At 48.4% G+C, this 57,671-nt stretch carries 52 protein-coding genes, 1 pseudogene, 1 riboswitch and 1 other annotated feature (1 of these 55 running past the window's edge); of the genes and pseudogenes, 39 read left to right on the top strand and 14 right to left on the bottom strand.

Translation table 11 applies throughout. The features are described from left to right. Positions 1–117: 117 nt before the first annotated feature. Entirely contained in the window at positions 118–357 is a 240-nt protein-coding gene (locus KNP00_RS03410; protein ID WP_215142295.1) for a hypothetical protein, read from the bottom strand. Between the two features lie 128 nt (positions 358–485). On the opposite strand from KNP00_RS03410, the gene KNP00_RS03415 reads away from it, so the two are divergent. Continuing rightward, a complete protein-coding gene (locus KNP00_RS03415) occupies positions 486–1,340 on the top strand; it encodes a Rossmann-fold NAD(P)-binding domain-containing protein (RefSeq protein WP_215142298.1) in 855 nt (284 codons plus the stop codon). 39 nt (positions 1,341–1,379) lie between these two features. On the opposite strand, the gene KNP00_RS03420 is transcribed toward KNP00_RS03415, so the two are convergent. Next, complete coding sequence (locus KNP00_RS03420; protein ID WP_215142300.1) at positions 1,380–2,360, bottom strand: NAD(P)/FAD-dependent oxidoreductase; 981 nt, start codon at positions 2,358–2,360, stop codon at positions 1,380–1,382. A gap of 260 nt (positions 2,361–2,620) precedes the next feature. On the opposite strand from KNP00_RS03420, the gene KNP00_RS03425 reads away from it, so the two are divergent. From KNP00_RS03425 to KNP00_RS03450, 6 genes and pseudogenes are all read left to right on the top strand, one after another. Further along, entirely contained in the window at positions 2,621–3,832 is a 1,212-nt protein-coding gene (locus KNP00_RS03425) for an NAD(P)/FAD-dependent oxidoreductase (RefSeq protein WP_215142302.1), read from the top strand. A 129-nt stretch (positions 3,833–3,961) separates the two neighbouring features. Further along, positions 3,962–4,279, top strand: a complete 318-nt coding sequence (locus KNP00_RS03430) for a YuiB family protein (protein ID WP_215142304.1) — start codon at positions 3,962–3,964, stop codon at positions 4,277–4,279. Positions 4,280–4,383: 104 nt separating this feature from the next. Further along, a complete protein-coding gene (gene glcT, locus KNP00_RS03435; protein WP_215142307.1) occupies positions 4,384–5,229 on the top strand; it encodes a glucose PTS transporter transcription antiterminator GlcT in 846 nt (281 codons plus the stop codon). A 217-nt stretch (positions 5,230–5,446) separates the two neighbouring features. Continuing rightward, positions 5,447–6,946 (top strand): annotated as a pseudogene (gene ptsG, locus KNP00_RS03440) (glucose-specific PTS transporter subunit IIBC); the annotation flags it as partial. 142 nt (positions 6,947–7,088) lie between these two features. Further along, positions 7,089–9,128 carry a glucose-specific PTS transporter subunit IIBC gene (gene ptsG / locus KNP00_RS03445; protein ID WP_215142311.1) on the top strand — a complete coding sequence of 680 codons (2,040 nt, stop codon included), beginning with the start codon at positions 7,089–7,091 and terminating at the stop codon, positions 9,126–9,128. Positions 9,129–9,236: 108 nt separating this feature from the next. Beyond that, entirely contained in the window at positions 9,237–10,088 is an 852-nt protein-coding gene (locus KNP00_RS03450; RefSeq protein WP_276312641.1) for an aldo/keto reductase, read from the top strand. A 52-nt stretch (positions 10,089–10,140) separates the two neighbouring features. Here KNP00_RS03450 and ptsP read toward each other — a convergent pair whose 3' ends face one another. Continuing rightward, the gene (ptsP, locus tag KNP00_RS03455) at positions 10,141–11,859 is read right to left on the bottom strand and encodes a phosphoenolpyruvate--protein phosphotransferase (protein ID WP_215142313.1); all 1,719 of its coding nucleotides are present in this window, start codon (positions 11,857–11,859) and stop codon (positions 10,141–10,143) included. Positions 11,860–12,184: 325 nt separating this feature from the next. Between ptsP and KNP00_RS03460 the strand changes: the two genes are divergently transcribed. Together KNP00_RS03460 and KNP00_RS03465 are read left to right on the top strand one after the other, a co-directional pair. After that, on the top strand, positions 12,185–13,627 hold the full coding sequence (locus KNP00_RS03460) for a leucyl aminopeptidase (protein WP_215142315.1): 1,443 nt from the start codon (positions 12,185–12,187) through the stop codon (positions 13,625–13,627). A gap of 132 nt (positions 13,628–13,759) precedes the next feature. Next, entirely contained in the window at positions 13,760–14,419 is a 660-nt protein-coding gene (locus KNP00_RS03465) for a DUF429 domain-containing protein (RefSeq protein ID WP_215142317.1), read from the top strand. Between the two features lie 10 nt (positions 14,420–14,429). Here KNP00_RS03465 and ytvI read toward each other — a convergent pair whose 3' ends face one another. After that, positions 14,430–15,563, bottom strand: coding sequence for a sporulation integral membrane protein YtvI (gene ytvI / locus KNP00_RS03470; RefSeq protein ID WP_215142319.1), 1,134 nt, complete (start codon positions 15,561–15,563; stop codon positions 14,430–14,432). A gap of 85 nt (positions 15,564–15,648) precedes the next feature. On the opposite strand from ytvI, the gene KNP00_RS03475 reads away from it, so the two are divergent. The 3 genes from KNP00_RS03475 (at position 15,649) to KNP00_RS03485 (ending at position 18,933) form a co-directional block, all read left to right on the top strand. Further along, on the top strand, positions 15,649–16,425 hold the full coding sequence (locus KNP00_RS03475; protein WP_240542695.1) for a MazG nucleotide pyrophosphohydrolase domain-containing protein: 777 nt from the start codon (positions 15,649–15,651) through the stop codon (positions 16,423–16,425). A gap of 126 nt (positions 16,426–16,551) precedes the next feature. After that, positions 16,552–18,465 (top strand): N-acetylmuramoyl-L-alanine amidase, encoded by a 1,914-nt coding sequence (locus tag KNP00_RS03480; protein ID WP_215142322.1) that lies wholly within the window; start codon positions 16,552–16,554, stop codon positions 18,463–18,465. Positions 18,466–18,741: 276 nt separating this feature from the next. After that, complete coding sequence (locus KNP00_RS03485; protein WP_215142324.1) at positions 18,742–18,933, top strand: hypothetical protein; 192 nt, start codon at positions 18,742–18,744, stop codon at positions 18,931–18,933. Between the two features lie 14 nt (positions 18,934–18,947). On the opposite strand, the gene KNP00_RS03490 is transcribed toward KNP00_RS03485, so the two are convergent. The 3 genes from KNP00_RS03490 to KNP00_RS03500 are packed head-to-tail and all read right to left on the bottom strand — an operon-like array spanning position 18,948 to position 22,770. Continuing rightward, on the bottom strand, positions 18,948–19,988 hold the full coding sequence (locus tag KNP00_RS03490) for a ribonucleotide-diphosphate reductase subunit beta (protein WP_215142326.1): 1,041 nt from the start codon (positions 19,986–19,988) through the stop codon (positions 18,948–18,950). Continuing rightward, positions 19,945–20,451, bottom strand: a complete 507-nt coding sequence (locus tag KNP00_RS03495) for a flavodoxin domain-containing protein (RefSeq protein ID WP_215142327.1) — start codon at positions 20,449–20,451, stop codon at positions 19,945–19,947. Before KNP00_RS03495 ends, KNP00_RS03490 begins: the two co-directional genes overlap by 44 nt. Positions 20,452–20,502: 51 nt before the next feature. Further along, complete coding sequence (locus KNP00_RS03500; RefSeq protein ID WP_338082252.1) at positions 20,503–22,770, bottom strand: ribonucleoside-diphosphate reductase subunit alpha; 2,268 nt, start codon at positions 22,768–22,770, stop codon at positions 20,503–20,505. A 519-nt stretch (positions 22,771–23,289) separates the two neighbouring features. On the opposite strand from KNP00_RS03500, the gene KNP00_RS03505 reads away from it, so the two are divergent. The 12 genes from KNP00_RS03505 to KNP00_RS03560 all read left to right on the top strand — a co-directional run bounded on the left by KNP00_RS03505 (position 23,290) and on the right by KNP00_RS03560 (position 33,247). After that, on the top strand, positions 23,290–23,520 hold the full coding sequence (locus KNP00_RS03505; RefSeq protein WP_215142328.1) for a DUF1871 family protein: 231 nt from the start codon (positions 23,290–23,292) through the stop codon (positions 23,518–23,520). Between the two features lie 12 nt (positions 23,521–23,532). Further along, positions 23,533–23,781 carry a NifU N-terminal domain-containing protein gene (locus KNP00_RS03510; RefSeq protein WP_215142329.1) on the top strand — a complete coding sequence of 83 codons (249 nt, stop codon included), beginning with the start codon at positions 23,533–23,535 and terminating at the stop codon, positions 23,779–23,781. Beyond that, positions 23,778–24,578, top strand: coding sequence for a glycosyltransferase family 2 protein (locus KNP00_RS03515; protein ID WP_215142330.1), 801 nt, complete (start codon positions 23,778–23,780; stop codon positions 24,576–24,578). Before KNP00_RS03510 ends, KNP00_RS03515 begins: the two co-directional genes overlap by 4 nt. Positions 24,579–24,580: 2 nt before the next feature. Then, the gene (locus KNP00_RS03520) at positions 24,581–25,075 is read left to right on the top strand and encodes an Lrp/AsnC family transcriptional regulator (protein WP_215142332.1); all 495 of its coding nucleotides are present in this window, start codon (positions 24,581–24,583) and stop codon (positions 25,073–25,075) included. Then, positions 25,072–26,259, top strand: coding sequence for an aminotransferase (locus KNP00_RS03525; RefSeq protein ID WP_215142334.1), 1,188 nt, complete (start codon positions 25,072–25,074; stop codon positions 26,257–26,259). The genes KNP00_RS03520 and KNP00_RS03525 overlap by 4 nt, the downstream gene beginning before the upstream one ends. 51 nt (positions 26,260–26,310) lie before the next feature. Next, entirely contained in the window at positions 26,311–27,555 is a 1,245-nt protein-coding gene (locus KNP00_RS03530) for a lysine N(6)-hydroxylase/L-ornithine N(5)-oxygenase family protein (protein WP_215142336.1), read from the top strand. Positions 27,556–27,750: 195 nt separating this feature from the next. After that, positions 27,751–28,143, top strand: coding sequence for a S1 domain-containing post-transcriptional regulator GSP13 (gene yugI, locus KNP00_RS03535; RefSeq protein WP_215142338.1), 393 nt, complete (start codon positions 27,751–27,753; stop codon positions 28,141–28,143). A 96-nt stretch (positions 28,144–28,239) separates the two neighbouring features. Then, positions 28,240–29,232, top strand: a complete 993-nt coding sequence (locus KNP00_RS03540; protein ID WP_215142340.1) for a Gfo/Idh/MocA family protein — start codon at positions 28,240–28,242, stop codon at positions 29,230–29,232. A 74-nt stretch (positions 29,233–29,306) separates the two neighbouring features. Continuing rightward, positions 29,307–30,470 carry an iron-containing alcohol dehydrogenase gene (locus KNP00_RS03545; protein ID WP_215142342.1) on the top strand — a complete coding sequence of 388 codons (1,164 nt, stop codon included), beginning with the start codon at positions 29,307–29,309 and terminating at the stop codon, positions 30,468–30,470. 106 nt (positions 30,471–30,576) lie between these two features. Next, on the top strand, positions 30,577–31,929 hold the full coding sequence (locus KNP00_RS03550; protein ID WP_215142344.1) for a glucose-6-phosphate isomerase: 1,353 nt from the start codon (positions 30,577–30,579) through the stop codon (positions 31,927–31,929). Between the two features lie 99 nt (positions 31,930–32,028). Continuing rightward, on the top strand, positions 32,029–32,502 hold the full coding sequence (ytkD, locus tag KNP00_RS03555; protein WP_215142346.1) for an RNA deprotection pyrophosphohydrolase: 474 nt from the start codon (positions 32,029–32,031) through the stop codon (positions 32,500–32,502). Next, positions 32,483–33,247 carry an alpha/beta hydrolase family protein gene (locus tag KNP00_RS03560; protein ID WP_215142348.1) on the top strand — a complete coding sequence of 255 codons (765 nt, stop codon included), beginning with the start codon at positions 32,483–32,485 and terminating at the stop codon, positions 33,245–33,247. The genes ytkD and KNP00_RS03560 overlap by 20 nt, the downstream gene beginning before the upstream one ends. Before the next feature lie 15 nt (positions 33,248–33,262). On the opposite strand, the gene pckA is transcribed toward KNP00_RS03560, so the two are convergent. After that, positions 33,263–34,834, bottom strand: coding sequence for a phosphoenolpyruvate carboxykinase (ATP) (gene pckA, locus KNP00_RS03565; protein ID WP_215142351.1), 1,572 nt, complete (start codon positions 34,832–34,834; stop codon positions 33,263–33,265). Between the two features lie 321 nt (positions 34,835–35,155). Then, a riboswitch (SAM riboswitch) is annotated at positions 35,156–35,275 on the top strand. Positions 35,276–35,407: 132 nt separating this feature from the next. Between pckA and metK the strand changes: the two genes are divergently transcribed. Beyond that, entirely contained in the window at positions 35,408–36,616 is a 1,209-nt protein-coding gene (gene metK, locus KNP00_RS03570; protein ID WP_215142353.1) for a methionine adenosyltransferase, read from the top strand. A gap of 45 nt (positions 36,617–36,661) precedes the next feature. On the opposite strand, the gene KNP00_RS03575 is transcribed toward metK, so the two are convergent. After that, the gene (locus KNP00_RS03575; protein ID WP_215142357.1) at positions 36,662–37,165 is read right to left on the bottom strand and encodes a hypothetical protein; all 504 of its coding nucleotides are present in this window, start codon (positions 37,163–37,165) and stop codon (positions 36,662–36,664) included. 163 nt (positions 37,166–37,328) lie between these two features. On the opposite strand from KNP00_RS03575, the gene KNP00_RS03580 reads away from it, so the two are divergent. Together KNP00_RS03580 and KNP00_RS03585 are read left to right on the top strand one after the other, a co-directional pair. Next, on the top strand, positions 37,329–37,799 hold the full coding sequence (locus tag KNP00_RS03580; protein ID WP_215142358.1) for a GNAT family N-acetyltransferase: 471 nt from the start codon (positions 37,329–37,331) through the stop codon (positions 37,797–37,799). An 88-nt stretch (positions 37,800–37,887) separates the two neighbouring features. After that, entirely contained in the window at positions 37,888–38,601 is a 714-nt protein-coding gene (locus KNP00_RS03585; protein ID WP_215142359.1) for an alpha/beta hydrolase, read from the top strand. 30 nt (positions 38,602–38,631) lie between these two features. Here the strand turns inward: KNP00_RS03585 and mnmM are convergent, their stop codons facing one another. Together mnmM and mnmL are read right to left on the bottom strand one after the other, a co-directional pair. Continuing rightward, positions 38,632–39,204, bottom strand: coding sequence for a tRNA 5-(aminomethyl)-2-thiouridylate-methyltransferase MnmM (mnmM, locus tag KNP00_RS03590; RefSeq protein ID WP_215142361.1), 573 nt, complete (start codon positions 39,202–39,204; stop codon positions 38,632–38,634). Continuing rightward, complete coding sequence (mnmL, locus tag KNP00_RS03595) at positions 39,158–40,132, bottom strand: tRNA modification radical SAM protein MnmL/YtqA (RefSeq protein WP_215142363.1); 975 nt, start codon at positions 40,130–40,132, stop codon at positions 39,158–39,160. The genes mnmM and mnmL overlap by 47 nt, the downstream gene beginning before the upstream one ends. Before the next feature lie 175 nt (positions 40,133–40,307). On the opposite strand from mnmL, the gene KNP00_RS03600 reads away from it, so the two are divergent. The 5 genes from KNP00_RS03600 (at position 40,308) to KNP00_RS03620 (ending at position 47,124) form a co-directional block, all read left to right on the top strand. Continuing rightward, complete coding sequence (locus tag KNP00_RS03600; RefSeq protein ID WP_338082253.1) at positions 40,308–41,498, top strand: MDR family MFS transporter; 1,191 nt, start codon at positions 40,308–40,310, stop codon at positions 41,496–41,498. Positions 41,499–41,537: 39 nt separating this feature from the next. Then, positions 41,538–41,753: a binding site (T-box leader), on the top strand. Between the two features lie 40 nt (positions 41,754–41,793). Next, positions 41,794–44,199 carry a leucine--tRNA ligase gene (gene leuS, locus KNP00_RS03605; RefSeq protein ID WP_215142367.1) on the top strand — a complete coding sequence of 802 codons (2,406 nt, stop codon included), beginning with the start codon at positions 41,794–41,796 and terminating at the stop codon, positions 44,197–44,199. A 117-nt stretch (positions 44,200–44,316) separates the two neighbouring features. Beyond that, positions 44,317–45,441, top strand: coding sequence for a hypothetical protein (locus tag KNP00_RS03610; protein ID WP_240542696.1), 1,125 nt, complete (start codon positions 44,317–44,319; stop codon positions 45,439–45,441). 17 nt (positions 45,442–45,458) lie between these two features. Continuing rightward, entirely contained in the window at positions 45,459–45,971 is a 513-nt protein-coding gene (locus KNP00_RS03615) for a pyrophosphohydrolase domain-containing protein (RefSeq protein WP_215142370.1), read from the top strand. A gap of 217 nt (positions 45,972–46,188) precedes the next feature. Beyond that, positions 46,189–47,124 carry a DUF2268 domain-containing putative Zn-dependent protease gene (locus KNP00_RS03620; RefSeq protein ID WP_240542697.1) on the top strand — a complete coding sequence of 312 codons (936 nt, stop codon included), beginning with the start codon at positions 46,189–46,191 and terminating at the stop codon, positions 47,122–47,124. Between the two features lie 106 nt (positions 47,125–47,230). Here KNP00_RS03620 and KNP00_RS03625 read toward each other — a convergent pair whose 3' ends face one another. Further along, positions 47,231–48,496 carry a BaiN/RdsA family NAD(P)/FAD-dependent oxidoreductase gene (locus KNP00_RS03625; RefSeq protein WP_215142372.1) on the bottom strand — a complete coding sequence of 422 codons (1,266 nt, stop codon included), beginning with the start codon at positions 48,494–48,496 and terminating at the stop codon, positions 47,231–47,233. Between the two features lie 143 nt (positions 48,497–48,639). Between KNP00_RS03625 and KNP00_RS03630 the strand changes: the two genes are divergently transcribed. Further along, positions 48,640–50,337 carry a putative polysaccharide biosynthesis protein gene (locus tag KNP00_RS03630; protein WP_215142374.1) on the top strand — a complete coding sequence of 566 codons (1,698 nt, stop codon included), beginning with the start codon at positions 48,640–48,642 and terminating at the stop codon, positions 50,335–50,337. Further along, positions 50,337–51,047, top strand: a complete 711-nt coding sequence (locus tag KNP00_RS03635; RefSeq protein ID WP_215142375.1) for a pseudouridine synthase — start codon at positions 50,337–50,339, stop codon at positions 51,045–51,047. Before KNP00_RS03630 ends, KNP00_RS03635 begins: the two co-directional genes overlap by 1 nt. 134 nt (positions 51,048–51,181) lie before the next feature. On the opposite strand, the gene KNP00_RS03640 is transcribed toward KNP00_RS03635, so the two are convergent. Beyond that, on the bottom strand, positions 51,182–51,808 hold the full coding sequence (locus KNP00_RS03640; RefSeq protein ID WP_215142377.1) for a DUF3885 domain-containing protein: 627 nt from the start codon (positions 51,806–51,808) through the stop codon (positions 51,182–51,184). A 103-nt stretch (positions 51,809–51,911) separates the two neighbouring features. After that, positions 51,912–52,133 (bottom strand): DeoR family transcriptional regulator, encoded by a 222-nt coding sequence (locus tag KNP00_RS03645; RefSeq protein WP_074033475.1) that lies wholly within the window; start codon positions 52,131–52,133, stop codon positions 51,912–51,914. Between the two features lie 308 nt (positions 52,134–52,441). Between KNP00_RS03645 and pepV the strand changes: the two genes are divergently transcribed. The 5 genes in view from pepV to pulA are tightly spaced (at most 59 nt apart) and all read left to right on the top strand, a layout consistent with a single transcriptional unit that may run on beyond the window. After that, positions 52,442–53,827, top strand: a complete 1,386-nt coding sequence (gene pepV / locus KNP00_RS03650; RefSeq protein WP_215142379.1) for a dipeptidase PepV — start codon at positions 52,442–52,444, stop codon at positions 53,825–53,827. A 59-nt stretch (positions 53,828–53,886) separates the two neighbouring features. Then, entirely contained in the window at positions 53,887–55,038 is a 1,152-nt protein-coding gene (locus tag KNP00_RS03655; protein WP_215142381.1) for an MFS transporter, read from the top strand. Positions 55,039–55,043: 5 nt separating this feature from the next. Continuing rightward, complete coding sequence (thpR, locus tag KNP00_RS03660; RefSeq protein ID WP_215142383.1) at positions 55,044–55,619, top strand: RNA 2',3'-cyclic phosphodiesterase; 576 nt, start codon at positions 55,044–55,046, stop codon at positions 55,617–55,619. Next, positions 55,589–56,428, top strand: coding sequence for an NERD domain-containing protein (locus KNP00_RS03665; protein ID WP_215142385.1), 840 nt, complete (start codon positions 55,589–55,591; stop codon positions 56,426–56,428). Before thpR ends, KNP00_RS03665 begins: the two co-directional genes overlap by 31 nt. A gap of 19 nt (positions 56,429–56,447) precedes the next feature. Continuing rightward, positions 56,448–57,671, top strand: partial view of a type I pullulanase gene (gene pulA, locus KNP00_RS03670; RefSeq protein ID WP_215142386.1) — the 5' portion only. 939 nt of this gene lie beyond the right edge of the window; only the first 1,224 of its 2,163 coding nucleotides appear in the window; its start codon is at positions 56,448–56,450; the stop codon falls past the right edge of the window.

Below are 57,671 nucleotides of genomic sequence, written 5' to 3' on the forward strand. Positions count from 1 at the left end.
CTAGGTCGCGATGCGGCTCCGGGATTGCCTGCGGAAAGCGTGGGCGCCGGAAAGGCGAGCGATATGATTCATGTTAGTCAACAGCCTGAAACCGATCGTATTGCGATCGGTTTTTGTTTAGTCTTCTTCTGTCAAAATCAATCGAATCACTTTTGCGGTCACGTCGAGTTCGATATGGTGTTGCCAAGGTCGAAAGCCCGTGATCGTACATGTGTCATTCGTGATTCGAAACGAGCAAACGCTCTCTTCCTCTTGATCGAGGACGGAATAACGACTAAAGTCTGATAAGCTCTGATAAATCGCATACTGTGGTGGTAGTTCATACGTCCAACCTTTTTCCAACATGATTTGATGCATATTCAAATCCCCCTAATGATTCTTTCCTAATAAGGATAACAAGAAAACCTTTGAAAGTGATAGATTAGTCTGTTTCATCGAAGGGAAAAAGACTTAAGACGTCATTACACATGGGAGGATTCAAGGTCATGAGAAAAGTGCTGATATTCGGAGGGTCACGTTATTTCGGGAAACGTCTCGCATTGCGACTTGCTGAGATGGGAGACGATGTGACGATTGTGACGAGAGGGCAACTGCAAGTACCAGAAGCTGAAGGGATTCGATCCATCAAAGGAGACCGGCAATCGGTCGCGACGATGAAAGACTTGGCACGTGAACGATACGACCTCATCTACGATAATATTTGCTTCACTCCGTATCAGGCGAAGATTGCCTCGGATGCGTTCATGGACAAAGTAGGGAAATACGTGCTCACGTCTACGATGTCGGTTTATGCACCAGGTCCTGAATTGAAAGAGAGCGATTTCAACCCACTCCACTATGAATATCACCTTGAAGCCGAGCATGATTATGGACAGGGGAAACGGGAGGCGGAGTCGTTCTTCTTCAACCGCGCCTCGTTCCCGGTGTCGACCGTGCGATTACCGATCGTCTTAGGTCCGGATGATTATACGGACCGTTTGAAGTTTTATGTGGACGCGATTCGAAACGAGGAACCGGTCGTGTTGCATCGTCCAGAAGCGAAGATGGGATTCATTTCGAGTGCGGAAGCGGCCGCCTTCTTAGAATGGGTCGGTCGGGCAAACGTGACCGGACCGTTCAATGCGGCGAGTGACGGTCTCATCTCCATGGGGGCCCTGATGGAGCGGATCGGTCAACATGTCGGAAAGCCCGTTCACATCATAAAAGATGGGGAGTCGTCGCCATACGATTCGGATGTTGACTACTATATGTCAATCGCCGAGGCGAAGAAGGCGGGCTTTGTGTTCACGCAACTCGATGACTGGATCGACCGGGTCATCATACAGACAATCCGAAAATAAAAACATCCTCTGTGGATACGGTCCACAGAGGATGTCTAATTATTTCCCGGCAAATACAGACGTCGAGTGTTGTGGATGACGAGCAGTCGGGTCCACAAGTTGCTTCACTTGGTTGATGGCGATCGGGGCTTCACCGAAACCTGTCGCAATCAACTTGACTTTTCCTTCGTAAGTGGCGATGTCACCACATGCGAAAATGCCGGCTACGGTCGTTTCCATACGTGAATCGACACGGATCGTGTTTTTCTCGAATTCCATTCCCCAGTTCTTGATTGGACCGAGAGATGAGACGAAACCGTAATTACAAATCAAATCATCGATTTCAACGATTTTTGACTCACCATCTTTATCCGTCAATTCAACAGATTCGATGTGTGTCTCGCCTGATAGTGACTCGATGTTGTACGGCGTGAGGACGTTAATCGTCGATGCCTTCATCTGTTCGACCGTATGCTCATGGGCGCGGAAGCGATCACGACGGTGGACGATGTGCACTTCTTTTGCGATCCCTTCGAGCATGAGTGCCCAATCGACAGCTGAGTCCCCGCCACCGGCAATCATGACGCGGCGATCGCGGAATTTTTCCATGTTATCGACAAAGTAATGCAAGTTCGCGTAGTCTTCACAACCGTCAAGCCCTAACGGACGGGCAGAGAAGGCTCCGTTTCCTGCTGTGATGATGATGGCTTTCGTATGATATTCTTCTTTATTCGTCGTCAATACGAAAGTGCCGTCCTCAAGACGTTCGACCGTTTCGACCGTTTCACCGAGACGGTAATCTTGTTCGAATTGGTCAGCCTGTGCCTTCAGTTGATCGATCAAATCTTGTGCTTTCACTTTTGGGAAGCCAGCGATATCGTAAATATATTTTTCAGGATAGAGCGTTGACAGTTGTCCGCCGAGTTGCGGTAAGCTTTCAATCAACGTCGTATCGAGTTGGCGCATGCCTGCATAAAATGCGGTGAACAGTCCGACCGGGCCGCCACCGATGATGATTACATCTTTCGTCGTCTTCATCAAATTCCTCCTCAAAACGTATACATTTATTATAGAGAGTTTATTGAATAAAATCCATTCAGTACAAACATGCAATACTTTCAAAAAAAATTCAAGAAGATAAGCTTTTCCATTGAGAAATCGATATAAAGAGCGTACAATGAAACAGAAGCAATTGTGAACAGACGTTGAACAAGAATGGGCTTTATTGTGAACATCTATGTGAAGAAACACACAACATAGTTGTTCAAAAAAACAAAATTTTAAACAAGGTGGAAATGAACATGAAACGACCTAACATTGTTATTCTCGGTGCGGGATTTGGCGGACTCATCTCAGCCGTTAACCTTCAAAAGACCCTCGCTGCAGGCGATGCGAACATCACGCTCATCAACAAGCATGATTATCACTACCAAACGACATGGCTTCACGAACCAGCTGCTGGGACGATGAACCCTGATCAAGCACGTGTATACATTAACGATATTGTGAACCCGTCACGTGTGAAACTTGTCAAAGGGATCGTCGATCGCGTCGATACTGCTGCGAAACAAGTAATGCTTGAAGACGGCTCTGTCGTCGAGTACGACTACGTCGTCATCGGTCTCGGTGGCGTACCTGAAACGTTTGGTATCCCTGGTTTGAAAGAGCACGCGATGACAATCAGTTCGCTGAACAGTGTTCGTAAAATCAAAGAGCACATCGAGTATTCATTTGCTCAGTACAAAACAAACGGTTCTTCTGACAATTCGTATGTCACGATCGTCGTCGGTGGTGCCGGTTTCACAGGAATCGAGTTTTTAGGCGAAATCGTCAATCGAGTCCCTGAACTTTGCAAACAGTATGATGTTCCACGCGAAGCGGTTCGCATCGTCAACATTGAAGCGGCGCCAACAGTTCTCCCAGGTTTCGACCCGGAACTTACGACGTACGCACAGAAATGGTTGGAGCGTAACGGTGTCGAGATGAAGCTCGGTAACGGAATCAAAGGTGTCGAGCCAGGCGTCGTCACGTTCGGTCCGCTTCAAGGAGACACGACGGAGACGATTCATGCAAACACAATCATCTGGACAGGTGGCGTGAGCGGAAGCCCGATCATCGAAAAATCAGGATTTGAAGCGGTTCGTAACCGTGTCATGGTCGAAGCAGATAACCGTGCACCAGGCCACGACAATGTCTTCATCATCGGCGACTGCTCGGCGGTCATGGACCCTGCATCGAACCGTCCATATCCACCGACGGCACAAATCGCGACACAACAAGCACACAATGTCGCTAAAAACATTGCGGCGCTCATCAATGGAAAATCGACATCTAAATTCACTTATGAGAGCAAAGGTACGGTCGCATCGCTCGGACATAACGATGGAATCGGAATCGTCATGGGCAAAAAAATCTTTGGCCGCAATGCCTCATTCATGAAGAAAGTGATTGATAACAAGCACTTCATCGAATTGAAAAAATATGGACTCGTCCTCAAAAAAGGGAAGTTTTAATCCTGAATGATGTACGGCTCGTTCTGAAACCGGAACGAGCCGTTTTTCTTGAGAAATTGTCACATGAAGTTCTTTGACCATATCAGTTGAAATTTTGTATAATGAAGAGCGGACAAGGGGGAACAACAGATGCATATCATTCAGGCAGTCATTGGGGCCGTTTTGTATATGACGATTTTTTTCAGTATTGGCTTCATCTTGAATATGTTACTTAAAAAGACATGGACACTCGTGTTCATTTATCCTATTTTTGTCATCATGGTGATTGATAATGTCAAACTTTCAAGTTACGTGACCGAGACGTCGACCGCGCTAACGAGTGTCTATGAAGGGCTCGTCGGGTTGCAACTTCTCGATTTGATCATGCTTGGCTTCGGATTGCTCGGCGCGATTCTGGCTGGTGTGACGATTCGTTACTTACGAAAGAGCGGTTATTCAATGTTTTAAATGGCGACAGAAATGTTCGCCATTTTTGTTTTGTCCCTACTTTTTTGGGGCATGAACCGATATACTAGATAGCGAAACGATTTTTAGTAAGGGATGCGATACGAATGACATTACCGATGTATACGATCAAAAAAGTGTTGAATAATAGCGTTGTCATTTGTCAACATGATACGGATCCGGAAGTCATTCTACTCGGGAAGGGGATTGGCTTTGGTAAGAAACCAGGCGACATCGTCGACCCTGCCAGCGTCCCGGACAAAGTGTATCAATTGACAGATAAAGAAGAGCAATCACAATATCGAGAACTCGTGAAACACGTAGACGAAGACTTCATTGCATTCATGCAAGAGATTGTTGGCTTCATCGAGACGAGCACGGGAAAGAAGGTCGATGAGCATATCCATATCGGTTTGACCGACCACTTGTTCTTCACGATGAAGCGAATCGAGCAGGGGATGGAAGTGACGAACCCGTTCTTACTCGAGACAGAATCGCTCTATCCAAACGAGTTTGCACTCGCGGAACGAATCGTCGATATGTTCCATGAACGACTGGACGTACTCCTCCCGGATGCGGAGACTGGATTTATTGCGCTCCACATCCACTCGGCGACAACGTTTAAAAATGTCCTCGAAGTCAATCGGCATAACCAGATCATCGGTCAAATCGTAAAAACAATTGAGAGTCGTTTGAACGTGAAAATGGACCGAACATCGCTTGATTATAAGCGCTTACTTCGTCACTTAAGGTACGCCGTTGAGCGAGTTGCGACGGGTGAGATGGTGGAGGCCCCACAAAAAATTGAAAAGGTGTTGCGCGATGAATATCCGCTATGCTATAGTACTGCTTGGGAGCTGATGGGCATCATGGAACGCGAATTAAAGCGTCCCGTCCCACGAGGTGAAGCGACATATTTGACGATGCATCTCCAGCGCCTAACAAGTAGATAAATGATCCCACGTGTCTTACGTGTTACTGATTCGATCAGGCATGAGTAAGGAGTGGAACGTACTGGATGTCTCTTTTGGGAGAAGTCTACGTTCTATCCTTATTCATGCCTTTTCTGTTTTTAAACGTGAATTATGAAAACGTTTAGATACGTCGGTCGTCTGACATCTACATCGCAATCATATTGTATATTCATGTTGAAAAAAGGAGGAAATGTTGATGTTTAAGCAAATTTTTGGTGTTCTTCAAAAAGTCGGTAAAGCACTCATGCTTCCAGTTGCAATCTTGCCTGCAGCCGGTCTTCTTCTCGCATTCGGTAATGCGATGCAAAACCCACAACTTACATCACGCGCTGGTTGGTTAACGAACGAAGGCGTCGTGAAATTCGCTCAATTGATGGAGCAAGCGGGTGGGATCATCTTCGCGAACTTGGCACTCTTGTTCGCAGTCGGTGTCGCCATCGGGTTAGCGGGTGACGGGGTAGCCGGACTTGCCGCAATCGTTGGATTCTTGATTATGAACAAAGTAATGGGTGTTTGGCTCGAACTTACACCTGATGTGTTGGCACAAGGTGACCCGGCATATGCGAACGTACTCGGTATCCCAACACTCCAAACTGGAGTATTCGGCGGGATCATCATGGGTCTCATCGCCGCATGGGCCTACAACAAGTACTTTAATATCGAGTTGCCACAATTCCTTGGATTCTTCGCTGGTAAACGTTTCGTTCCTATCGTCACAGCAATTTTGGCAGTTGTCGCTGGATTCGTCATGCTTCTCATCTGGCCACCTGTACAAAACGGTTTGAACACGTTCTCTAACTTCATGTTAGGTGAGAACCGTACGTTCGCTGCGTTCGTCTTCGGTTTGATCGAACGTTCATTGATTCCATTCGGTCTTCACCACATCTTCTACTCACCGTTCTGGTTTGAATTCGGTTCTTACACAGATGCAGCGGGTAACGTTGTTCGTGGTGACCAAGCGATCTTCTTCGCACAGATTCGTGATGGTGCTGAATTGACAGCAGGTACGTTCATGACTGGTAAGTTCCCGTTCATGATGTTCGGTCTTCCTGCAGCAGCACTCGCTATGTATCATGAAGCACGTCCAGAGCGTAAAGCGGTTGTCGGTGGTCTCTTGGCTTCTGCTGCCCTCACATCGTTCTTGACTGGTATCACTGAGCCAATCGAGTTCACATTCTTGTTCGTTGCACCACTTCTCTTCGCAGTACACGCAGTATTTGCAGGGTTCTCATTCATGATCATGCACCTTATGGACATTAAGATCGGGATGACGTTCTCAGGTGGTTTGATTGACTTCTTGCTCTTCGGTGTACTTCCAGGTCGTACGGACTGGTGGCTCGTTATTCCAGTCGGTCTCGCGTTCGCGGTTGTTTACTACTTCGGATTCCGTTTCGTCATCCGCAAGTTCAACCTCAAGACACCTGGTCGTGAAGATCAAGTTGTTGAGCAATCGACAGCTACTGGATCGGAACTTGCACAAGATATCCTCGTCGGTCTTGGTGGCTCACAAAACATCAAGCACCTCGACGCATGTATCACACGTCTTCGCGTTGAAGTAAAAGATAAAGATCAAGTCAATAAAGATGAGTTGAAACGTCTCGGGGCATCTGGTGTCCTTGAAGTTGGTAACAACATTCAAGCAATCTTCGGACCACGTTCGGACGCATTGAAATCAGAAATCCAAGCGGTCATCGCTTCAGGTAACGAAAAGAAAGCAAACTGATTGACTTCCTAGACCAATCCTTCGGGGTTGGTCTTTTTGTAGTTTATAAACTGAAACAGTTTCATCTACACGTCAACGGGAAAAAGAAAGTATTCTGACAAAGGAGGGAACCATGATGTGGAAGAAAGTGTTTGGTGTTCTACAACGGGTCGGGAAAGCACTCATGCTTCCGGTTGCAATCTTACCGGCAGCCGGTCTTCTCTTGGCGTTTGGTACCGCATTTCAAAACCCGGACCTCGTTGAATTACTTCCGTTTCTGGCAAATGACGCGCTAGTGCTGATTTGGCAAGTCATGACAGATGCCGGGGACATCGTCTTTGCGAACTTAGGGTTACTGTTTGCCGTCGGGGTCGCGATCGGTCTCGCGAACGGGGACGGCGTAGCTGGTCTAGCAGCGATTGTCGGGTATTTGATTATGAACAAAGTAATAAGCACGTGGAACGGCATTACCGCGGAAATTGTTCAAGGTGACCCGCAGTACGCGACCGTCCTCGGTATCCCAACGCTCCAGATGGGGGTATTCGGGGGGATTATCGCCGGGCTTGTCGCGGCTTATGCGTACAACAAGTATTTCAACATCAAATTGCCAGAATTTTTAGGATTCTTTGCCGGGAAACGGTTCGTTCCGATTGCGACGGCCGCATTCAGTTTGATTATCGGGATTGCGCTTGCGTATTTATGGCCACCGATCGGGAATGCCATTAACAACTTCTCAAGTACGGTCATCGAGGCAAACGTTGCATTGTCTGCATTTATCTTCGGATTAGTCGAACGTTCCTTGATTCCGTTCGGTCTTCATCACATTTGGTATTCTCCGTTTTGGTTCCAGTTCGGTGAATATACGAACCAGGCCGGCGATCTCGTACAAGGAGATCAGCGAATCTTCTTCGCGCAACTACGTGACGGGGTCGAGTTCACGGCAGGGACATACATGACCGGGAAGTTTCCGTTCATGATGTTCGGATTACCTGCAGCTTGTCTCGCCATGTATCATACGGTTTCGAAAGAGCGTCGAAAAGATGTGGAAGGTCTTTATTTCTCGGCCGCCCTCACGTCATTCTTGACAGGGATCACAGAGCCGGTCGAATTCTCATTCGTTTTCGTTGCACCTCTTCTTTTCGGGATTCACGCCGTCTTTGCCGGACTTTCCTTCATGACGATGCACTTACTCGATGTCAAGATCGGGCAAACCTTCTCAGGCGGACTCATCGACTTTCTTCTATTCGGTGTCTTGCCGAACCGGACGGCCTGGTGGCTCGTCATTCCGGTCGGTCTCGTCTTTGCGGTCATTTACTACTTCGGTTTCCGATACGCCATTACGAAGTTTGATTTGAAAGTGCCTGGACGCGATATTCAAACAGGTGCGAAAGGGGACCGGGCGGCAATTGGGGACGATTTGCCGTATGAGGTACTCGTTGGACTTGGAGGACCTGAAAACATCAAGCATTTGGATGCTTGTATCACCCGACTTCGTGTCACGGTAAATGATGTGAAACAAGTCGACAAGGATTTGCTAAAAGATCTGGGTGCTGCTGGTGTCCTTGAAGTAGGGGACAACATTCAAGCGATCTTTGGACCGAAATCGGACACACTCAAATCACAAATCGCGACCATCATCGAAGGTGGCGAGTATAAACCGAAAGAGAAAGTAGAAAAAGCCGTCATCACGCCAGAGTCCGCAGAACAGGCAGACCATCGTTTCTTGGCACCGATGTCGGGAGTGTTACTGTCACTCGATGATGTGCCGGACCAAGTCTTCTCAGCTCGAATGATGGGAGAAGGATTTGCGATTGAGCCAAGTTCCGGACAGGTCGTTTCACCGGTGACAGGTCAAATCACGACATTCTTCCCGACGAAACATGCAATCGGCATCTTGTCTGACGATGGACGTGAGCTATTGATTCACGTCGGACTCGATACGGTCAATTTGAAAGGGGAAGGGTTCACGGCGAAAGTCGAAGAAGGCACGCGGGTCGAAGCGGGAGACGTCCTTCTCGAAGTTGACCTCAGCGCAATCCGAGATAAAGTGCCGTCACTCATCACACCGATCATTTGGACGAACGGAGACGGAAAAGTTGTCGTCGTACCGTTCGGTGAGACGGTCGTCGCCGGTGAGGCACTCGATTTTAGAGCAGATGACAAAGGGCCAGAGTAATGAATGATGTGAGTCGCTCCATACGAGGAGCGGCTCTTTTCGTGTAGTTACTTCAATGTTCCTTATTCCGGATCGTGAGAGTTCCGTTTATAGTGAAGAGGAATTCTCATGAAAGAAGGGGTACAGATGAAAGAATCTATCCAGTTGAATCACGGTCAGAAAGCTATTCCTGCCATTGGGCTTGGTGTCTTTAAAGTAGAAGATGGGGACACGGTCATCGATGCCGTCGTTGAAGCGATTCGTCAAGGATACCGCCATATCGATACGGCATCTGTTTACGAGAACGAGGAAGGTGTCGGGATTGGAATTCGGAAAGGGATGGAAGTTGCAAACATTTCCCGGGACGAGCTGTTTATCACGTCGAAACTATGGAATGCCGATCAAGGCTATGATTCAGCCATTGCCGCTTATGAAGCATCGCTCGAACGTCTTGGATTGGAGAAGCTTGATTTGTACTTGATTCATTGGCCGGTGGAAGACAAAATCGTCGACTCTTGGCGCGCACTCGAAACACTATACCGTGCTGGACGTGTCGGAGCGGTCGGAGTGAGTAACTTCCAAACGCATCACCTCGAGACGCTTGCTATGAACAGCGAACTCGTTCCAGCCGTGAACCAGGTCGAACGGCATCCGTTGCTTCGTCAAACTGAATTGACCACATATATGAGCGAGCATGAGGTCGTACCTGTCGCTTGGGCCCCGCTCATGCAAGGTGGATTGTTCGAAGAGGCGACTTTAGTAGAAATTTCGAAAGAAGTGAATCGTTCTGTCGCTCAAGTGATATTGCGCTGGCATCTCCAAACGGGGTGGGTCATTATTCCGAAATCAATCAAACCACATCGAATCGAAGAGAATTTCAGCTTAAACGATTTTGAGTTGAATAAAGAACAGATGGAGCGAATTGATGCGCTAGACCGACATCGCCGTGTCGGTCCGGACCCTGACAATTTCGACTTCTAAATAAGTATGTAAAAAGGTCCTTCTCTCGCTCTCGAGAGAAGGACTTTTGACGTTATTTTTTAATGTCGAACTTTTCGCTAAGGAAGTTCACGACTTCTTCAGCTGTATCCATGTTGAGGACTTCGTTGACGATTGCTTCAGTTTCCGTCTTCGTCAAGCGTTTCACGAGGCTACGTGCACGAAGGACGCTTGAAGCGGACATCGAGAACTCGTCGAGTCCAAGACCGAGAAGGATTGGAATCGCGAGCTCTTCTCCTGCCATCTCTCCACACATTCCGACCCATTTGCCGGCTTTGTGTGCTTCCGTGATGACGTTGTGGAGAAGGTTCAAGATGGCAGGATTGAACGGTTGGTACAAGTAAGATACTTTTTCGTTCATGCGGTCTGCCGCCATCGTGTATTGAATCAAGTCGTTTGTACCGACCGAGAAGAAATCGACTTCTTTTGCGAACTGCTTCGCCATGACGGCAGTTGATGGGATTTCGACCATCATCCCAGTCTCGTATTGACCGACTTCGATTCCTTCTTCTTTCAACTTCGCTTCTTCTTCGAGAAGAAGGGCTTTCGCCGCGCGGAACTCTTCGAGTGTCGCGATCATCGGGAACATGATGGCGAGGTTACCGTGAGCTGATGCGCGGAGAAGGGCACGGAGTTGTGTACGGAAGAGATCTGTCTCCTCGAGGCAAAGGCGAATCGCACGATAGCCGAGGAACGGGTTCATCTCTTTCGGAAGGTCAAGATATGACAACTCTTTGTCGCCACCGATGTCGAGTGTACGGATGACGACTTGTTTGCCTTCCATCCCTTCGAGAACCGTTTTGTATGCTGTGTACTGTTCTTCTTCTGTCGGGAATGTTTCAGAGTCCATATACAAGAACTCTGTACGATAAAGACCGATTGCGTCCGAACCGTTCTTCAAGACACCTTCTAAGTCGTTCGGTGTCCCGATGTTCGCGGCGAGCTTCACTTTATGACCATCCGCTGTGACAGACTCTTCATTGACGAGTTGCTTCAACTCTTCTTTGTAAGCTTCGAAGTCAGCACGTTTGCCCTCATATTCTTTGACGAGGTCCTCCGAAGGATTGACGAACACGTCACCTTCAGTACCGTCAATGATGACGAGGTCGCCGTTCTTGATCTCTTCAAGGGCTACTTTTGTTCCGACGACTGCCGGAATTTCAAGTGAGCGTGACATGATGGCAGAGTGTGATGTACGTCCGCCGATGTTTGTCGCGAATCCTTTGACGTATTTACGGTTGAGTTGTGCCGTATCTGAAGGTGTCAAATCTTCTGCGATGATGATGACTTCTTCTGAGATGGCAGCAGGTGTAACGAATGTCACCCCGAGAATGTGGGCCATGACACGTTTTGTCACGTCACGAACGTCAGCGGCGCGCTCGCGCATATACTCGTTGTCCATCGATTCGAAAATCATGATCATCGTTTGGGCGACTTCATCAAGTGCTTTCGCGGCATTCATGTTTTCGCTTTCAATTTTATCGTTCACTTGTGAAACGATTTCTGGGTCCTCAACGATTAAAAGGTGGGCTGAGAAGATCTCGGCTTTGTCTGGACCGAGTTCACGGAGCGTGTGCTCGCGAATTCCTTCAAGCTCAGTTTTTGATTGTGCGATCGCATCTTGGAAACGTGCCTTTTCTGCAGCGACATCTTCAACCTTGTGTGATGGGATATCGAATGAAGGTGTTTCCATGACGAATGCTTTTGCAACTGCGATTCCTGCAGATGCACCAATACCTTTAATGTGTGACATAAGCGTAGTCCCTCTTTTCAAAGAAATAGTGTACTTTCCTGTCTCGTTACTTCATACCCGAAAAGAAAAAAGAATTAACGAGAACGAAGAAAGTTAAAGTAGCAACGGTCTACGACTAGGGGAAGCCTCGACCAGTCAAAATGGCCTCACTTCAGACTGAAGAGAAGCTCGATTGCGTACTTTCTTATCCTATCATAAAATAAAACAACGTCACAATGAGGAGATAGCCCGTGAATTCGAAGATTTCTTGACTCTTGCGCAAACCATTTCATTATTCTATAGAAGTTCGTTATGCTTACCATATATAAAGAAGGGAAGTGGCAATATGTATCAGATTGCTGAACTAAATTGGACAGATTCATACGAGACAATCGTCGTCGGGATCGGGGCGGCGGATTCGATCGATGAAGGACTCGATGCGTTGTTTGGTGGACGGGTGAAAGCACTCATTCAATCAGGAGACCTCTCCACGAAAACAGGGGAAGTGGCAATCCTCCCAACATTCGCTGGCGAGACGGCGCGCGTCTTATTTGTCGGACTCGGTCAACGAAACGATCTCACGACCGAGAACGTTCGGAACTGGTTCGGGAAAGTCGCGAGACTCGTCAAAAAACGAGGCTTAAAAGACGTTGCGGTCGCGCTCGATACGTTCACAGAACATGCGGCACGGATTTTTGCAGAAGCGTATGAAATGGCGACATATGAACACCCTACATACAAGTCTGAACCGAAACAAGCGGTAGAAGAACCGACAATCACCTTGCTCGGTGATGTGACCGAGACGGATATCGATGCGGGCGTGGCTTATGGGAAAGGGGTCAACGTCGCACGAACGTTGACGATGATGCCGGCCAATATATTGACGGCGGAGACGTTAGCAGATTATGCGGTTGAAATGGCGAAACGTCATAATTTCAAATACCGTATCCTTGATAAAGAAGAGATGGAAGGTCTCGGTATGGGCGCATTGCTCGCAGTCAATCAAGGGTCGACAATTCCGCCGAAATTGATTGTGCTCGAATATGATGGGGCAGAAGGCGAGGCCCCAATTGCCGTTGTCGGAAAAGGTGTCACATTCGACACCGGCGGTTATTCGATTAAGCCAAAAGATGGCATCGTTGGAATGAAAGGCGATATGGGTGGTGCGGCGACCGTCCTCGGTTTATTCGAGACACTAGGGACGACGCGCCCAAATCGTAACGTGATCGGAATCATCGGAGCAACGGACAACATGATTTCGGGCGATGCATTCAAACCGGATGATGTGATCACAGCGATGAACGGGAAGACGATTGAAATCTTGAACACGGATGCAGAAGGACGTCTCGTCTTGGCGGATGCCGTCACGTTCGCTAAAACATACGAACCTGCGGCCATCATCGACGTTGCGACGTTGACTGGTGGTGTCCTTGTCGCACTCGGTACCGATGTGACAGGCTGTCTGACAAATGATGATACGCTCTATCGTTCACTTGAGACGGCTAGCCAGGAAACGAATGAACTCGTTTGGAAAATGCCATACTTTGATGTCTTCATCGATAAAGTGAGAAAATCAGAAGTCGCCGATTTGAATAATTCGCCAGGTCGATTCGGACATATGATTTTCGGGGGCGCATTTGTCGGTGAGTTTGTCGGAGACACGCCATGGCTTCATCTCGATATTGCAGGAACGAGTGAGCGGGCATCGGCAAGTGACCTCGGTCCGAAGGGGCCGACTGGTGTCATGGTTCGGACACTCGCACGGATGATTGAATCGTGGGAGCGGTAAAAGCAGGTTTGGTAGTCGGTTTGGCGATTGTGTGTGGTGTTTGCTACACGGTTTGGCCAAACCGATTTTGGTTAGGAAGTACGGTGTTTCTCGCCGTGTTTGGCGTGTTGATGATGTTACAGGAGGTACGACATGGTCGGAGTAGGAATTGATGGCGCACGTGGAGGCTGGGTACGAATCACATACGATAGTATTTCTCTATGTTTGACGATATCGGAAACGTTAGAGGAGTTACTCATCGAGGATGCTATGCATTTTGTGGACATGCCAAAAGAATTAGGGACGGTCGACGAACCGAGTCGAGAATGTGATGCTTGGATGCGAAGCCGGCTCAAAGAGCGTAAGTCGTCAATCTTCACACCGCCGATTCAAGAAGTGATGTATGAGGCGACGTATGAGGAAGCGAATGAGAAAAGTCGGGAGCTAATCGGTAAGGGGATAAGTAAGCAGGCATGGAATCTCGTTCCGCGTATCCGTGAGTTTCAACAGATCACAGCAGACAATGTCTACGAATCGCATCCGGAGGTCTGTTTCTCGGTCATGATGGGGCAGGAGGCGACACATCGGAAAAAGACGATCGAAGGTCAAGATGAACGGATCGAGTTGCTTCGGAAGTACTCGTTAAGTTCGCCGTGGAAATGGAAGATGTCGAACGTACAAGTGGACGATATCATCGACGCATGTATTTTGGCAGTGGCGGCATACGAAGCCGGAGTGAGCGGTCTCTCGCTACATCCGAAAGTACCGACTGTTCCGTCAGTAGCTGTACCTCAAACACAGGAAGAGCGATGAAATGAAGATTTCATCGCTCTTTTGTTGTCGTGGCAGACGGTCCGGTGATGAACTTCCACATATAGTGAAACACTTTGGCATTATATAACGCCTTCAGGAGTACAGCGAGAACAGGTCCAAGGATGAACCCTAACACACCGAATAGCTTTAAGCCGACAAAAATCGAGATGAGTGCAGCGAGAGGATTCAATCCGATGTGGGAGCCAACGATTTTCGGTTCTGCCAAGTTACGTTGGACGATGACGATGATGTATAGGACAATCAGTCCAATCGCGACGAACCAGTCACCTGACACTGCAGCATAGGCGGCCCATGGAATGAGTAACGTCCCGACCCCAAGATAAGGTAAGAGGTCAAAGAAACCCGCAAGTAAGGCGAAGGAAAGCGGATTATCGACGCGGAGAATAAACATTCCGACGAGTACGATTCCAAACGTGATAGAGATGAGGGTGAACTGTGCCCGGATATACCCGAAAAGGGCGGATTTAAGGTTAATCATCACTTCCTCGAACTCCTTGAAACCTTTCCGTTCATTCAAACGATTGAGTGAATCGACGTATGATGGCCAGTCTTTTGTAATGAAGAACCAGGCGAGCACGATGACGATGACGAGTAACAATACGAGCGGAAGCGCGGCGAGCATGCCTTGTAGTACACTTGCCACACCGCGTGACAGGACGCCGATTGCGGCTGCGAGCTGGACACCTAGCTCCGTGATCCCTCCCTCCAATGAAGTCGTTTGGCCCGGATTCAATTGTTGATAGCTCTCATACGCATCATTGACGAGAGGGGCGATCCTCTCATTGAACAGGCGTTGGATGAACTCGGTGAGTGTCTCGATTTGCTCTGGGAGCCGCTCTGCGGCAACTGTCGCATAGTGAATCAATTGGATGACGACGATGGTTATGATTCCGACGACGATGCTAAGTACGATGATCAAGGAAATAAGTGTACCGAGTGCACGAGGCATATTCGTCTTTCGTTCAAAGAAGTTGACGAGTGGGACGGTCATCAAGGATAAGAGAAGGGCAAACACGAAAGGGTACGTATATTCGAAAAGTATATTCAGTACCCATGTGATTAAAATTAATCCGATCACAACGAGCACGAAACGAAGCAATTGCCATAGTCTTACCGATGACATGGAAAACCCATCCTTTCCGGACAACTAGATTGAGCATAGTATATCATGTAAGCGGTAAATATAGCAGAAAGACAGGTGAATGAATATGAAAGAAGTACAACAAAAAGTGGATGCGATGATTCTTCATTTAGGAGGTTATTGGAGACCTCTATCTGGTCTGGCAAGATTATTAGAGGAAGTCGGAGAACTTGGCGGGGCATTGCGTAATGCGATAGACGAAGAGATCAAGGAAGAATTGCTCGACGTGCTCGTCATTTCAACGTGTCTCGCAAACCAATATGCAATTACCCTTCGTCAACCTGAGGCGAGCGACAGCGGGGAGACGAGAGATCAAGTTTATTTTCGAATCGTTGAAGAGGCGGGCGAGGTGGCTCGTATATTGAACGCTTATGAAGGAGACAAGAAGCTAAAGCCGAATCGTGAAGGAGAGTCGTTAAAGGACCATATCGAGCGGCTACAGTGCGCCGTCATGTCTCTTGGCGCATCTTTCAACATGCGATTGTTCGATTTACTGTTTGCGTTGATTGAAGAGAAGTCGACACGTGATTTTGGAAGGTTTGACCATACACCAGACCCAATTACGGAATCATCGGTCCGTACCTATTTATCACACCGAAATGGTCGGTATTGGGGAGGGATTCCGGTTAAATCATTTGAGCGTTTCGACCGATATATTGAACGAGAGCAACATCTACGACGGTTTTATAAAATCGCAACGATTGAAGGATTAGACGGATTCGTCATTCATCAGCAGCGGGATGGGCTGATCTTTACAGGAGATTTGCCGGTGATTGAGGGCTTCGAGCTGACGGTAGAGGACTATGCTTCTGGAACGTATTTTGTCGTCCGCCCGACCCGTTAAAAACATTTACCTTTTTATCAAAAACATTCATCTTTTTTTCAAATATTTACTTTTTTTAAAAAAGCATTATGCTAATATGTAATTGTTGTTAGTAGGAAATGCCGCAATAAGAAAGGAATATTTTGGATGAAAATGAAGCTATTAAAAGTTGCCCTCATCTTAACGGTCCTATTGTTTGGGATGCAACTCCCGTCTGTTGAAGCAGCGACTTACGATGGAGAAACGACTGTCAATTTGAACATTCGTACTTCACCTAGTCTGAGTGGAACGGTAGTGGACACATTGCCGAGAGGCACGAAAGTGAAATATGGTACGCATAATCAGTCATGGCATAAGGTGTACGTAAACAATCGTACATACTACGCCTCGGCCCAATACATCCGTAAACTTTCATCCACTTCAAGCTCGTTGTCGACCCAATCGACAACGTCTACCGGCGTGACGACTGCGAACTTAAATATTCGCGTCACATCCCATCGATCGGCAAAAATCTACACGACGCTGAAGAAAGGGACGGAAGTGAAGTACGCGATTCACAATTCCTCATGGGCAAAAGTCTTTTTGAATGGGAAGACGTATTATGCGGCGAAAGCCTACATCGCCCCGAAGCTCGCTGAGTCGAATGTGGATCGGACGAACGGCTACACCAACCGTGACTTAAAACTATTTGCTGAACGGAATCAACGCTCGAAAGTACAGAAGGTTCTTCCGAAAAACACGTCTGTCGTATCGAGCAAGTATAACTCGAGCTGGTCGGTCGTCTATATCGGGAACGAGACATACTATACACCGACGTGGGGAATCACACCAGGCACCCTCGATACGGGCGTGGAGAAGCAAAATGGTTATGCGAATCGTGATTTGAAATTGTTTGCCGAACGGAACCAACGTGCAACGGTTCAAAAAGTACTCCCGTTGAACACGGCCGTCGTCTCGAGCAAATACAATTCGAGCTGGTCGATTGTCTATATCGGGAACGAAACGTATTATACGCCGTCGGCTTACATCTCGACGTCGAAAACATCGACTGAACCGCCGACGACAACAAAACCAAACGATGGATTGACCCAAGGATATGCGAATCGTACAGTCAATTTGTTTGGTAAAACACATCAAAGTTCACCGATTCAACTCGTACTTCCAAAGTATACGGCTGTTTCCTATAAGCCATACAACTCGAGCTGGTCGACTGTTCATATCGGTTCGAAAACGTACTATACTGCCAGTTCATGGTTGACGGAAGGGAAAGCTCCTGCAGAACCGGAAGCCGCTCCTAAAGGGAAAGTATACATTAACACCCCGGGAGATGTGTTGAATGTCCGATCGAAGGCGAGTCTGAACTCGAACGTGGTCGGCCGACTCAATCACGGGACTGAAGTTTCTCATTATGGGACGGTGAACGGGTTCCATAAAATCAAGTTCAACGGACAAGATGCGTATATTTCTTCAGCATTCGTTACGACATCTAAGCCAAGCACATCGACTGGAACGGTCATCGTTCTTGATCCTGGTCATGGCGGGAAAGATCCTGGTGCAGTGAACGGTTCGCTCTATGAGAAAACGATTGTACTCGACGTAACGAAACGGGTAGAAGCCTATCTTCGTTCGAAGTACAATTATACGGTTCGCCTGACACGTTCGACTGATGTTTATTTAACATTAGACCAACGAGTTGCTGCAGCCAAATCGTTACGTGGGGACTTGTTTGTTAGTATGCACGCCAATGCAGCAACATCCTCTGCTGCAAAAGGGATCGAGACGTTCTATTCTTCGAGTTCTGCGCATAGTGCCCGCAGCCGTGTGCTCGCTTCAAACATTCAAAGCAACTTGGTCAGTAAAATGAGCGGAATGTCCAACCGAGGAGTGAAGACGGCTAACTATTACGTCATCACGTACAATACAATGCCATCTGCCCTCGTCGAACTTGGATTCATTTCTTCACCTACCGATTATGCGTACCTTCGTAGTGATGCATCTCGCCAACGTATGGCGGAAGGTGTCGCTGAAGGAATCGCCAAGTATGTTCGAACATATTACTAAGTGATCAACCTTAGACGATTTCAATCGTCTAAGGTTTTTTTACATGCAAAAGACCGAACCTCGTTGAAGGTTCGGTCCAGGCTGTTGACTAACATGAATCATATCGCTCGCCTTTCCGGCGCCCACGCTTTCCGCAGGCAATCCCGGAGCCGCATCGCGACCTAGGTCGCTGCTGGGTCTCCGTCGGATTGCAATCCTTTCGGAGTCGGGGCGCCGTCGGGCGAGCAACGCAAACGGTCGTCATCTGGCGGCCGTTTGTCTTTTTCTGAGGCGTTGATGGTCGAAGAAAAAGCCCGATCCATACTTCGAACCGGTCCAAATGAGGAAGAACATAAACGCCATGTCCACGTGCAAGTCGCTTTACCGGCTGCGACTGCAAGCCGTCGAGCGCTCGCTGAACATAAAAAAGACGAACTAAATCGCACGTGGCGATTTGGTTCGTCAACAGCCTGGACCGAAGTTCGTTGAACGTTCGGTCCGCTTTATAAGTCGTCAAATCCGTTTGCATCGGTCACTTTCGCATAAGAACGCGATTTTTGCTCGAAGAAGTCCGACTTTGTCGCATTGAGCGAATCGTCTGAATAAGCACGGATCCAAGGCATGACGTCTTCATCGTATCCTTCGTATAAATCGTTTAATCCGATGACACGCAAGCGTTTATTCGCCAAGTATTTGACGTAATCACGCATTTCACTGACGTCGAGCCCATCGAGGTCGCGTAGCACGTATTCACACCATTCAATCTCAAGGTCGACCGCCTCTGACATCGTATCGTATACGAATTGACTGAACTGACCGTCCTCGTCAATCTTTGGATTCTCTGTCAACACGGCACGTAAGAGCTGGCTGATGAAATAAGAATGTTGCATCTCGTCACGTTGGATGTAACTGATCATCGTCGATGTGCCGACCATTTTTTGGTGACGCGCGAGGTTATAGAAATAGGCGAAACCTGAATAGAAGTTGATCCCTTCTAGAATGACCGAAGTGACGAGCGACTTTGCAAAATTCTCAGCATTCGGTGTCTCACGGAACTCTTCATACAGGTCCAGGATGAACTGATTGCGCTTCATGACCATCTCGTCGTCTTTGGCGATATCAAAGATCCGATTTTGTTCCGCGAGTGGTACGAGACTCGATAGGACGTAGCTATACGATTGATTGTGTACGACTTCCTGTTGTGCGATGACCGCGAGGACGGCATGAACAGATGAATCGGAAGAAAACATGGAAGATTCTAAAATGTATCGAGTTTGGACGGAGTCAAGAATCGATAACAACCCGATGATGCGTTTGAACGCATCCTGCTCTCGCTCAGTCAGCTGTGGCCATTGTTGCATGTCCTTAGACATTGAAATTTCATCAGGAATCCAAAAATTAGATAACAACTGTTTATAAATCGTATAAAACTGAGGATACGCGATATCGTTCCAGTTGACGATCGAGCTCGTTTCGCCGCCGATGATGGCGGTTGCCCGGTTAGGATGTTTGGGCGACAATAATTTGATTTTCTGAATCGACATGATGCATAACTCCTTCTTCTACATGTTGAGCCATCCGCTCTGCCCAGTACTGGACGTTGTACGGTTGGTTACGTGGGGACTGTTCAATTTTAAGCAGCTCCCCGGCAAGCGGGATTCCGAATTTTGAAAGGTGGTACGCCATCTCGTCGACGGCGCGGCAGAAATGTACAAACATTTTGTCACCAGTTCCGAATACCGCTGCTTGTCGAATCGGCACTTGTAGTTCCTTCAACACGAGGCGAAACGTATCCTTCATTTCGTCTGGTAAGATTCCGTCTGCCCACGTGTAGGAGCCGAAATAAACGAGATCGAACGTAGCGAGTGACTTCGCTTCACGATAGCCGACTCGATCGGCATCATATCGAACGACCGTATCTCCACGACGATGATGTGTCGACTCGATGAGCGATGCTACTTCTTCTGTGTTTCCGCTCATCGAATGACAAATGATTGCGATGTTCATTAGTAGACCACCTTTCAGAAAAACGGACTAGATTCGTGATGTGACGATTGGTTACGAGGCGCAAGACTCACATTCATCGACTTCGACGGTTGTTGAACGTGTGTAGTAAATCGACTTCATCCCGAGTGACCAGGCTTCAAGATGCATCGCAAGAAGCTCTGTCGCCTTCACATCATTCTTCACGTACAAGTTGAAGCTGATTGCTTGGTCGATATGGCGTTGGCGTGCCGCGTTTTGACGGATACTCCATAACTGATCGACTTCAAATGCGGATTTATAGAACCAGTTCGTCTCCGGCGTCAAGTCCGGCACCGTGACTGGAATCTTATAATTTTTCTTCTCCTCCGAATAGACCTTCTTATAAACTGGGTCAATCGAAGCCGTACTGCCAGCGATGATGGCGGTTGAAGAGTTCGGTGCGACGGCCATCATATAGGCGTTGCGGACGCCGTTTTGATGTACTGCTTCAGCGAGACCATCCCAATCAAGGTCATCATGTGAACGATAGTTCCGGCGTTTAAAGTATTCACCCGTATGCCATTCCGATCCCTCAAAGACCCCGAATGCACCTTTTTCCTTAGCGAGTTCCATCGATGCCTGAATCGTGAGATACGCAATTTTTTCATACAGTTTTTCTGCGTATTGTACAGCATCGACCGACTCCCAGCGGATGCCTTCGAGAGCGAGCAGATGGTGCCATCCGAACGTTCCGAGCCCGACGGCACGATACTTCTGGTTCGTGATCATCGCCTGTGGGACTTCGATCGTGTTCAAATCGATGACGTTATCAAGCATACGCATCTGAATCGGGATGAGCCGTTCAAGAACGTCTGCCTTCACCGCCCGGGCGAGGGCAATCGAACTCAAGTTACAGACGACGAAATCCCCTGGTGTTTTCGTGATGACGATTTTTCCGTCTTGCGTGTACTCTTCTTCAATCGTCGTGGCCGACATGTTTTGTGCGATTTCTGAACAGAGGTTTGAACTGTAAATCATACCGGCGTGTTTATTTGGGTTGGCACGGTTCACCGCGTCACGGAAGAACATGTATGGGGTCCCGGTCTCAAGTTGTGAGCGCATATAACGCTTCACGAGGTCGATGGCTGGGACCGTCACACGAGACAATTCTGGCGTGTTGACACATTCCATATATTTCTCTGTGAAGCTTCCGCCGTTCTCTGATTCGTCAAAATAGTCTTCAAGGCTATATCCCATCACGGTACGAATCTCGTGTGGGTCGAACAGATGCCATTCGCCGCGTGCCTCGACCGTACGCATGAAGAGGTCCGGTAAGCAGACGCCCGTGAACAAGTCGTGTGTCCGGAGACGCTCATCGCCGTTGTTCAATTTCGCATCGAGGAACTCAAAGATGTCTTTATGCCAGATGTCTAAATAGACAGCGATCGAGCCTTGGCGCATCCCGAGTTGATCGACCGAGACGGCCGTGTTGTTCAGTTGCTTCATCCAAGGAAGAGCACCACTTGAGACACCTTTGAATCCTTTGATGTCACTTCCGCGTGACCGGATCTTCCCGAGATAGACACCGATTCCGCCGCCACCTTTTGAGAGCGTCGCCACGTCGGTGTTCGAGTCGTAGATGCCACGGAGCGAGTCATCGACCGTGTCGATGAAGCAAGAGCTGAGCTGTCCGTAGGATTTCCCAGCGTTTGATAACGTCGGTGTGGCGACCGTCATATAAAGGTTCGAGAGAGCCCAGTATGCCTCTTCAACGAGCTTCAAGCGTGTCTCTTGACCTTCTTTTTGCATGAGGGTCATCGCGATGACCATGAAGCGTTCCTGTGGAAGCTCATACAAGTTCTTCACATGATCGCGCCCAAGATAGCGGTCCGACAACGTTCGGAGTCCGATGTATGTGAAGAGACGGTCTCGGGATGGGTCAATCAACGTTTCGAGATGGTCCATGTCTTCTTTTGAGTACGTGTCAAGAAGGGCGGAGGTGAAGATGCGTTTTGCTGTTAACGTCTCGACCAATTGATAAAAACTTCCGTAACGCATGGGAGCTTCGTAGCCACGGTTTCGTGCCGCTTCTAAGTAGAGACGATTCAAGTACATCTCCGTCGCGACGAACGTCCAGTCCGGTTCTTCAGCTTTTAACATATCGAGAGCGTGCATCGTCAATAAGTCATACACTACATCTTGTGTTAGCGACTTTGTCTCGAGCGCTCGAATCGCCCGTTCTTCATAACGTTCCACACTCAAGTGAGGATACCTTGTCTGGATAGAGTGGATAAGAGAAGAGACGTCAGCAAGCGTTGGAACCGCTGGTAACATCGTCTCGTGCTGGATAGGTGATGTCAAAATCGATCACTCCTTTATATGATGTAGATGGTATGAAAGAATAATATATACTTCCGAACCTGCCATAATATCGTGTCAACGCTTAAAATGCCTGTTAACTATATATTGACACTTTTTTATCTTTTTAATCATAAAACACCTACATTTAGTTTTTCAATCCTTGACATTCTGAAATGTGCCCGTCGCTTTTTTGCTTTTGCTCCAAAAGGGCTTCATGACCCGATTTGAGAGGGAGAACTGAGATGGAAAAAAATTATGAATTGGCTTTGCGTGTTTTTTCACAAATCGTTGAATCCGATTTCAACCGTGATCATGAACTATTTCGTCAGTTGGTTTAACGTGGAATTGACTTCATTTGACGTACTGCATCAACATTCCTGCATAGTCATTCCATACTAGATATAGTGTTCCGATGAAGCACGAAATATGAATCCGTTTGTCAAGGCTGGCATCCGAGTAAAAAGTAAGGTAGATTGATGAGGTAGGGCACATCATTTTACGAAAAGAAGGGTTTAACAAGTGCGTACAGAAGACTTATTATTAACATGGGACCCGCTCGGATACGGGGTGGGCTCGTACAGTCCAGAATTCGATGAGGTGATGATGGCATTAATTGATGTCGACTCTCCGGAGCAGCTCACCGAGGTGATGCGCCGCACGCTTCTTGAGGCGTTCGATGCGTGTCCATCAGAACGAGAGATGTATGAGATGGCGCAGCGTCTTTTCGCGTCGTTGTCTTGCCAACTATAAGGAGGAATAAATATGTTACGAATTGATCCAACACCAAATCCAAATGCAATGAAAGTGACACTCCCAGAAAACGTGTTCGGGGCGAAAAGTCAAAGCGTGAAAGCTGGCGAAGCGACAGACCAACCGCTCCTCGCAAAACTCGTCGAAATCGAGGGAGTCGAGAGCGTGTTTGCTTATGGTGACTTTGTGACCGTATCAAAAGAGGCTGACGTGAGCTGGGAAGCAATCCTACCACATGTCGAGACGGCGTATCGCGGATGAATCCGCTCGTCTCGATCGTCATTCCGGCTTATAAACGCGAGACGGAACTGACGGAACTGCTTGAAAGCCTGACGGTCCAAACGTTTCAACAGTTTGAAGTCTTGATCATGAATAATGAGGGGCCGCCAAAACAACATCTTTTGGCGCCTTTTTTGAATCGGTTGGATGTCCGTGTGATTGAAGTCGGTGAGAATCATCACGTCCGTGCCCGCAATCGTGGCGTTGTCGAATCAAAGGGTGACATCATCTTGTTGCTAGACGATGATGACCTTCTTATGCCGACGCATCTCGAGGACGGTTTACGCGACCTTCAACAGGCTGACTTTGTCTATACGGACGCCGAACTGTTCCGCTTTGAATGGATTGATGGACGCCGCGCCGTGACCGAATGGGAACCGTTTGCATATGAGTTTGATTCAGAGCGGATGCGCCAGGACTCGACGTTTATCCCATCCGGTACGATGTATCGGAAAGCAATCCATGACTCGATTGGATTGTTCGACGAGGACGTCTACAATTACTGGGACTGGGATTTCTTTTTGAGGGTGATGGAGAAGTTCATCATCTCCCATCCGGCGCGTGCGACCGTACTTTATGCATTCAACGGAACCGACAACCTGTCGGCAAAGCAAGATGAAACGAGACGTCGTTACTTTGACCGATTCTGTCAAAAGCATCGGCTGACAGATATGGAAATGAAGAACTTCCATATCGTTCAAAAAGAACGACGTTCATATGTGAGACAGACAGAGAGAACGTTCTCAGGCACGCTACCTGGTCGGACGGAAGGAGATTGAGTATGTATTCATCAAAAGAACTGGAACTGTTAGAGTTGTTAGAAGAAAAAGGGTATCTCGAGACGAAGATGCTAGCTGACTTGTTAGCGGTCGATGAAGCGACGATCGAGTCGATGCTCGAGAAGTTTAAACAAGACGGAATCCTCCTTGGATTTCGGGCGATGGTCAACTGGCAAAAAATCAATCGTCATGATGTGACGGCTTTTATCGATGTCAAAGTGACGCCGAAACGGGGTCGCGGATTTGATGATGTGGCCGAACGGATCTATCGTTTCCCTGAAGTGACGGCACTTTATCTGATGTCAGGCGCGTACGACCTTCAAGTCGTGATTCGGGCGAACTCGCTTCAAGACGTAGCCTCGTTCGTCTCGGACAAGCTGTCGCCTCTCGACTCGGTCTTGTCGACAACGACACACTTCAAATTGAAAACATACAAACATGACGGGATCTTGTTCACCCCACAAACTGAAGACAAGCGCTTGAACATTACGCCATGAAGTCACTATCGAATCAAGTCGTCTCGATGAAACCGTCGGGCATTCGCCGATTCTTCGACTTAGCACAGACGATGGAAAACGTAGTTTCTCTTGGGGTAGGGGAACCAGATTTCATCACACCATGGAACGTGCGCGAAGCGAGCTACGCCGCACTCGAAGAAGGATATACGGCTTACAGTGCCAACGCCGGGCTCATCGAATTGCGAGAAGAGATCGCGAGTTATATGAAAGAACGTTTTTCAGTCCATTACGACCCGGCGTCAGAATTGATTGTCACGACAGGGGCCTCGCAAGCGCTCGATATCGCATTCCGATCCCTCCTCAATCCGGGAGATGAGGTCATCGTGGTCGAACCGGCATTCGTCTCATACGGTCCGTTGATTGAAATGGCGGGAGGAAAGGTGGTTCCCGTCGCATGTCGTCCTGAGAATGGGTTCCGTCTTGACCGAAACGACGTCGAGGGAGCCATTACGGAACGAACGAAGGCGATCTTGCTTTGTTTCCCGTCTAATCCGACAGGTGCGACGATGACTGGCGACGAACTTGCCCAAATCGCTGAACTGGCGACGAAGTATGACCTATGGGTCGTGAGTGATGAGATTTATGCAGAACTGTGTTACGACGAACCGTTCGTTAGCTTTGCGACGCTACATGATATGCGAGACCGAACAATTGTCGTGAATGGTTTCTCGAAGGCGTTCGCGATGACGGGGTGGCGCCTTGGATTCACGTGCGCACCGGAAGTCGTGACGCGAGAAATGTTGAAAGTACATCAATACGGCATGATGTGCGCCCCGACACTCGTTCAGTTCGGAGGGCTTGAGGCGCTTCGAACTCGCAACCAACATGTGCCGGGTATGGTAAAGAGCTATCGGCAACGTCGGAACTACTTCATTCAAGCACTGAATGAGGCGGGACTGCCGACGCATGTACCAGGTGGGGCATTCTATGCGTTCCCTTCGATTCGTCACACCGGGTTGACGAGTGAAGAGTTCGCGGAGCGTCTATTAATCGAAGAACGTGTCGCCGTCGTTCCGGGGAATGCTTTCGGTGAAAGCGGTGAAGGGTTCGTTCGAGCGAGTTATGCGACGTCGCTTGAACAATTACAAGAGGCGATTCGTCGAATCGAACGCTTTATGAAACAATTCGAGATGACGACCACGCGACAAGACTCTCAACGATGAGGGTCTTGTCGTTATAAAGAGAAGATGAAAAACGAGCGATGGGGTGAATAGATGGAACGATATGATTTTATTGCGATTGGTTGTGGTCCGTATAATCTCGGTTTGATGGCCCTCGCGGAAAAGACGGGATTACGGAGGGTTTGTTTTGAAAAGCGTCAAGAAATGATGTGGCATGAAGGCATGCTGATTGAAGGTATGACGATGCAAACACATTATTTACAAGACCTCGTCTCGCTCGCTGACCCGACCAACCCTTGCAGTTTTTTAAATTATTTGCATGAAACTGGGCGCATGCAGACGTTCATCACACAAGAGCAAAACAAGATCCCGCGAACGGAGTACAATCGGTACTTGCGCTGGGCGGCTGAACGATTATCGACAATCCGTTTTGGTCACTATGTCTCTGATGTACAGGTCGTTGAAGATGGCTTTGTTGTGACGGTCGAGTCAGGTGGGCAAACGACTCAAGTTCATACGACATCGCTCGTTCTCGGTACCGGTGCAGAACCCGATGTACCGAGTGGGTTTGAACAAGTTATACACACGAGCGACTATCTTACATATCGAGATGTGCTAAGGGATCGTTATCGAGTTGCAGTTGTCGGGAGTGGGCAGAGTGCGGCGGAAGTGTTTCTTGATTTGATGCGCAATGCGACGGATGACCAACGGATTGACTGGATCACTCGGTCGAATCATTTTGAGTCACTCGAATCGGGTAAGCTTGGCGACGAGATTTTTAGCGTGGACTATGTCGATTACTTTCATGGATTGCCATATGACTCACGGCAGGAACTTCTTCGTTCCTTCGAACGTTTCCGCCACGGGGTCAACCCTGAGACGATGACGTCGATTTACGAAGCGCTCTATCATCGGACGGCGGAAGGGAATCCGGAGCGGACAGAGATGCTCACGCAAGTCGAGGTAGAGTCCATATCGTATGACTGGTTGACACATCGATTGAAAGGAACCAAACAATACACGCACGAAGTGGTTGAAAAGGAATACGATCTTGTCGTTGTGGCGACAGGGTATCGCCCGGTTGTCCCATCCTTTATCGATCGACTTCCAATCGTCTGGGAGGCGGAAGGCGAATGGGCTGTCGATGAAACGTATCGCGTGGTCATGAGCGAGTCATTGCATGGGCAGTTGTTCACACATACGAACTTAGAACATTCTCACGGTCCCGCTGCGACTAATTTAGGGATGGCCGTCTATCGGAATGCATTGATGTTGAATGAGATGTCCAAATCGACTGTATATCCAATTAAGCATCAAAAGCCGTTTACGACATTTTGACAAAAAAAAGGCTAGGCAAATTGCCTAGCGGAATCAGGGGGGAATACTTGAAGTCTTGCTTGATTTGTATTTACCCGGACCTTTGACTTTAAAACATTTCAATTCGTTGAAATAATCTTTTTTACTAATTTCTACACTTTATCGAAAAAAGTATGTTATAGTAAGTTGATGAATTTAGCATAGGAGTTGTTTGTAATGGCAAAATACGAAAAAGATCAAGTTTTAAAAGGTAAAGTAACAGGAATTCAACCATTCGGTGCTTTCGTGGCACTCGATGACGAGACTCAAGGTCTTGTCCACATTTCAGAAATCTCACACGACTACGTAAAAGACGTAAACGACTACGTTCAAGTCGGTCAAGAAGTTGAAGTGAAAATCCTTGAAGTGGATGAAGCTTCTAAAAAAATCAAGCTTTCAATGAAAGCGACTCAAGAAGCTCCAAAACGCGAGAAGTCTGCGAAACCAGCTCGTCGCGCGCCACGTCGCAACGAAGCATCTTCTAACTTCAAGCAAGAAGAAGCTCCAGGATTCACAGTTCTCAAGGACAAACTTGAAGACTGGATCAAAAACACGAACTTCAAGAAGTAACGACTTCAAGGTGACCCGATTTTTCGGGTCACCTTTTTTTTTACAGGAAATAACGATTCACATGAAGAATGGTTAGACCGTATAGGAGGAGATATTATGAAAATTGGCATTATTGGATCGGGAGGCATCGCGACGAATGCCCATATTCCGAATTATATTAAAGCTGGAGTAGACGTCGTGGCGATCATGAACCGGACACGGGCTAACGGTGAACGTGTCGCGCAGAAGTTTGGCGTCCCGAACGTTTATGAGACGGTCGAGGAGATGCTTTCGAGCGAACAACTCGATGCGGTCAGCATCTGTACACCAAACGCCTTACATAAAGAGCAAGTGCTGCTTGCGCTTGAAGCAGGATGTCACGTTCTCTGTGAAAAGCCACCTGGTATCTCGGAGAATGAGGCAATTGAGATGTTAGAAGCGGCAAAACGAGCTGGAAAAACATTGCATTATGGATTTCATTATCGCCATCGAGCGGACACCATCCTGTTGAAGCGCATGATTGATGCTGGGGAGCTGGGAGACGTCTATGCGACGACAGCACTCGCCCTTCGACGACGCGGAATTCCCGGGTGGGGTGTGTTTACGAACAAAGAACTACAAGGCGGTGGAGCTTTACTCGATGTTGGAGTACATATGTTAGACCTTGCACTTTACTTGATGGGATACCCGGAGCCAAAAGAGGTCATCGGGCATGTGGGACAGTATTTAGGCAGTCGCCCGGGAGTCGGTCTATTGGGGGATTGGGATTATGCATCCTTATCTGTCGAAGATACGGCGAGAGCGATGGTTACATTCGAGACGAAGGCGTCGTTGATGCTCGATGTAAGTTATATGGCCAATCTCGAGGACAAAGATACGATGCGGGTCGAGTGTCGCGGGACGAATGCCGGCGCCAGTCTATTCCCGCTCAAACTGCACACTGAAAAACATGGTGCGTTGTTTGATGAACAACCGGCGTATTTACAAGAACATGATCCTTATGAGAAACAGATTCAATCATTTCTTGAAGCGTGTCGGCAAGAGCCGGACTATCGTCAAGCTGAAGAAGCGGTCATTTTACATCGAATCATCGATCGCATCTACGCGTAAGCACGATACTTTTCATTCCTTAAAAACAGGGTATATAGTGTAGGTGTTACATATTTTCGCGAGGAGGATGATTTATGCACAACTTTGAATACAAAAACCCGACGAAGCTCATTTTTGGAACACATCAGGTTGAAAAGCTGGCAGGAGAACTTAAAGCGCTCGACACGAAAAAAGTGATGCTCGTCTATGGTGGCGGAAGCATCAAAAAGAATGGGACGTATGATGAGGTCGTGGCTGAACTTGAGAAGGCGAATATCTCATATGTCGACTTCTCAGGGGTTGAACCGAATCCGCGCATCGAGACGGTACGTCGTGCGGTGAAACGAGCTCGTGAAGAAGAGGTGGACGTGTTACTCGCTGTCGGCGGAGGTTCCGTCATCGACTGTACGAAGTTAATCTCAGCGGCAATCCCTTATGAGGGGGATGCGTGGGATATCGTGCTCCGTGAACATGTTCCGACAGAGGCGGTGCCGTTTGGGACAGTGCTCACCCTCGCAGCGACAGGGTCAGAGATGAACGCGGGATCGGTCATCACGAACTGGGAAACGCAAGAGAAGTTCGGATGGGGTCATCCGCTCGTCTATCCGACTTTCTCCATCCTCGACCCACGTTATACGGTCTCAGTTCCAAAGGACCAAACCATCTACGGAATCGTCGACATGATGAGTCACTGTTTCGAACAATACTTCCACCCGAACCATGCGCCGGTCCAAGAGCGCATGACCGAAGGTGTCTTGAAGGCGGTCGTCGAATCGGCACCGAAACTCGTGAACGACTTGGAAAACGTAGACCTTCGCGCCATCATCTTATTCTCTGGTACGATCGCATTGAACGGTGTACTTCAGATGGGTGCATCAGGAGACTGGGCATCACATAACATTGAACACGCCGTATCGGCTGTACATGATATCCCGCATGCGGGCGGCCTCGCGATTCTCTTCCCGCGTTGGATGGAGCACGTACTGGATGAAGACAATGCGTATCGTTTCGCACGACTCGGTACAGAAGTGTTCGATGTGGAACCGGCTGAAAACGACTTGGAGACAGGAAAACGGACAATCGAGGCGATTCGTGCATTCTTCGACGCGATCGGTGCGCCGAACTCGCTCCGTGACTATGATATCGATGATTCGACATTCGATGCAATCCTTGATTCAGCGATGAAACGAGGCGCGTTCGGTGGCTTCCGTACGCTTGAACGAGAAGACGTTGCGCATATCCTTGAATTGAGCAAATAAGGCGAATTCTTGCCTATTTTGCAATAATGATTGAACGAATCCGACGTTTCCGTTTATGATGGGTCATGTATGGCTCTTTCAGGAGCGATTTAAAGGAGGAAATGACATGTCAACTGTACGTTTCGATTATTCAAACGCGCTCTCATTCGTAGGGAAGCATGAAATCGACCAAATGCAAGAAACGGTAAAAGCCCTTCACTCGGTGATTCATGAGCGGAGCGGTGCCGGAAGTGATTTTCTTGGGTGGGTCGACCTTCCGACCGAATACGATCAAGATGAGTTCGCACGAATCAAAGCTGCGGCGGAACGAATTCGCGATAATTCAGACGTTCTCGTCGTCGTCGGAATCGGAGGTTCATACCTCGGAGCCCGTGCAGCGATCGAAATGCTTCAACATTCGTTCTTCAACGTATTGTCAAAAGAAGAGCGCAAGGCGCCACAAGTATTCTATGCGGGCCACAACATCTCTTCGACGTATATGAGAGAGTTGCTTCAAGTGCTTGAAGGAAAAGACATCTCCATCAACGTCATCTCGAAATCCGGAACGACGACGGAGCCGGCAATCGCGTTCCGCGTCCTTAAACAATTCATGGAAGACAAGTACGGTCAAGAAGGTGCGCGCGAGCGTATTTATGCGACGACGGACCGTGCCCGCGGTGCACTCAAGACGCTCGCGGACGCAGAAGGTTACGAGTCATTCGTCATTCCAGACGATGTCGGTGGACGCTTCTCTGTCCTCACACCAGTCGGCCTTCTTCCAATCGCTGCTGCAGGCATCGACATCGATGCGTTGATGGAAGGAGCGCGTGACGCACAAAACGCTTACAGCTCACCAGAGTTGTCTGAAAACGAAGCGTATCAATATGCGGTCGTGCGTAATGCCCTTTACGCGAAAGGCAAATCAATCGAGATGCTCGTCAACTACGAGCCGGCGCTTCACTACGTGTCAGAGTGGTGGAAGCAACTTTACGGTGAATCAGAAGGGAAGGACAATAAAGGAATCTTCCCTGCAGCGGTCGACTTCTCGACAGACCTTCACTCGATGGGTCAATATATCCAGGAAGGTCGTCGTGACTTGTTCGAGACAGTCATCCGTGTGAAAGAAGTACGTCACTCGATGAATGTCCCTGAAGACGCACAAGACTTAGACGGCTTGAACTTCCTCGCCGGTGAGACGATTCAGTTCGTGAACGACAAGGCGACAGAAGGGACGCTTCTTGCGCACACTGACGGACATGTCCCGAACCTTGTCGTCGAATTGCCAGAGATGACACCGTATCACCTCGGTTACATGTTCTACTTCTTCGAAAAAGCATGTGCGATGAGCGGCTATATCCTCGGCGTCAACCCGTTCAACCAACCAGGTGTCGAAGCGTACAAAGCGAACATGTTCGCATTGCTCGGCAAACCAGGTTACGAAGAACAAAAGGCAGAACTCGAGAAACGCTTGAATCAGTAAAAAAACAGATCGGTCCGCAAGTCGGACCGATTTTTTTGTTTGAAACTGGGTGAAGACAAGGTAAAGTGAGAGTAGACAGGGGAAAGAAAGGGATGGACTATGAAGACATTCAAGGATTACTATCATAATCAAGTCGAGTTAAGCTTCACTCATTATCCGTTCTCAGACACACCGCTCCACGTCTGGGTCGTCACCCGATTTAAAGACAAATGGGTTTTGACGAAACATAAGCAACGCGGACTCGAGTTTCCGGGTGGGAAAGTCGAACCAGGAGAGCACGAAGACGATGCCGCCATCCGGGAAGTATTTGAAGAAACCGGAGGGGTCGTCAAGACGTTACGATACATGGGGCAATATCGTGTGCTCGGTCGTGGCGACACGGTCATCAAAAATATTTATTTTGCGGAGATTGAACGGTTTGAGGATCATCCTGCCGTTGATGAGACAGACGGGGCTGTCCTGGTCGATGCCTTGCCGGACAATCTGTTACGGAATCCACGTTATAGCTTTATGATGAAAGACCGTGTCTTGCCAGAAACGATGAGGGTTTTATATGAGCAACAGTTGGTTTGACCGCATCGATGTATTGCCACCTTACGCGGGTTTTCGGGTGACACGCGGTTGGTATACGACCGATGACGGTGAACAGGTCGTAGCGTATTCGATTGAACCGAAACGGTCGAACGGGCAAGTGTTAATGTATTTGCGAGGAGGGACGGCGCGGATTGGCGACGTTCGTTTGCCCCGTCTCATGCAATTCGCATCGAGAGGCTTTCATGTCGTGGCCCCGGTCTATCGAGGGAATCATGGTGGAACGGGGAGAGAGGATTTTGGTGGGGAGGATTTGGAAGACGTGCTCTCGCTTTATGATCGTGTCCAAGCGAGCGGATATCCGATTCACGTACTCGGCTTTTCAAGAGGGGGCATGATGGCCCTCTCTCTCGCATCTGAACGTCCGGTCACCACCGTCACGTCATGGGCCGGTGTGACGAACCTCGTATGGACGTATGAAGAACAACGTTCGATGCGGAAGATGTTACGTCGAATGACCGGTGGGGACCCCGAATCGGCAGAACCTGCCTATGTTGATCGTTCCCCCCTCTATAAAGAATGGGAGGCCCCGACATTGATCATCCACGGTACGGATGATGAGCAGGTCCGGTTGCGCCATGCGACGGCGATTGCTGAAAAGCTAGGGCAGCAAGCTGAATTTTGGGTGCTCCCGTTCGGACACCAACTCCCGTTCTGGGATAAGTGGAAGACGACCGAACAAGCGATGGACTGGATGCTACGGCAAGCGAAAGCACCGACTCGATGAGTCGGTGCTTTCGTATTAGATGACAAGTGGACCGGCCGCGATGACTGACTCACTCGCTTTTGTGAAACGCTTAAAGTTCTCGCTAAATTTCATGGCGAGTGCTTTCGCCTCCACGTCATAACGATTCGGGTCGTTCCATGTATCGCGTGGATTGAGTACCTCGCTCGGCACGCCTTCGATGGCTACCGGGATCTCGACATTGAATATGTCGTGGTTCATCGTCTCGACGTCACGAAGTTGACCGTTAATTGCCGCATTGACCATCGCGCGCGTGTAAGCGAGCTTCATGCGCGAACCTTCGCCATAGGCACCGCCTGTCCAGCCCGTATTGACGAGATAGACGTCTACATCGTGTTGCTCAATCAATTTTCCGAGCATATCCGCGTAACGCTCTGGTGCGAGCGGGAGGAACGGAGAACCGAAGCAAGTCGAAAACGTCGCTTGAGGCTCAGTGACGCCTCGCTCTGTCCCGGCAAGTTTTGACGTATAACCGGACAAGAAATGATACATCGCCTGTTCTTTCGTCAATTTGCTGATTGGTGGTAAGACGCCGTACGCGTCTGCGGTCAAGAACACGATTGTATTCGGGTGTCCGGCGCGTGACGGGAGCATCGCATTGTCGATGAACTCGATTGGATACGCAGCTCGCGTGTTCTCTGTTAGAGAGACATTTTTATAGTCTGGTGTCCGATCCTCGTTCAAGACGACGTTCTCGATCAAAGAACCGAATCGGATGGCATCGTAGATTTGTGGCTCATTTTCACGCGACAGATTGATCGTCTTCGCGTAGCAACCACCCTCGATGTTGAAGACGCCGTCTGGTGACCACCCATGCTCGTCGTCTCCAATCAAGTGACGCTCTATATCGGCCGAAAGTGTCGTCTTTCCTGTCCCCGACAAGCCGAAGAAAAGGGCTGTTTCGTTTGCATCGTTCACGTTTGCCGAACAGTGCATCGATAGCACGTTTTGCTCTGGCAACAAAAAGTTCATAACGGAGAAGATTGATTTTTTAATTTCGCCACCATATTCCGTTCCCCCGATCAGAATCGTGCGCTTGGCGAATGAAACGAGAATAAACGTTTCGGAGTTCGTACCATCGACCTTAGGGTCAGCTTTATAGCTCGGTGCGTAAATGACTGTAAACGGATCAAACGCACCTTTCGCTGGCCATTCACGCAAGAAAAGCTGTTTTGCGAATAGGCTGTGCCACGCATATTCCGTGATTGCACGGACGGGCAACGTGTAATGCTCATCCGCACCGGCGGACGCCTCCAAATAATAGAGTTTCTCTTTCTTTTCAAGATGGTCGAGTACTTTCTCAAGAAGTGCTGAAAACTTTTCTTCTGCGATTGGCTGGTTGACCTTCCCCCAATCGACAAGGTTGTTGCTGACTTCATCTTGTACGACGAATTTGTCTTTCGGTGACCGTCCTGTGAAAGCACCGGTGCTGACAGATAATGCCCCGTCTTTTGTCAATACACCTTCGCCATTTTGAATGGCTTCTTCCACCAGCTCTGGAACCGTCAAGTTCCGGTACATGTCGGCACCATTAATTAATTCTTCGATTTTCAGGAGCGTTGTCGCCATCCTGAATCCCACCTTTCCCCTAAATAGATGTGGATGAAATCCGCATACTTTCGCGACTGCATTTAATCAGTATGACATTTTTAATTATATGTGACACACTAATTAAAAACAAGCGTTTATCTTTTTAAGTAAGCGCTTTCTTACAAGGGTATTTTATCACATTCTCTTATCACGAGGTGTTAAAAAATAGAAACGAATCAAAAAAAGATCAAGCGATTCATAGACTTAAATGTTTTTCAAGTGTGTGAAAAGTTTTACGAATTCGTTCGATTCCCTTGACATAATCGAGTGTCATTTATATGATGGTTTTCGTAACGGATACTCTTATTCTGAGCGGTGGAGGGAACAAGGCCCTACGAAGCCCAGCAACCGTCCGACATGAAGTCTTGTGCGGAAAAGGTGCTATCCTGAAGCGAAGCCATTAGCTTCGAACGATAAGAGGGTAAGGAAGAACGATTCAACCTTTCCCTATGTATGTCATCGGGGGAGGTTTTTTTCATTACCGTCCCAAAGCAACGCGTAAGGGGAACGAGTACCGTCCACACATCACCCTTATTATAGGAGGTTTTTTGAATGTCAAAATTGAACCGTCGACTTTTTACTTCTGAGTCGGTTACTGAAGGACATCCAGACAAAATTTGTGATCAGATCTCTGACTCGATTTTGGATGCCATTTTAGCGGAAGACCCGAATGCCCGTGTTGCGGCTGAAACGTCTGTCACAACGGGTCTCGTACTCGTAGCTGGTGAAATCACAACGTCAACTTACGTGGATATCCCGAAAGTTGTTCGCGAGACCATCCGTGAAATCGGATACACCCGTGCGAAATATGGCTTTGATGCAGAAACATGTGCGGTCTTGACGTCGATTGACGAACAGTCGGTCGATATCGCGCAAGGTGTTGACCAGGCACTCGAAGCACGTGAAGGTCAGATGACTGAAGAGGAACTCGATGCAATCGGTGCAGGAGACCAAGGTCTCATGTTCGGATATGCGACAAACGAAACGCCTGAACTCATGCCACTTCCAATCTCGTTGGCGCACAAGTTGTCACGTCGTCTTGCTGAAGTGCGTAAGAACGGCACGCTTGCTTACCTCCGCCCAGACGGAAAGACTCAAGTGACGGTCGAGTATGACGAAGAGAACAACCCGGTTCGAGTTGACACGATTGTCATTTCGACGCAGCATGCGGAAGACATCACGCTCGAGCAAATTCAAGAAGACTTGAAAAAGTACGTCATCGAAGCGGTCATCCCTGCTGAACTCATCGACGCTGAGACGAAGTACTTCATCAACCCGACTGGTCGTTTCGTAATCGGTGGACCACAAGGTGATGCTGGACTTACAGGCCGTAAAATCATCGTCGATACGTACGGTGGATATGCTCGTCACGGTGGTGGTGCATTCTCTGGTAAAGACCCAACAAAAGTTGACCGTTCAGCGGCATACGCAGCTCGTTATGTAGCGAAAAACATCGTTGCAGCAGGACTTGCGGACAAAGCCGAAGTTCAACTCGCTTACGCAATTGGTGTGGCGCATCCAGTATCCATCGCTGTCGATACGTTCGGTACTGGTAAATTGAGTGAGACAGAACTCGTAGAACTCGTTCGTGAGAACTTTGATCTTCGTCCGGCAGGCATCATCAACATGCTTGACCTACGACGCCCGATTTACAAGCAAACTGCTGCTTATGGTCATTTTGGTCGTACAGATGTAGAACTCCCATGGGAGCAGACAGATAAAGCAGCCGTTCTTGAAGAAGGCGCGAAACGTTTCGCATAATTAAAAACGACCTTTCCGCGGAAAGGTCGTTTTTTTATTATGCGATTATTTGGTTTGGTCAGTTGATGAATCGTTCTCAGTTGTCTCCTGCCCGAGCGCCGTGTCTTTCGCTTCGACGACCTTCTCACCGATATCTTGTAAATCGGATTTGGCTTCTTGAGCCGTCTCAACGATTTTATTCACGTCTTCCTTGACGGTGTCGACTTCCCCGACGACTTTTTCATAGACGTTCTGAACATCTGTCGAGACTTCCTGAATCTTACCTGAAGCCGTCTTGACTTGCTCGATGACTTGAGAGGCCTTGCCTGCAGGGTCTTGTTTGACTTCGTTGACCATTCCGCCGACTGAAGATTTTGCGCTCGAGAAGGACTGTTTTGTCTGCTCGCGATTCGAAGAGCTAAGCAAGGCGAGAAGACCACCGACGAGGGCACCGAGCAACATCCCGGTCACGACATTTATTTTAGGTCCTCCTGTGTCTGTCTGATCAAACTGACGGTTCGGGTGATCTGTTTGTTCTACTTTCGGGTCATGCTCTAGTTTAGGTTCCATCTTTTCCACTCCTTCGTATAATTGGCATTGGTTGTGTTATACCCGAGACGACAGAAGAGTTAACGTCACCGATTAATTTTTCATAGAAATGAAATGTAGGGCAGGATAAAAATAGAATGATAGGGAATGATACAACTAGACTGGCCAAAAGGGGGAAGCTGTCATGAACATGAGAGAAGCAGTGCCAAAGGATGCGACGATGATTCGTTCGATTGCACTTGCGACAATTTCATCGGAAGATTCGAATCGAACGAGAGCGATGGAGCGTGCCTATCGACAAGAGGAGATTGTACGTGCAATCAGTTCAAGTGAGGAAGCACGGGAACAGTATTTTATCGTTGGCGAGCACGGAGAAGAGGTCATCGGATTTTGTCACGCCATCGACCGCGGTGACAAGTGGGAGATGCTTCGTCTCTATCTGCACCCCGATCATCATCGGAACGGGTACGGTGCAGCCTTTTTGGCCCAACTTCAATCAAAGAAGACCCAACCGATCGAAGTGTACGTTGAAAACTCGAATGAACAAGCCATTGCCTTCCTCTTACATCAGTCGTTCGTAGAAGTGAATCGGATACAAGAAGAAGTATATGACGAACCGATGGAGCTCATTCATTTGCGTCATGACCCGAGCTAAGCCTCCGGACGGATTTTGTCCAAACATCAGTTGCGGCTGATGTTTTTTTGATACAATGAACATAGTCTATAAATGAGGTGACGGCAGCATGACATATGAAGAAACACGAAAAGGAGTCATCGTCATCGTGTATCCGCTACAGTTCACGTCCCGGATCAGCGAGAACTTTATTCGACGACTTCAGGACGAGTACGAAGTGATCGTCGTCCGCGACAAGTCAATCGGATTGATGGCAGATGACCATAAGCAACTTATCAAGCGGGCATTGCGTGAGGCTGGTGAATTTAAGCTACCAATTCACGTCGTGGCATTCAGCATCGGTGCACTCTTTACGAATCGGCTCTTGCAGGAGTACGATGTTCCGCTTGGTAGCCTGACTTATATCTCACCACTGTTTGACTGGCATGCGACACGTCAAATTGGCGGTTTGAAACAAGCCGTCGCGAGTGCCGTCGATCGTTTTCGCCCAGACTTGCCACTCGGTATGATGACATTTACCGGAGGAGGAGACGAATCGTCTCGGTTTGGTGAAATCACGTATGCGCAGTATCGGGAGATCGAAGAAGAAATCGTTGAGCATCAGGAAGAGAAAAAACACCTTCCACGACTTCCGCTCGCTTGTTTTTATGCACCAGACGATCAATTTGCGGATGTGAAGTTGACGCTGAACGTTTGTCGGAAAATCGGTGGAGACCAAGTATATATCCGTCGGCTGGAAGGGTTCCCGCACTTCGGGTATGAGCGATTGAACACGAAATTCGCGGAAACGCTCATCACGTTTTATGAACTGATTCAAGAATGATAAAAGGCGACTCCTCGGAGCCGCCTTTTATCATTTACGTTTTTCGATTGCTACGATAAACGGAGGGTGGTTGATTTGGTTGATGAAGCCATAGCGGAGAACACCGGCTTGCTTTTGGTCAAGTGATTCCACGTATTGAAGCACCTCGTCCCGTTCGGTCTTCCCACTTTCATGACCGTGATAGACGACGATCACGATGACACCACCGACAGCCATGACGTCTAACAGTTGATTCAGTGCAGCGACCGTCGTATTCCCATGGGTCGTGATGGATTTGTCGCTACCCGGTAAATACCCTAAATTGAAGACGGCTGCCGTTATGGGGCGTGATTCACGATCGATGACGGCGCCGACCGTGTCATGACTATCGTGAATGACGGTCACCCGTTCGGTGAGACCGGCCTCGTCTATACGTGCTCGGGTCGCCGTTACCGCTTCTGATTGAATATCAAACGCAAAGACATGACCCGTCTCTCCGACCGCATTTGCCAAGAACAATGTGTCATGACCGTTCCCGGCAGTCATGTCGATGGCGATATGTCCCTCTTCAATGTGGTCATGTAGTAGTTGTTTTGCAAAGGGTAGAACTCTCATTAATCCCATACATCTCATCCTTCTTTTTTCCTTGGAAGGAATCCCTTCGCTCCAGTTCCGCCCGAATCTTGTTCAACACCTGCATCTTGTGGCGACTCCATAACGGACCGATCAATAGGTCGGGTGGGCCGTCACCTGTCAATCGATGAACAATCACCTCGGGTGGGATCCGTTCCAGCTGGTCGCAGACGAGGGCGATATAAGTATCTTCCTCCATCAAATTGAGCATCCCTTTTTCGTATTGACGTGCGAGCGGTGTGTGTTTCAAGACGTGAAGCAAATGAATCTTGATTCCTTGTATGTCCATTTTAGCAACTTCTCGGGCTGTGTCGAGCATCATCTCTGGTGTTTCGCCCGGTAGGCCGTTGATGATGTGCACGCATACGCGAATGTTATGACGACGCAGTTTCGCAAGACCGGTCAGGAATGTCTCATAGTCGTGACCGCGATTGATTTTTCTTCCGGTCGAATCATGGACTGTTTGAAGACCGAGCTCGACCCAAAGCGACGTCCGTTCATTCAACTCTGCTAAATAATCGACAACGTCATCTGGAAGACAGTCTGGGCGTGTCGCAATCGAAAGCCCGACGACCCCTTCCTCTTGCAGTGCTGGTTCGTACAGTTCGCGTAACCGCTCGACCGGCGCGTACGTATTACTGAACGCTTGAAAGTAAGCGATGTAGTTGGCGTGTTTCCACTTCCGATGGAGACGAGCCTTCACTTCAGCAAACTGGACGGGGATCGGATCACAGGCATTCCCCGCAAAATCCCCACTTCCGTCATCCGAACAGAATGTACATCCTCCCTTCGAGACGAGACCATCACGGTTCGGGCACGTGAAGCCGCCATCGAGCGGGACTTTAAACACCTTGTTGCCGTACTCCTGACGATATGCCTCATTCAATGTATGATAGCGGTTTTGACCAAATGGATTCATGATATCTCTCCTTCCTTGCTCATCCTATCACAAATAAAAAATGACAATACTTCATAATGAGTAATTTTTCTTGACACTTCTTTGGCATTCGTTTAGGTTTGATAAGGAAATCTTGTCGATTCGGCCTTTTGTGCCGATTTTTTTAATGCGAAGAGGGATGAAAGGAGGACTTGGTGTGAACAATAAAATGCCAATCTCGGTATGGATTCTAGTCATTGCGATGGCGCTCAATACAACGGCGGCGTCTTTTTTATGGCCATTTAACACCCTGTATATTCATGATTTTTTAGGTGAGTCGATGACACTTGCCGGAGTGGCGCTTCTTGTGAACTCCGCACTTGCAATCGTTGGTAACTACATTGGAGGGACGCTATTCGACCGGATCGGTGGAAAGATGACGCTCATTATTTCTGTCGGGTTGTTACTTGCGAGCTCACTCGGTTTCTTACTGTTTCACGCCACGTTCTTCGGTTATTTGGTGTGGCTCGGTATGATCGGGTTCTCAGGAGGACTCGTCTTTCCGACCGTCTATGCGTTCGCGGGACTCATCTGGCCAGAGGGTGGACGCCGTTCGTTCAATGCGATTTATGTTGCACAAAACGTCGGTGTCGCACTCGGTACGGCCATGAGTGGTCAAATCGCGCGCTTGAACATCGAGTGGATCTTTTACGCGAACTTCTTCTTGTCGGTCTTATTCGTCGTGGTCCTTTTGTTTGGACTCCGTTATTTGAAGAACCCGACACGTCCGGTCGTGCAGTCACAATTGGAGGCTGCTGCTACGACGCTCTCGAGCGCGACGATGAAGTCGATGTGGTATGTGGCCGTTGGTTACGCCGTGCTTTGGTTCGTGTACGTCCAGTGGCAAGGGACGATCGCGGTTCATTCAAAAGACCTCGGTGTCACAATCAGCCAATATTCACTCCTTTGGACGGTGAACGGGGCGATGATCGTATTCGCACAGCCGTTACTCAACCGTGTGTTGCGACAGTTTGAGGACGATTTGAAGCGTCAATTGATTATCGGTGCCTCGATTTTCCTCGGTGCCTTCTTGATTGTGCCGTTCGCTGGCGGATTCGGCATGTTCATGGTTGCGATGGTCGTCATGACGATCGGGGAAATGTTCGTCTGGCCGGCAGTTCCGACGATTGCGGCGAAACTTGCCCCATCTGGGAAAGCGGGACAATATCAAGGACTCGTCAATATCGCAGCGTCCGTCGGTCGGATGATTGGACCGACGTTGTCAGGGTTTGTTTATGATGTGTTCGGGATTACTGCGGTCTTTGGTATGCTTCTTCTGCTCGCTACGTTCGCCTTAACGCTATTTGTCATCATGAAAGACATTCGTGTCACAGAAAAATCAAGTTGACGTTGAAAATCAGAATGGGCTAAAATAGACTACGATGAATAGCAAGCGATGAAGAGGATTAGTAGCGAACATTCCGTTTCAAAGAGAGTCGATGGGTGGTGTGAATCGATAAATGGAGGTCGTGAACTCGCCTTGGAGCTGTTTTCCTGAACCGAGTAGGGAAAACCGGGGTTACGCCTCGTTATCGGCGTCTCAAGTGGCAGCAATGCAACATGGGTGGTACCGCGGAGAGCTTTCAAGCCTTTCGTCCCATTTTCGGGGACGGAAGGCTTTTTATTTATGCAGAGGAGGAAGAATGTTGAGCTATTTTAAACATCAAGAAATCGAGCCGAAATGGCAAAAGCGTTGGGAAGAGAAAGACGCATTTAAAACGACTGAAGACCCGGAGAAGGACTGTTTCTACGTCCTTGATATGTTTCCATACCCGTCAGGTGCCGGTCTTCATGTCGGTCACCCGGAAGGTTATACGGCAACGGACATCATCGCCCGCATGAAACGGATGCAAGGATACAACGTCCTTCACCCGATCGGCTGGGATGCGTTCGGTCTTCCTGCCGAGCAATACGCACTCGACACAGGGAACGACCCACGCGAGTTCACAGCGCGTAACATCGAGACGTTCCGTCGTCAGTTGAAGGACCTCGGTTTCTCGTATGACTGGGCTCGTGAAATTAGCACGACTGACCCGAAATACTATAAATGGACACAATGGATCTTCACGCAACTCTTTGAGCGTGACCTCGCATACGTCGATGAAGTGGCCGTTAACTGGTGCCCGGCACTCGGTACGGTCCTTGCGAACGAAGAAGTCATCGACGGCTTGTCAGAGCGTGGGAACCACCCGGTACACCGTGTGCCGATGAAACAGTGGGTGCTTCGCATCACAGAATACGCGGAGCGTTTGCTTGAAGATTTGGAAGGTCTCGACTGGCCAGAGAGCGTGAAAGAAATGCAGCGCAACTGGATTGGCAAATCGGTCGGTGCCGAAGTCGACTTTAAAGTCGATGGTCACGATAAGATCGTCACAGTCTTCACGACACGCCCGGATACACTTCATGGGGCGACATACGTGACACTCGCACCAGAGCATCCGTTCACGAAAGTGATTACGACGCCGGAACAATCGACAGCAGTCGAGGCGTACATCGAAGAAGTCTCGAAAAAGACGGACCTTGAGCGTACAGACCTCGCCAAAGAGAAGACGGGTGTCTTCACGGGCGCATATGCGATTAACCCGGTAAACGGTGAGAAGCTCCCGATTTGGACAGCAGATTATGTCCTCTCGACATATGGGACAGGTGCGGTCATGGCCGTTCCAGGACACGATGAGCGTGATTATGAGTTTGCGAATACGTTCGACCTTCCAATCCGTGAAGTCGTCAAAGGTGGAAACTTGGAAGAAGCGGCGTACGTCGAAGACGGCGAACACATCAATTCAGGTAGCTTGAACGGACTCAATAAAGCGGATGCGATCAAGACGATCATTGAAGAGCTTGAAGCTAATGGCACAGGTCGCGCGAAGACGACATACCGTCTACGTGACTGGTTGTTCAGCCGTCAACGTTATTGGGGCGAACCGATTCCGGTCGTCCATATGGAAGACGGTACGATGAAGACGGTACCGGTCGAAGAGCTTCCGCTCGAACTTCCAATCATCGATGAAATCAAACCGTCGGGTACGGGCGAATCACCACTTGCGAACGCAGAAGAATGGTTGACGTATACGGATCCTGTCACTGGTGAAACAGGTCGTCGTGAGACAAACACGATGCCACAATGGGCAGGTAGCTGCTGGTACTACATCCGTTACATCGACCCGGATAATGAAGAGATGATTGCGGACCCTGAGAAACTTAAACGTTGGCTTCCGGTCGATTTATATATCGGGGGTACGGAGCATGCTGTACTTCACTTGCTCTACGCTCGTTTCTGGCACAAGGTGCTCTTTGACATCGGTGTCGTGCCGACGAACGAACCGTTCCAAAAACTTTACAACCAAGGAATGATCCTCGGTGAGAACAATGAGAAGATGTCGAAATCTCGTGGGAACGTCGTCAACCCGGATGATATCGTGAAGTCGCACGGAGCCGACACGCTCCGTCTCTACGAAATGTTCATGGGACCACTCGATGCGGCCATCGCATGGTCGACAAACGGACTTGACGGGGCACGCCGCTTCCTCGACCGTGTATGGCGTTTGTTCGAACAGACGAATTTCGCAGACGTGGCACCGACTGCCGACTTTGAACGCACATATCACCAGACCGTGAAAAAGGTCACAGAAGACTATGAGGCACTTCGTTTCAACACGGCCATCTCGCAATTGATGGTATTCGTCAATGAAGCAAACAAACAAGAGACGTTGCCGAAAGCACATATGGTTGATTTCATCAAGATGCTCTCGCCAGTCGCGCCACACTTGTCTGAAGAGTTGTGGGAGAAGATGGGCATGACTGAAGAGTTGACGTATGCGGCTTGGCCGACGTACGATGAGTCAAAACTTGTGAGTGACACGATTGAAGTCGTCATTCAAGTGAACGGTAAACTCCGTGCGAAAATGCATGTTTCGCGGGAGGCTTCAAAAGAAGAACTCGAGGCAGATGCACTCGAGAACGAGCGCGTCCAAGAGTTCACAGAAGGCAAGACGGTTCGTAAAGTCATCGTCGTTCCAGGAAAGCTCGTCAATATTGTCGTTGGGTAACAAAAAGAATGTGTGACATTGTCGCACATTCTTTTCTTTTTGGTGAGGTCATTTTCTTTTACAGGTGGTTTTGATACACTAAAGGGCGATACTGAAAGAGAAGGGGACGACATGTCCATGAAACGTTCTTATGTGCTATACACGACACTTTGTGCCGTCGTGGTCGGCGTGATTCTTTGCTATATCTTTGTCTTTTCGGATGAAGACATTCAGCGACAAATCGCCTCGACATTTGAAAAAATTGACATTCAAACGAGTCATCAAACCGCATCGCTCCCACCTGTGGAGGCGGCGCAAGATGATGAAGATATCGATACGACCGATGCGCTCGAGCAGATTAACCAAATTGATGAAGTGTATTACAGTGACACGATCGGGGCGTATCTCGTCCTGACCGAACAGGCTGAATTTTTTGAAGTGAGCGGGAATGGGACACGTGTCAATTCGATGCTCCAACTCGAGAATACGGGGAAAGCGCGCCTTGATGACTTTATCGGTTTGCGCATGATCGAAGAGGACCTTGTGTATGCGGTGACAGCGAACGGGACGCTCATCACGATCGAGCGGGAAGAGGGACGCTGGGTCGAGCGACCACGTAAACAAATAAATGGTCTCGTATCGGAAGACCGAATCTTTGGTCTCGGCTATGACCGAGAATCGAATCGATTGTTCATGATGAACCGGTTGGCAGACACGCCGGACCTCGAGCTCCTCTATATCGAGGAGCGTGAAATTGAACCGGACATTCCTGCGGATGAAAAATCATCAGAAGAAACGGATGCTGAAACGGGTACTGAAAATACAGAAAAACCATCTGATGATACAGCGACAGAGAGCGTCTCAACGAATGATAACACCGCGACCGAAACGGCTGTTTCTGAAGACGTACCTGACAATGGGCAGGATACGCCAGAAGAGGAAGTCGAGGAAAAAGAGCCGGAAACGGAATGGACGCTTGATTCGCGTCAAGCACTTTCGGCAGACGGGATGAGCGCCTCGATTCAGCAGAAATTTGAACGGTTCGAAGGGGTCGGGCTTGTCGAAAGACAAGGTCGCATCTACGTGCTCGACTCAGAAGAACTCGTCCTCTATACGGTCAATCCAGAAGAAGAGACCATCAACGGTCAGATGGTGACACCTCGTGTGTATGACTCGACCGGTATGTTTTTACAGGACAATGAAATCTTTGCAATCGTCCACCCGGAAGTATTCGATTTGGATGCATTCGTCTCCGTGGACTGACAATGGGGGAATGACAGATGAGCAAACGTTACTTTTTTGAAGAAGTGAAGCAATTCCATGAAACATTCGGTCATCCGGGAGCGGTATCTCCGCAACCGTTAACGCTTGATCGTGCGACGAAGCGATCGGTGTGGACGGCAGAAGAAGCGGTCGTCGAATTTTTGCATCAATCGTCACAGACAGAAGAAGAATTCTTACAGGCGATTGAGCAATTCCAAGAAGGATTCCAGAAGGCGGTCCAAAAATCGTTACAAGACGTACCACCGTCAGATGATGTGGAACGCCTCGTCGGACAAGGGGATGCGCTCACGGACGCCTTATACTTTGTGATGGGCAGTTTCGTCGAACTCGGGCTCGATCCCGTACCGTTGTTTGAAATCGTCCAGCGCGCTAATATGGCTAAGCTTGGACCGAACGGGAAGCCGATCTTACGCGAGTCGGACAATAAAGTCATGAAACCTGAAGGATGGATGCCACCGGAGCCTGAGCTCGAAAGAGAAGTGCGTCGTCAAATCGCAGGGAAAGAATAATCACAAACGGCTCGAGCCCTCATTTGAAAGGGTTCGAGTCGTTTTTTGTTGTGATAGTCGTGACGACATCATGATATTAGATGGTGTCAGATAGGTCATGAGAGTAATTTATGGTATAATTTAACAATAAGTAAGCGGATGAGGGATATTGATTATGGAGATGGAGGTCATGTAACTGAAAAAGTTATTCGGTATTCTATGTTGTAGTTCAGTACTTTTGTTAACAGCATGTAGTGATGATGAACAAACGTCAGAATCTAAACAGTCAAAACCTGACGTTTCAATCGAAACGATAGAAATCAATAAAGAGAATGAATTGACAATTGTCCCACTCTACACCCAGTACCAGCAATATTTGAACGCATCCCTTGAAACAACCGATTCGGAGGAGAACAAACATAACTTCAAAAAATATGTATTGGATTACATAGGAGAGGTCGGACAGGAAGAAAAAATTGATACATCCATATTAAAAACTAATTTTAATCTAAAGCCGACTCCTCATAAGCAACAATTGCTGAAGCAGTTGGACACATTAATCGAGCATCATGACGAGATTAAAGAGATTATTGCATCGACATATGCAGATTCAAATCAAATCCTACCCAAAGAGAAGAGCACAGTGTTTATTGCACCGTATAATCCTGAATTCTTCTACGATAGTGGACCGATGGAAGGTGTAGGCGCAGCAGCATACAAAGACGCATTCATCTTGTTTCTAGATACAGATTTTGACAAAGATGTTCTAGCCTATTCGACGGCTCACGAGTATCATCATCTGATTCTTCGTGATCAAAATGAATACAATCTTAGTTCGATTCTTGAGTCTATCATCATCGAAGGGAAGGCGGACGCATTTGCTGATCGGATTGTTAAAGGGGTTTCTCCCCCATGGCATGTGCAATTAGATGATGCGACCATGGAACATATCGCGAGCCGAGTGAATGATTATGAAACGTCCTTCACCGATTTTGTAGTTGGCAATTATCAAAAAGATATGCCGCGTTGGAGTAACTATATTCTAGGGAAGGATGTGCTCCATGACTATTTGACGGCGCATCCAGAGCTGTCGATTCCCGAATGGACATTCAAAGAAGGTCATGAAATCCTAGAAGAGTACAAGTATCGAGATGTGATGAAATTGGAAAATTAAGATGAAAAGAATGTAAAAAAGGCTTAATCCTGAATGAGATAGGATTAAGCCTTTTAATTGTATAGTGCTCACAATAGAACGCAGACGATGCGTTAGACCGAACTCTTTACCGCTCTGTCGCCAGTTCGGCTGCGTGCGATCCGGCACAATGTCCCGTTGTGAAGGCGGCCGTGATGTTGTAGCCACCTGTGTATCCATGGATATCGAGCACTTCGCCGGCAAAGAAGAGACCTGATGCTTTCTTTGACATCATCGTCTGTGGTGCAACTTCTTTAACCGAAACGCCGCCACCCGTGACGAACGCCTTATCAAAGTCGAGTGTCCCGACGGCGTGCATCTCGAACATTTTTAGACGCGTTGCGAAGTCGATGACGGATTGCTTCTTCAACTGACTCGCATCTTCTTCTCCAAATGCGAGTTCTTCGAGCAATAAGTCAAGAAGTCGTTCGGGGATGTAGCCTTTCCAGACGTTTTTAACGGCACGCTTCGGTTGGCTCTGTACTTGGTTCCACAGTTCCTGGACGAGCGCATCTCGTGATGTGTCCGGGAAGAAGTCGAGTGACAAGAGGACGACTTGTTCTTTACTACGCTTCCGTTCTTTGATCGTATACTGGCTGCAACGAAGCGCGATTGGCCCTGAAATCCCGAAGTGGGTAAAGATCATGTCGCCCTGGTGCGTCTTGATGGCTTTCCCTTTTTTGCCGTGCACCGTCAACGCGACGTCACGTAACGATAATCCTTGAAGTTGTTTCGTTCCGATGAACGCGTCATTCAATTTGATCGGCACTTCTGTCGGGAAGAGTTCCGTAATGGTATGTCCAGCCTTCTCTGCCCACGGATAACCGTCCCCCGTCGAACCGGTGTGAGGGACGGATTGTCCACCGACCGCGACGACACAAGCTTTCGCTTCAATCATTTCACCGTCCATCAACTCGACAACGTGAAACTCGTTTTCTTCATTAAAATGTAACGTCTTGACTTCAGCTTTTTTTCGAATCTCGACGCCGAGGTCCTCAATCGCCCGAAGCAACGTATTGACCACATCCTGTGCCTTATCTGTCACAGGGAACATGCGTCCGTTGTCTTCCTCTTTCAAGGGAATCCCGAATCCGGTGAAGAGGTCGATAATCGATTGATTGTCGAACTGGGCTAGGGCGCTGTATAAGAAACGACCGTTCCCTGGAATGAACTGAATCAGTTCATCGATTGGCTTTCGATTCGTGACGTTACAACGTCCTCCACCTGAAATGGCCAATTTTCGACCAAGCTTTGACCCTTTATCAATCAGCAAGGTCGAGGCGCCACTTTTCGCCGCTGCGTACGTTGCCATGAGTCCGCTCGGACCTCCACCGATGACGATGACATCTTTCATAGGTAATCTCCTCATTTCTTTATCTATATGATTAGTAAAATTATCGTAACTTTATTATCCGTAACAGTAAGAGTATAATGAGAAGCGGTTGTTTTGTAAAACCGAATTCATTAGAATAGTTGATTTATAGATGGAGGTGCCTCATGTCATCAAGCGCCAATCAAGATTCCGGAAGAGCCTCCTTCGTCAAAGGAACGCTTCTTTTATCGGCGGGGAACTTAATTTCCCGAATGTTGGGACTGTTGTACACGTTCCCGTTCCAAGCGATGGTCGGGATTGCCGGAGTGACATTATATCAAGCGGCATATACGTATTATGCGATTATGATATCCGTGGCGACGGCAGGGATTCCGGTGGCCGTATCAAAATTTATCGCGAAATATAACGCGCTAGGGGAATACGGGACAAGTCAGAGACTGTTCCGACAAGGGATGAAATTGATGGTTGCGACCGGTGTCGTCGCTTTTTTATTACTCTTTTTTGCGGCACCATGGTTATCCGAGCTGATGGTTCGAAACTCAGAAAACAATGAGCAGTATATTGACTCGCTCACGCTCGTGACGCGTAGCGTCAGTTTTGCGCTACTGCTCATCCCGGCGATGAGTATGGTGCGCGGTTATTTCCAAGGACATCAAGATATGGCACCGACGGCTATCTCACAAGTCGTTGAACAGATTGTACGCATTTTGTTCCTGCTCAGTGGGACGATGCTCGTCTTGTTCGTCTTCGCGGACTCTAACTTCCTTCAACCGCTCGCGAACGCCCTCGGGGGGACGCAATCCGTCGAGACGACAGAACTGAACGGATTAAAAGTCATAGCGGTCACGATTGCGACGTTCAGCGCATTCATCGGGGCAATCGGTAGTTTTGCCGTACTCATCATGTATTGGAAGCGTCGAAAAGACATCCACCGTCACACAGAAAATCCGGCGGGAACCCCTGTCCGTTCGATGAAATCGTTATTGCTCGAATTGCTTAGCTATTCGATTCCAATCGTGATGGTCGGGGTATCGACCCCGCTGTATCAATTGATCGATCAGCTCACGATGGTCAATACGTTACTTAGCGCGGGTGCGACCGTACCGGAAGCGACGTCGGCGTATGGATTCTTGACCGGAAACGCCCACAAGATTGTGTTGATTCCAGTCTCGGTCGCGGCGAGTGTCTCGATGGCGACGATTCCACTTGTGACCCGATCGTTCACGACGGGGGACATGCAAAAAGTGCGGAATCAAGTGAACCATATTTTCCAAGTGTCATTTTTCGTGACGATTCCTGCGGTCATCGGTCTCGTGGCCCTCGCGGAACCATTGTTCGGGACGTTGTTCCCGGGTGACCGTGAAGGATGGATATACTTGTTCCACTATGCACCGAGCGCCTTTTTCTTGGCTTATTATTCGGTCGCTGCAGCCATTCTGCAAGGAATCAATCGTCAGTATTTCACCATTTTCGCCACAGCGATGGGTCTATTGACGAAACTTGCCTTGAATGTACCGCTCGTCTTCTGGCTCGGTGGAATCGGGGCAGGTTATGCCACGATTTCTGGATACATCGTCGCAATCATCCTCATGGTCTGGATGATTCAGCGGTCTCTCCACTTCCCGTATAAGCAACTGCTGCGGCGTACCATCTTGATGTTCTTGATGGGGGCGGCGATGTTCATCGCAGTTTATCTCTCGCTTCTCGTCACGTTGCAAGAAGAGGCGAGTTGGGGGAATGACATCTTTGCAACGATCGTGGGAGTGACAATCGGCGTTCTCGTATATGGATACCTCGGCTGGCGGAGCCATCTCGCAGGTAAGCTATTAGGGAAACGCTTTGAATATCGGAGGAAAATGTAATGCGGATTGATAAGTTATTAGCGAACATGGGATATGGTTCACGGAAAGACGTGAAAATCCTATTGAAACAAGGGGCGGTGCGAGTCGATGAGGCACTTGTAAAAGATGCGAAACGGCACGTCGACCCATCATCAGAGAAAGTCACGGTGTTCGGGGAAATGGTCGAATACCGTCCGTACATCTATTTCATGATGAACAAGCCGGCAGGCGTCATCAGCGCGACGGAAGACCAAGAGACGACGGTCATCGATTTGATCGATCCCGAGTATGCCCACTACGATCTCTTCCCGGTCGGTCGACTCGATAAAGATACGACGGGATTTCTCCTCATCACAAACGACGGCGCGTTCAACCACGCGCTCATGTCACCTCGTAAACACGTCGACAAAGTGTATATCGCCGAAGTCGACGGGGAGATGACAGTAGAGGATATCAAGACGTTCGCGAACGGTGTCGATTTAGAGGATGGATATACGACGAAACCGGCGCGACTCGAAATCCTGAGTCGGAGCGGACGTCGTTCTGTCATCCGTCTCACGTTGTCTGAAGGGAAATATCATCAAGTGAAACGAATGGTCGCGGCGGTCGGCAAACATGTCGAACGATTGGAGCGTGTTCAAATCGGGGATCTAGAACTCGATGAGACGCTTGAGCTCGGGGCATACCGTGAGTTGACGGAAGAAGAGATTCAACTGTTTTTTAACAAGTAATATGATTAGGGAACCTGTCTGATGGGGCAGGTTCTTTTTTATGTATGATATTTATTTTTAGGACGAGATGACGAAATCAAAAGAGACAGCATGATTCTGTCTCTTCTTAAGTTACCTTCACGTCAGATTTGAGATTAGTTTGTTTTGAAAATACGATCAAAATCATCACGCCAATAATCAACCAACCAGTCGTTATATTCGTGATACAAAGGGGCTAGTGGTTCCACTTTATTTGAAATGATGATACAACCTCGATCATCGTACATATGAAAAATGATGCCCTTTTCGGTGCATATAAAGTATACAGTTTGTCCGATTCCAGGTTCTCTTCCTTGCTCATAATTTCCAATCCCCCGAAGGATTTTTTCGTAAGGAGTCGCTTTTACTTGTGTGGATACAAACTTCACTTTGTATTCATGTTTGATTTCAAACGTTTCTCCTGTTACTTTGTCCTCCTGTTCATCTAATTCAAACAACCTTTCTTCTATAATCTGTTGCTCCATAAATAATTCATACAAATATTCGGGAGTGGTATTCCCGAACATGATGTCCTCTGTTTCGTTCCAATCCTTGATAAAGATATGGATGTAATCATCAGATTGAAACACTTCCTCGAATAATGTAGTCACTCTGTTTACAACTTGCTCTATTCTCTCATCCGTTCCGTTTTTATACGGTTCGCCAAGTTCGAATCTTAGATGGACTTCTCCAGATAGGTTTGGGAAATTGTCCTCTATGTACTTCATTATTTCTTCTTTCACATCATCACCTCATCTTAAACAATTGATACAATCTAAAACCACAGAACCTTCTTTCATAAAAAAGAGACCTGAACGGCAGGTCTCTTGAAAATACATATACAATTCAATTTGCCGTCTTGAGTGAACGTTTGGACGAAGTCCACGTACCGCGGCTAGGGCTCTCTACAAGGTTATTGTACTCAAGTACGTTCAAATCACGTTGCACCGTACGGGACGTGATGCCGAACTCTTCTACTAGTTCTGAAGTGGTAACTGTCTCCCTTTCATTGATGAACAAATAAATGGACTTGATGCGCGTTAACATCCGATCTGTTGAGCCTTTCATTGGATGACCTCCCAATGTGTAGAATAATGACAAACCATACCTACAGACGACAAAATGAAATATAAAATTGTTATTTTCTAAAATTACACCTTAAGTATACCGCTCCTGTGCGAAAATGCAAGTGGAAAGCACGAACAATCCGTTTGTAAAGATTTAATTATGATTGTAAATGTCGAATGAAGATTAGATTTTTCGATTAATTTAACGGTTAAATACGAACGAAAAAAACTTTTCTAAATGAATGTTCGTCTTTCGTTCATTTGGATATACTAGTAAGGGAGAGAACATTCGCAAAAGGGGAGATAAATATGAATTGGAGACAGGAAGTCGACAATCGTAAAGAGGCATTTTTAACTGATTTACAAGGATTACTACAAATCCCTAGTGTGCTCGATGAATCAAAATCCGCACCGGACATGCCATTTGGACCAGATGTTCGGAGAGCGCTTGATTACATGTTTGAGATTGGTGAGCGTGATGGATTCAAAACGAAGGATGTCGGCGGTTATGCTGGGCATCTAGAGTACGGGGATGGCGAGGAAATCGTCGGAATCCTATGTCATCTTGATGTCGTGCCGGCTGGAGAAGGATGGACGTACGGGGCATTCAATCCGACCATCAAAGACGGGAAGATCATTGCCCGCGGAAGTAATGATGACAAAGGGCCGTCTATGGCTGCATATTATGGGTTGCGCATCGTCAAAGAGCTCGGCTTGCCACTCTCAAAACGAGTCCGCCTCATCGCAGGTTGTGACGAAGAGAGCGAATGGCGTTGTGTGCGTGAGTATTTTAAACAAGAACAGATGCCGACATACGGCTTCGCACCAGACGCGGATTTTCCAATTATCAACGCGGAAAAAGGTTTGTATGACGGTGTATTGAAGCAATTGCCGATTCAACGTACGTCGGGAGCAGCCTACCATCTCGTCTCATTCATGAGTGGGGAGCGTCCGAACATGGTGCCGGATTTTGCGAAAGCCGAATTGAAAACGGACGAGGTGCTAGAAGAGAAGTTCGAAGCCTATCTAGAAAAGTATGAAGCAGACGGGACGTGCGTATACGATCGCGGAACATATACTTTTACGATGAAGGGGAAAGCGGCGCATGCGATGGAGCCGGATAACGGGATTAGCGCTGCGTACGTGCTCGCCGGATTTTTATTGCACCTCCCACTCGATATCCAGGGAGAACGCTACATCGAACTCGTTCGTCACGTGTTCGCCGATTCACGTGGCATTTCGCTCGGGATTGAAGCGAGCGATGAAACGGGCGATTTGACGATCAATGGCGGTGTGTTCCGATACAACACAGAAGAGCGTACGGCTACGGTCAATATTCGTTATCCGTATACGGCTAAATTCGAAGAACGATTACAAAACTTAAGAGAAATCGCTTTGTCACTTGGTTTTGAATTAAAGACGCGTCAACATATGCCGCCTCATCATGTCGCAGAAGATCATCCGCTCGTGAAGACGTTAGCCGACGTATACGAACGACAGACGGGTGAGCACGCCAATCTGATGGCGATTGGAGGCGGCACATACGCTCGCTCGCTTCAGGCAGGTGTCGCGTTTGGTGCATTGTTCCCAGGAGCTAAAGATGTGGCGCATCAGGTCGATGAATATATGGAGATAGAAGATTTATTACGTGCCGCAGCCATCTATGCTGAAGCGATTTACGAGCTCGCTAAATAAGAACTATGGAGAGCTGACTGATGAAGTCGGCTCTCTGTCCTTTAGGAAGGAAGTTACCATTGGATTCGCAAAAAAGATTGTTTCAGTCTGTATACGTCGCGATTTTCTTCGCGCAAGGGGCGTTGATCCCTTACATGACCTTATATTTTTCACAAACTAAATTCGGACTGACACCGAGTCAGGTCGGGATTGTCGTGGCCATCTTACCGATTCTCTCAATCGGTGTCCAACCACTGTGGGGCATGTTGACCGACCGAACCGGACGTGTACGAGCTTGGTTGATTTTAGCGATGTTAAGCGCCGCGCTCATTTCGTTCACCTTCTTAGTGGCGACCGCATACGTTTGGATTATCGTCCTCATGGTGATTTGGTCCATCTTCCAATGTGCCCACATCCCACTTGTGGACATGATGACGCTCGACTATACGGCGCGGTCGAAAGTCGATTACGGTGCGATTCGACTTTACGGGTCGGCAGGGTTCGCCATCGCGGTGTTTGCGATGGGACGGATTTCCGATACGACGTGGGGTTTGGCAAGTACGTTCGTCTTGAGTGCGATTCTTCTTATCCTCGGAAGCATGCTCGTTCGAATTATTCCAGAAAAGAGCTCGATTCGTGACGTCACGTTAGCCCCGATTTCATGGACAGCTGTTTGGAACAAAACCTTCATATTCTTCCTGCTCGGAGGCATGCTCGTCTTCGGACCAATTTATGCGAACAATTACTATTTTGGATTGTACGTGACGAATAGCGGGGGATCGACGACGCTCGTCGGAACACTATTCCTCGTCGCGGTCTTGTTTGAGATTCCCTTCATGAAAGTGGCATCACAGCTTGTAGAACGGTTCGGCAGTGTCTCGGTACTCGTCGGGGCGGCAGCCATTTCAGCCATGCGGAATGGCGTACTTGCATTAGAGCCACCGATTTGGGTTGTGTGGCTCCTCGCGATTGTACAAGGTCTTGTCGTCGGACTCTTGATTCCGGTCGCCCTCCAGTTTGTTCGAACACTCGTCGACCGACAAGTGTCTTCGACGGCGATTGGTGTCTATATGGCATTGACGTCAGGACTAGCGACAGCAGGTTTCAACATGCTGAGCGGTAAAATCATTGAACTCGACGATATTTTAGGCGTGTTTTGGATGTATACGATCGTAACGGCTCTTGGGGCATTGATTTGGGTTGGCATGTCACGTCGCGCACGGAAAGGGTGATTTAGATGAGTGTACATTACTTTATTGCGATTCCGATTGAGGCGACCGAACTCGCCTCTGTGCAACAGGCCATTCTACCTTATTATTCGTATCGACGGGTTTATCGACCGGAAGAATTTCATATGACGATTCAATTTTTAGGAAGCACCAATGCGGACGAACTAGATGAGGTAAAGGAAGTCACACGAAGAATCTGTGAGGAAACGCCGCCGTTCACGTTGACGTTTCGGTCCATCGACCATTTTGGAAGACCTGACCGTCCACGTGTGTTGACGGTCGTGCCGGATGCATCGGAGCCGCTTCGACGATTTGCGCTTGCGCTCCGCCATGAGCTTGTCGAAGTGATTCCTAGATTGGACCGAAAAGCGTTCGTACCTCATGTGACAATCGCGAAGAAGTGGGATGTGGGAGAACGTGTCGCATATGTTCCTCCCACGTTTGAAGCGACCGAGTCAGTAGAAGAAGTGATTTTATATGAAGTACAGCCGAATCATACACCCGCTTATCGAGTAGTAGAAGTATTTCCGTTAAGACGGTCACAGGAGGACATATGGCAATCCCGGTTAAAGTTTTTGACGTAATCTCAAAATATGAACGCGACGTGTTAAATCAATACAACCGTTATTTAGAGTATGTGGAATCCGATACGGCACGTCTACAGCGCCTTCATGAAAACAACCGCTTAAACCCGGTCGAGGTGTTTGAGATCGACAGGCCGTGGTGGAAGTTCTGGGCGAAGTCCGAACGAATCGAATTGGAACCGAAGCCACTCACCGATTCACAATATCAAAAGATGTTACGCGAACGTCGGCATATTCAAAAACTTCAGTTCGCTTGTGAAGGGGTGCTCGAGGTAGATTTGCCGCACTTGGCGTTCACTCGAGATTTCGCCTATCGAGTCATGCGCACCGAGTGGAACGAGAGACACTTTTTCCTTTACCGCCCGGTCATCGAGTGGAACGGCGCGACGGTCGAGTTAAGCCACATCATCGTCGGTCCATCGCATATGTATGTCGTAGAGTGGCTTGAAGGTGACCGGAGTATCTATCACATATCGAAAGAAAAGACATGGGTTCATCAACCGCTGAAAGGGGAAAATACTCGTGTAGTGAACCCCCTCATCACATTGTCACGAACAGAAGAGCTCATTCGTCAGATTCTACCGAATTACGCAGGGGTACTTCAAAAAGTCGTCATCGCAGCGAATGGATATTTTGATCACGTTCCAAGTATTCGATCGACACATTATGTCGGTCGCAACGAGTATACGGAATGGATGAAACAAGTGAACGGACGGGCGCCGATTGTGAAAGCACAGCAAATTCGGGATGTCGCGACTTTGTTAGAAGTGACCGCCAAGGTGCCGTTTCGCCAATTTATGGATCAATGATTGAGAGGAAGGGACGCATATGCATCATACACCAGATCAAAAGACCGCCTCACACGTGACGATTGAGAGCGCGTCTTTCGTATCATTTGAGACAATACAACTTGAGATTGTGCGCGAATATGAATCCGTTCCAGTGAAAATTGAACAGAATGGCCGCCCAATCGACTATCTCGTCGAACAACAAGATGTGACCGAATCGGGAATGATGCTGACGCTTCGCTTGAATGAACCGATCTCACTAGAGATGCTGTATACGGTTTATCATCCTGGACATAAGACGACGGTCATCGTTCCCCGGGAAGTTGTCCGTTCGGAAGAGTTTGAACGTCGGTTCTCGTATGACGGACCGCTCGGCGTATCGTTTGCACCGCACGGGATGGAAGTGACGGTATGGTCTCCTGTCGCCTTATCGATGTGGATTACAATCCATGACGACACGAACTACCGCGAGCTTGAGCGATTCCGTATGAACCGTGGAGCGCACGGTGAATGGAGTGGCGAAGTGCCGAAGGCGTTTGAAGGGATGCTGTATCGTCTAGAAGTGAAGACTCCGGTCGATACGAGGCATGTCGTCGATCCTTATGCGAGAGCCGTCAGTTTGAACGGGGAGTATGGAGTGTTGACGGATGTGGCACGATTTGTCGCCGAACAAGTCGAGTCAATCCCGCGGCCCCCGCTATGGAAGTCGACAGATGCTGTCATCTATGAACTGCATATTCGAGACTTCACGAGTCATCCATCTTCGATGAGTCAAATGAAAGGGCAATACGGCGGAGTCGCAGAAAAGGGAGTTCGGACAAAGGCGGGTCACAGTGCCGGCCTTGATTATATAAAGGAACTCGGGGTGACTCACGTCCAACTGTTGCCGGTTCATGATTTTGGAAGTGTCGATGAGGCGACACGTATGCCGTACAACTGGGGATATGACCCGATTCATTGGTTCAGTTTGGAGGGGAGCTACGCCTCAAGACCGGATGTGCCGTTGAGTCGCGTTTCCGAATATGCGACACTTGTCTCGAACCTCCATCAGGCCGGCCTGCGCGTCGTCACGGATGTCGTGATGAATCACATATACATTCGTGAGCAATCACCACTCGAGGCGCTCGTTCCATATTATTATTTCCGATATGAGCTTGACGGAACAGTCGCGAATGGGACGGGTGTCGGGAATGACACGGCATCGGAACGATATATGATGCGACGGATGATTGTGGACTTTGTTGAATTTTTCGCAACGACCTAT

It is taken from the genome of Exiguobacterium qingdaonense (genome assembly GCF_018617855.1).
GTDB lineage: Bacteria > Bacillota > Bacilli > Exiguobacteriales > Exiguobacteriaceae > Exiguobacterium > Exiguobacterium qingdaonense.

What these genes read in the sequence shown, in the direction of transcription:
- KNP00_RS03410 (WP_215142295.1), bottom strand. Translation starts at nt 357, where the DNA reads ATGCATCAAATCATGTTGGAAAAAGGTTGGACGTATGAACTACCACCA.
- KNP00_RS03415 (WP_215142298.1), top strand. Translation starts at nt 486, where the DNA reads ATGAGAAAAGTGCTGATATTCGGAGGGTCACGTTATTTCGGGAAACGT.
- KNP00_RS03425 (WP_215142302.1), top strand. Translation starts at nt 2,621, where the DNA reads ATGAAACGACCTAACATTGTTATTCTCGGTGCGGGATTTGGCGGACTC.
- KNP00_RS03430 (WP_215142304.1), top strand. Translation starts at nt 3,962, where the DNA reads ATGCATATCATTCAGGCAGTCATTGGGGCCGTTTTGTATATGACGATT.
- glcT (WP_215142307.1), top strand. Translation starts at nt 4,384, where the DNA reads ATGACATTACCGATGTATACGATCAAAAAAGTGTTGAATAATAGCGTT.
- ptsG (WP_215142311.1), top strand. Translation starts at nt 7,089, where the DNA reads ATGTGGAAGAAAGTGTTTGGTGTTCTACAACGGGTCGGGAAAGCACTC.
- KNP00_RS03450 (WP_276312641.1), top strand. Translation starts at nt 9,237, where the DNA reads ATGAAAGAAGGGGTACAGATGAAAGAATCTATCCAGTTGAATCACGGT.
- ptsP (WP_215142313.1), bottom strand. Translation starts at nt 11,859, where the DNA reads ATGTCACACATTAAAGGTATTGGTGCATCTGCAGGAATCGCAGTTGCA.
- KNP00_RS03460 (WP_215142315.1), top strand. Translation starts at nt 12,185, where the DNA reads ATGTATCAGATTGCTGAACTAAATTGGACAGATTCATACGAGACAATC.
- KNP00_RS03465 (WP_215142317.1), top strand. Translation starts at nt 13,760, where the DNA reads ATGGTCGGAGTAGGAATTGATGGCGCACGTGGAGGCTGGGTACGAATC.
- ytvI (WP_215142319.1), bottom strand. Translation starts at nt 15,563, where the DNA reads ATGTCATCGGTAAGACTATGGCAATTGCTTCGTTTCGTGCTCGTTGTG.
- KNP00_RS03475 (WP_240542695.1), top strand. Translation starts at nt 15,649, where the DNA reads ATGAAAGAAGTACAACAAAAAGTGGATGCGATGATTCTTCATTTAGGA.
- KNP00_RS03480 (WP_215142322.1), top strand. Translation starts at nt 16,552, where the DNA reads ATGAAAATGAAGCTATTAAAAGTTGCCCTCATCTTAACGGTCCTATTG.
- KNP00_RS03485 (WP_215142324.1), top strand. Translation starts at nt 18,742, where the DNA reads ATGGTCGAAGAAAAAGCCCGATCCATACTTCGAACCGGTCCAAATGAG.
- KNP00_RS03490 (WP_215142326.1), bottom strand. Translation starts at nt 19,988, where the DNA reads ATGTCGATTCAGAAAATCAAATTATTGTCGCCCAAACATCCTAACCGG.
- KNP00_RS03495 (WP_215142327.1), bottom strand. Translation starts at nt 20,451, where the DNA reads ATGAACATCGCAATCATTTGTCATTCGATGAGCGGAAACACAGAAGAA.
- KNP00_RS03510 (WP_215142329.1), top strand. Translation starts at nt 23,533, where the DNA reads ATGTTACGAATTGATCCAACACCAAATCCAAATGCAATGAAAGTGACA.
- KNP00_RS03515 (WP_215142330.1), top strand. Translation starts at nt 23,778, where the DNA reads ATGAATCCGCTCGTCTCGATCGTCATTCCGGCTTATAAACGCGAGACG.
- KNP00_RS03520 (WP_215142332.1), top strand. Translation starts at nt 24,581, where the DNA reads ATGTATTCATCAAAAGAACTGGAACTGTTAGAGTTGTTAGAAGAAAAA.
- KNP00_RS03525 (WP_215142334.1), top strand. Translation starts at nt 25,072, where the DNA reads ATGAAGTCACTATCGAATCAAGTCGTCTCGATGAAACCGTCGGGCATT.
- KNP00_RS03530 (WP_215142336.1), top strand. Translation starts at nt 26,311, where the DNA reads ATGGAACGATATGATTTTATTGCGATTGGTTGTGGTCCGTATAATCTC.
- yugI (WP_215142338.1), top strand. Translation starts at nt 27,751, where the DNA reads ATGGCAAAATACGAAAAAGATCAAGTTTTAAAAGGTAAAGTAACAGGA.
- KNP00_RS03540 (WP_215142340.1), top strand. Translation starts at nt 28,240, where the DNA reads ATGAAAATTGGCATTATTGGATCGGGAGGCATCGCGACGAATGCCCAT.
- KNP00_RS03545 (WP_215142342.1), top strand. Translation starts at nt 29,307, where the DNA reads ATGCACAACTTTGAATACAAAAACCCGACGAAGCTCATTTTTGGAACA.
- KNP00_RS03550 (WP_215142344.1), top strand. Translation starts at nt 30,577, where the DNA reads ATGTCAACTGTACGTTTCGATTATTCAAACGCGCTCTCATTCGTAGGG.
- ytkD (WP_215142346.1), top strand. Translation starts at nt 32,029, where the DNA reads ATGAAGACATTCAAGGATTACTATCATAATCAAGTCGAGTTAAGCTTC.
- KNP00_RS03560 (WP_215142348.1), top strand. Translation starts at nt 32,483, where the DNA reads ATGAGCAACAGTTGGTTTGACCGCATCGATGTATTGCCACCTTACGCG.
- pckA (WP_215142351.1), bottom strand. Translation starts at nt 34,834, where the DNA reads ATGGCGACAACGCTCCTGAAAATCGAAGAATTAATTAATGGTGCCGAC.
- metK (WP_215142353.1), top strand. Translation starts at nt 35,408, where the DNA reads ATGTCAAAATTGAACCGTCGACTTTTTACTTCTGAGTCGGTTACTGAA.
- KNP00_RS03575 (WP_215142357.1), bottom strand. Translation starts at nt 37,165, where the DNA reads ATGGAACCTAAACTAGAGCATGACCCGAAAGTAGAACAAACAGATCAC.
- KNP00_RS03580 (WP_215142358.1), top strand. Translation starts at nt 37,329, where the DNA reads ATGAACATGAGAGAAGCAGTGCCAAAGGATGCGACGATGATTCGTTCG.
- KNP00_RS03585 (WP_215142359.1), top strand. Translation starts at nt 37,888, where the DNA reads ATGACATATGAAGAAACACGAAAAGGAGTCATCGTCATCGTGTATCCG.
- mnmM (WP_215142361.1), bottom strand. Translation starts at nt 39,204, where the DNA reads ATGGGATTAATGAGAGTTCTACCCTTTGCAAAACAACTACTACATGAC.
- mnmL (WP_215142363.1), bottom strand. Translation starts at nt 40,132, where the DNA reads ATGAATCCATTTGGTCAAAACCGCTATCATACATTGAATGAGGCATAT.
- leuS (WP_215142367.1), top strand. Translation starts at nt 41,794, where the DNA reads ATGTTGAGCTATTTTAAACATCAAGAAATCGAGCCGAAATGGCAAAAG.
- KNP00_RS03610 (WP_240542696.1), top strand. Translation starts at nt 44,317, where the DNA reads ATGAAACGTTCTTATGTGCTATACACGACACTTTGTGCCGTCGTGGTC.
- KNP00_RS03615 (WP_215142370.1), top strand. Translation starts at nt 45,459, where the DNA reads ATGAGCAAACGTTACTTTTTTGAAGAAGTGAAGCAATTCCATGAAACA.
- KNP00_RS03625 (WP_215142372.1), bottom strand. Translation starts at nt 48,496, where the DNA reads ATGAAAGATGTCATCGTCATCGGTGGAGGTCCGAGCGGACTCATGGCA.
- KNP00_RS03630 (WP_215142374.1), top strand. Translation starts at nt 48,640, where the DNA reads ATGTCATCAAGCGCCAATCAAGATTCCGGAAGAGCCTCCTTCGTCAAA.
- KNP00_RS03635 (WP_215142375.1), top strand. Translation starts at nt 50,337, where the DNA reads ATGCGGATTGATAAGTTATTAGCGAACATGGGATATGGTTCACGGAAA.
- KNP00_RS03645 (WP_074033475.1), bottom strand. Translation starts at nt 52,133, where the DNA reads ATGAAAGGCTCAACAGATCGGATGTTAACGCGCATCAAGTCCATTTAT.
- pepV (WP_215142379.1), top strand. Translation starts at nt 52,442, where the DNA reads ATGAATTGGAGACAGGAAGTCGACAATCGTAAAGAGGCATTTTTAACT.
- thpR (WP_215142383.1), top strand. Translation starts at nt 55,044, where the DNA reads ATGAGTGTACATTACTTTATTGCGATTCCGATTGAGGCGACCGAACTC.
- KNP00_RS03665 (WP_215142385.1), top strand. Translation starts at nt 55,589, where the DNA reads ATGGCAATCCCGGTTAAAGTTTTTGACGTAATCTCAAAATATGAACGC.